The organism is Amycolatopsis coloradensis (assembly GCF_037997115.1).
GTDB classification, from domain to species: domain Bacteria; phylum Actinomycetota; class Actinomycetes; order Mycobacteriales; family Pseudonocardiaceae; genus Amycolatopsis; species Amycolatopsis coloradensis_A.
The window spans coordinates 4,210,386-4,266,174 of the sequence record NZ_CP150484.1; the positions used below are offsets into that span (position 1 = coordinate 4,210,386).

The 55,789-nt window shown below is 69.4% G+C and carries 58 protein-coding genes, 1 pseudogene and 2 riboswitches (2 of these 61 only partly in view); of the genes and pseudogenes, 35 read left to right on the forward strand and 24 right to left on the reverse strand.

What is annotated here, in order from left to right; translation table 11 throughout:
* Positions 1-899, reverse strand: partial view of a serine/threonine-protein kinase gene (locus LCL61_RS19770; RefSeq protein WP_340688206.1) — the 5' portion only. 310 nt of this gene lie to the left of the window's left edge; the window shows 899 of its 1,209 coding nt (coding positions 1-899); its start codon is at positions 897-899; the stop codon falls past the left edge of the window.
* A gap of 117 nt (positions 900-1,016) precedes the next feature.
* Between LCL61_RS19770 and LCL61_RS19775 the strand changes: the two genes are divergently transcribed.
* A complete protein-coding gene (locus tag LCL61_RS19775; protein ID WP_340688207.1) occupies positions 1,017-2,576 on the forward strand; it encodes a helix-turn-helix domain-containing protein in 1,560 nt (519 codons plus the stop codon).
* Here the strand turns inward: LCL61_RS19775 and LCL61_RS19780 are convergent.
* Genes LCL61_RS19780 through LCL61_RS19790 form a run of 3 tightly spaced genes read right to left on the reverse strand, consistent with a single transcriptional unit; the run spans position 2,564 to position 5,162 of the window.
* Complete coding sequence (locus LCL61_RS19780) at positions 2,564-3,433, reverse strand: polysaccharide deacetylase (protein ID WP_340688208.1); 870 nt, start codon at positions 3,431-3,433, stop codon at positions 2,564-2,566. The genes LCL61_RS19775 and LCL61_RS19780 overlap by 13 nt on opposite strands.
* A complete protein-coding gene (locus LCL61_RS19785; protein ID WP_340688209.1) occupies positions 3,430-4,551 on the reverse strand; it encodes an NADH:flavin oxidoreductase in 1,122 nt (373 codons plus the stop codon). Before LCL61_RS19785 ends, LCL61_RS19780 begins: the two co-directional genes overlap by 4 nt.
* Positions 4,548-5,162, reverse strand: coding sequence for an urea carboxylase-associated family protein (locus LCL61_RS19790; protein WP_340688210.1), 615 nt, complete (start codon positions 5,160-5,162; stop codon positions 4,548-4,550). The genes LCL61_RS19785 and LCL61_RS19790 overlap by 4 nt, the downstream gene beginning before the upstream one ends.
* 769 nt (positions 5,163-5,931) lie before the next feature.
* Here LCL61_RS19790 and LCL61_RS19795 point away from each other — a divergent pair.
* The 3 genes from LCL61_RS19795 to fahA all read left to right on the forward strand — a co-directional run bounded on the left by LCL61_RS19795 (position 5,932) and on the right by fahA (position 8,639).
* Positions 5,932-6,465, forward strand: coding sequence for a MarR family winged helix-turn-helix transcriptional regulator (locus tag LCL61_RS19795; RefSeq protein ID WP_340688211.1), 534 nt, complete (start codon positions 5,932-5,934; stop codon positions 6,463-6,465).
* Positions 6,466-6,624: 159 nt separating this feature from the next.
* A complete protein-coding gene (locus LCL61_RS19800) occupies positions 6,625-7,467 on the forward strand; it encodes a hypothetical protein (RefSeq protein WP_340688212.1) in 843 nt (280 codons plus the stop codon).
* Positions 7,464-8,639, forward strand: a complete 1,176-nt coding sequence (gene fahA, locus LCL61_RS19805; protein ID WP_340688213.1) for a fumarylacetoacetase — start codon at positions 7,464-7,466, stop codon at positions 8,637-8,639. The genes LCL61_RS19800 and fahA overlap by 4 nt, the downstream gene beginning before the upstream one ends.
* Position 8,640: 1 nt before the next feature.
* Here fahA and LCL61_RS19810 read toward each other — a convergent pair whose 3' ends face one another.
* Genes LCL61_RS19810 through LCL61_RS19835 form a run of 6 tightly spaced genes read right to left on the reverse strand, consistent with a single transcriptional unit; the run spans position 8,641 to position 14,216 of the window.
* Entirely contained in the window at positions 8,641-9,948 is a 1,308-nt protein-coding gene (locus LCL61_RS19810; protein ID WP_340688214.1) for an ABC transporter substrate-binding protein, read from the reverse strand.
* Positions 9,945-10,946, reverse strand: a complete 1,002-nt coding sequence (locus LCL61_RS19815) for a branched-chain amino acid ABC transporter permease (protein WP_340688215.1) — start codon at positions 10,944-10,946, stop codon at positions 9,945-9,947. Before LCL61_RS19815 ends, LCL61_RS19810 begins: the two co-directional genes overlap by 4 nt.
* A gap of 1 nt (position 10,947) precedes the next feature.
* Positions 10,948-11,826, reverse strand: a complete 879-nt coding sequence (locus tag LCL61_RS19820; protein ID WP_340688216.1) for a branched-chain amino acid ABC transporter permease — start codon at positions 11,824-11,826, stop codon at positions 10,948-10,950.
* Positions 11,827-11,837: 11 nt separating this feature from the next.
* Positions 11,838-12,542 carry an ABC transporter ATP-binding protein gene (locus tag LCL61_RS19825; RefSeq protein WP_340688217.1) on the reverse strand — a complete coding sequence of 235 codons (705 nt, stop codon included), beginning with the start codon at positions 12,540-12,542 and terminating at the stop codon, positions 11,838-11,840.
* Positions 12,529-13,299, reverse strand: a complete 771-nt coding sequence (locus LCL61_RS19830) for an ABC transporter ATP-binding protein (protein WP_340688218.1) — start codon at positions 13,297-13,299, stop codon at positions 12,529-12,531. Before LCL61_RS19830 ends, LCL61_RS19825 begins: the two co-directional genes overlap by 14 nt.
* A gap of 59 nt (positions 13,300-13,358) precedes the next feature.
* Positions 13,359-14,216: an alpha/beta hydrolase family protein gene (locus LCL61_RS19835; protein WP_340688219.1), complete on the reverse strand. Its 858-nt coding sequence runs from the start codon at positions 14,214-14,216 to the stop codon at positions 13,359-13,361.
* A 140-nt stretch (positions 14,217-14,356) separates the two neighbouring features.
* Between LCL61_RS19835 and LCL61_RS19840 the strand changes: the two genes are divergently transcribed.
* Together LCL61_RS19840 and LCL61_RS19845 are read left to right on the forward strand one after the other, a co-directional pair.
* Positions 14,357-14,953, forward strand: a complete 597-nt coding sequence (locus LCL61_RS19840; protein ID WP_340688220.1) for a QsdR family transcriptional regulator — start codon at positions 14,357-14,359, stop codon at positions 14,951-14,953.
* Positions 14,954-15,001: 48 nt separating this feature from the next.
* A complete protein-coding gene (locus tag LCL61_RS19845; RefSeq protein WP_340688221.1) occupies positions 15,002-17,368 on the forward strand; it encodes a LuxR family transcriptional regulator in 2,367 nt (788 codons plus the stop codon).
* A 192-nt stretch (positions 17,369-17,560) separates the two neighbouring features.
* Here the strand turns inward: LCL61_RS19845 and LCL61_RS19850 are convergent, their stop codons facing one another.
* Complete coding sequence (locus LCL61_RS19850; protein ID WP_340688222.1) at positions 17,561-18,565, reverse strand: prenyltransferase/squalene oxidase repeat-containing protein; 1,005 nt, start codon at positions 18,563-18,565, stop codon at positions 17,561-17,563.
* Between the two features lie 32 nt (positions 18,566-18,597).
* Positions 18,598-18,724: riboswitch (cobalamin riboswitch) on the reverse strand.
* 112 nt (positions 18,725-18,836) lie between these two features.
* Positions 18,837-18,904: riboswitch (cobalamin riboswitch) on the forward strand.
* An 89-nt stretch (positions 18,905-18,993) separates the two neighbouring features.
* On the opposite strand from LCL61_RS19850, the gene LCL61_RS19855 reads away from it, so the two are divergent.
* Genes LCL61_RS19855 through LCL61_RS19880 form a run of 6 tightly spaced genes read left to right on the forward strand, consistent with a single transcriptional unit; the run spans position 18,994 to position 26,509 of the window.
* A complete protein-coding gene (locus LCL61_RS19855; protein WP_340688223.1) occupies positions 18,994-21,441 on the forward strand; it encodes a hypothetical protein in 2,448 nt (815 codons plus the stop codon).
* A gap of 5 nt (positions 21,442-21,446) precedes the next feature.
* Positions 21,447-22,016, forward strand: coding sequence for a flagellar hook-length control protein FliK (locus LCL61_RS19860; protein ID WP_340688631.1), 570 nt, complete (start codon positions 21,447-21,449; stop codon positions 22,014-22,016).
* Positions 22,017-22,030: 14 nt separating this feature from the next.
* A complete protein-coding gene (locus LCL61_RS19865) occupies positions 22,031-22,936 on the forward strand; it encodes an ABC transporter substrate-binding protein (protein ID WP_340688224.1) in 906 nt (301 codons plus the stop codon).
* Positions 22,933-24,042 carry an energy-coupling factor transporter transmembrane component T gene (locus tag LCL61_RS19870; protein WP_340688225.1) on the forward strand — a complete coding sequence of 370 codons (1,110 nt, stop codon included), beginning with the start codon at positions 22,933-22,935 and terminating at the stop codon, positions 24,040-24,042. The genes LCL61_RS19865 and LCL61_RS19870 overlap by 4 nt, the downstream gene beginning before the upstream one ends.
* A complete protein-coding gene (locus LCL61_RS19875) occupies positions 24,039-25,634 on the forward strand; it encodes an ABC transporter ATP-binding protein (RefSeq protein WP_340688226.1) in 1,596 nt (531 codons plus the stop codon). Before LCL61_RS19870 ends, LCL61_RS19875 begins: the two co-directional genes overlap by 4 nt.
* Positions 25,631-26,509 carry an ECF transporter S component gene (locus LCL61_RS19880; protein ID WP_340688227.1) on the forward strand — a complete coding sequence of 293 codons (879 nt, stop codon included), beginning with the start codon at positions 25,631-25,633 and terminating at the stop codon, positions 26,507-26,509. Before LCL61_RS19875 ends, LCL61_RS19880 begins: the two co-directional genes overlap by 4 nt.
* Here the strand turns inward: LCL61_RS19880 and LCL61_RS19885 are convergent.
* A complete protein-coding gene (locus LCL61_RS19885) occupies positions 26,442-26,798 on the reverse strand; it encodes a hypothetical protein (RefSeq protein WP_340688228.1) in 357 nt (118 codons plus the stop codon). The genes LCL61_RS19880 and LCL61_RS19885 overlap by 68 nt on opposite strands.
* 26 nt (positions 26,799-26,824) lie before the next feature.
* Complete coding sequence (locus LCL61_RS19890) at positions 26,825-27,121, reverse strand: hypothetical protein (protein ID WP_425342016.1); 297 nt, start codon at positions 27,119-27,121, stop codon at positions 26,825-26,827.
* A 218-nt stretch (positions 27,122-27,339) separates the two neighbouring features.
* Between LCL61_RS19890 and LCL61_RS19895 the strand changes: the two genes are divergently transcribed.
* The 7 genes from LCL61_RS19895 to LCL61_RS19925 all read left to right on the forward strand — a co-directional run bounded on the left by LCL61_RS19895 (position 27,340) and on the right by LCL61_RS19925 (position 31,109).
* Positions 27,340-27,981, forward strand: coding sequence for a TetR/AcrR family transcriptional regulator (locus LCL61_RS19895; protein WP_340688229.1), 642 nt, complete (start codon positions 27,340-27,342; stop codon positions 27,979-27,981).
* Positions 27,982-28,059: 78 nt separating this feature from the next.
* On the forward strand, positions 28,060-28,638 hold the full coding sequence (locus tag LCL61_RS19900; RefSeq protein ID WP_425342056.1) for a hypothetical protein: 579 nt from the start codon (positions 28,060-28,062) through the stop codon (positions 28,636-28,638).
* 114 nt (positions 28,639-28,752) lie between these two features.
* On the forward strand, positions 28,753-29,049 hold the full coding sequence (locus tag LCL61_RS19905) for a hypothetical protein (protein ID WP_340688231.1): 297 nt from the start codon (positions 28,753-28,755) through the stop codon (positions 29,047-29,049).
* Between the two features lie 156 nt (positions 29,050-29,205).
* Entirely contained in the window at positions 29,206-29,439 is a 234-nt protein-coding gene (locus LCL61_RS19910; RefSeq protein ID WP_340688232.1) for a hypothetical protein, read from the forward strand.
* Between the two features lie 228 nt (positions 29,440-29,667).
* Positions 29,668-30,141, forward strand: a complete 474-nt coding sequence (locus LCL61_RS19915; RefSeq protein WP_340688233.1) for a hypothetical protein — start codon at positions 29,668-29,670, stop codon at positions 30,139-30,141.
* Between the two features lie 8 nt (positions 30,142-30,149).
* The gene (locus LCL61_RS19920) at positions 30,150-30,380 is read left to right on the forward strand and encodes a hypothetical protein (protein ID WP_340688234.1); all 231 of its coding nucleotides are present in this window, start codon (positions 30,150-30,152) and stop codon (positions 30,378-30,380) included.
* Positions 30,381-30,395: 15 nt separating this feature from the next.
* Positions 30,396-31,109 carry a hypothetical protein gene (locus LCL61_RS19925; RefSeq protein ID WP_340688235.1) on the forward strand — a complete coding sequence of 238 codons (714 nt, stop codon included), beginning with the start codon at positions 30,396-30,398 and terminating at the stop codon, positions 31,107-31,109.
* Positions 31,110-31,148: 39 nt separating this feature from the next.
* Here the strand turns inward: LCL61_RS19925 and LCL61_RS19930 are convergent, their stop codons facing one another.
* On the reverse strand, positions 31,149-32,804 hold the full coding sequence (locus tag LCL61_RS19930; protein ID WP_340688236.1) for a glutamate--tRNA ligase: 1,656 nt from the start codon (positions 32,802-32,804) through the stop codon (positions 31,149-31,151).
* A 171-nt stretch (positions 32,805-32,975) separates the two neighbouring features.
* On the opposite strand from LCL61_RS19930, the gene LCL61_RS19935 reads away from it, so the two are divergent.
* From LCL61_RS19935 to LCL61_RS19965, 7 genes and pseudogenes are all read left to right on the forward strand, one after another.
* Complete coding sequence (locus LCL61_RS19935; RefSeq protein WP_340688237.1) at positions 32,976-34,196, forward strand: hypothetical protein; 1,221 nt, start codon at positions 32,976-32,978, stop codon at positions 34,194-34,196.
* Positions 34,193-35,728, forward strand: a complete 1,536-nt coding sequence (locus tag LCL61_RS19940) for a vWA domain-containing protein (RefSeq protein WP_340688238.1) — start codon at positions 34,193-34,195, stop codon at positions 35,726-35,728. The genes LCL61_RS19935 and LCL61_RS19940 overlap by 4 nt, the downstream gene beginning before the upstream one ends.
* Complete coding sequence (locus LCL61_RS19945; RefSeq protein WP_340688239.1) at positions 35,715-36,488, forward strand: hypothetical protein; 774 nt, start codon at positions 35,715-35,717, stop codon at positions 36,486-36,488. Before LCL61_RS19940 ends, LCL61_RS19945 begins: the two co-directional genes overlap by 14 nt.
* A gap of 157 nt (positions 36,489-36,645) precedes the next feature.
* A pseudogene (locus tag LCL61_RS19950) lies at positions 36,646-37,428 on the forward strand (LysR substrate-binding domain-containing protein).
* Positions 37,429-37,519: 91 nt separating this feature from the next.
* A complete protein-coding gene (locus LCL61_RS19955; protein WP_340688240.1) occupies positions 37,520-38,413 on the forward strand; it encodes an MBL fold metallo-hydrolase in 894 nt (297 codons plus the stop codon).
* 9 nt (positions 38,414-38,422) lie between these two features.
* Entirely contained in the window at positions 38,423-38,851 is a 429-nt protein-coding gene (locus tag LCL61_RS19960; protein ID WP_340688241.1) for a helix-turn-helix domain-containing protein, read from the forward strand.
* 28 nt (positions 38,852-38,879) lie between these two features.
* The gene (locus LCL61_RS19965; protein ID WP_340688242.1) at positions 38,880-39,296 is read left to right on the forward strand and encodes a hypothetical protein; all 417 of its coding nucleotides are present in this window, start codon (positions 38,880-38,882) and stop codon (positions 39,294-39,296) included.
* A gap of 1 nt (position 39,297) precedes the next feature.
* Here LCL61_RS19965 and LCL61_RS19970 read toward each other — a convergent pair whose 3' ends face one another.
* From LCL61_RS19970 to LCL61_RS19985, 4 genes are read right to left on the reverse strand one after another with little or no spacing between them, the layout of a single operon-like run.
* Positions 39,298-39,576, reverse strand: a complete 279-nt coding sequence (locus tag LCL61_RS19970) for a DUF3140 domain-containing protein (protein WP_425342057.1) — start codon at positions 39,574-39,576, stop codon at positions 39,298-39,300.
* Between the two features lie 44 nt (positions 39,577-39,620).
* Positions 39,621-39,830 carry a DUF2945 domain-containing protein gene (locus LCL61_RS19975; protein ID WP_340688244.1) on the reverse strand — a complete coding sequence of 70 codons (210 nt, stop codon included), beginning with the start codon at positions 39,828-39,830 and terminating at the stop codon, positions 39,621-39,623.
* The gene (locus LCL61_RS19980) at positions 39,827-40,309 is read right to left on the reverse strand and encodes an MSMEG_6728 family protein (protein WP_340688245.1); all 483 of its coding nucleotides are present in this window, start codon (positions 40,307-40,309) and stop codon (positions 39,827-39,829) included. The genes LCL61_RS19975 and LCL61_RS19980 overlap by 4 nt, the downstream gene beginning before the upstream one ends.
* A gap of 37 nt (positions 40,310-40,346) precedes the next feature.
* Positions 40,347-41,252: a glutaminase gene (locus LCL61_RS19985; protein ID WP_340688246.1), complete on the reverse strand. Its 906-nt coding sequence runs from the start codon at positions 41,250-41,252 to the stop codon at positions 40,347-40,349.
* Between the two features lie 170 nt (positions 41,253-41,422).
* Between LCL61_RS19985 and LCL61_RS19990 the strand changes: the two genes are divergently transcribed.
* Complete coding sequence (locus tag LCL61_RS19990) at positions 41,423-42,811, forward strand: amino acid permease (protein WP_340688247.1); 1,389 nt, start codon at positions 41,423-41,425, stop codon at positions 42,809-42,811.
* A gap of 61 nt (positions 42,812-42,872) precedes the next feature.
* On the opposite strand, the gene LCL61_RS19995 is transcribed toward LCL61_RS19990, so the two are convergent.
* Together LCL61_RS19995 and LCL61_RS20000 are read right to left on the reverse strand one after the other, a co-directional pair.
* Positions 42,873-44,357 (reverse strand): CoA-acylating methylmalonate-semialdehyde dehydrogenase, encoded by a 1,485-nt coding sequence (locus tag LCL61_RS19995; protein ID WP_340688248.1) that lies wholly within the window; start codon positions 44,355-44,357, stop codon positions 42,873-42,875.
* A gap of 20 nt (positions 44,358-44,377) precedes the next feature.
* Entirely contained in the window at positions 44,378-45,247 is an 870-nt protein-coding gene (locus LCL61_RS20000) for a Cgl0159 family (beta/alpha)8-fold protein (protein ID WP_340688249.1), read from the reverse strand.
* Between the two features lie 109 nt (positions 45,248-45,356).
* On the opposite strand from LCL61_RS20000, the gene LCL61_RS20005 reads away from it, so the two are divergent.
* Positions 45,357-46,106, forward strand: a complete 750-nt coding sequence (locus tag LCL61_RS20005) for a GntR family transcriptional regulator (RefSeq protein ID WP_340688250.1) — start codon at positions 45,357-45,359, stop codon at positions 46,104-46,106.
* Here the strand turns inward: LCL61_RS20005 and LCL61_RS20010 are convergent.
* From LCL61_RS20010 to LCL61_RS20020, 3 genes are all read right to left on the reverse strand, one after another.
* Positions 46,086-47,531, reverse strand: a complete 1,446-nt coding sequence (locus LCL61_RS20010) for an APC family permease (protein ID WP_340688251.1) — start codon at positions 47,529-47,531, stop codon at positions 46,086-46,088. The two genes, LCL61_RS20005 and LCL61_RS20010, sit on opposite strands and share 21 nt — an antisense overlap.
* Before the next feature lie 250 nt (positions 47,532-47,781).
* Positions 47,782-48,231, reverse strand: coding sequence for a MoaF C-terminal domain-containing protein (locus LCL61_RS20015; protein WP_340688252.1), 450 nt, complete (start codon positions 48,229-48,231; stop codon positions 47,782-47,784).
* 100 nt (positions 48,232-48,331) lie between these two features.
* A complete protein-coding gene (locus LCL61_RS20020; RefSeq protein ID WP_340688253.1) occupies positions 48,332-48,805 on the reverse strand; it encodes a carboxymuconolactone decarboxylase family protein in 474 nt (157 codons plus the stop codon).
* Positions 48,806-48,858: 53 nt separating this feature from the next.
* Here LCL61_RS20020 and LCL61_RS20025 point away from each other — a divergent pair, with 53 nt between their 5' ends.
* On the forward strand, positions 48,859-49,104 hold the full coding sequence (locus tag LCL61_RS20025; protein WP_340688254.1) for a hypothetical protein: 246 nt from the start codon (positions 48,859-48,861) through the stop codon (positions 49,102-49,104).
* Here LCL61_RS20025 and LCL61_RS20030 read toward each other — a convergent pair.
* A complete protein-coding gene (locus LCL61_RS20030; protein ID WP_340688255.1) occupies positions 49,073-49,939 on the reverse strand; it encodes a cobalamin-binding protein in 867 nt (288 codons plus the stop codon). The two genes, LCL61_RS20025 and LCL61_RS20030, sit on opposite strands and share 32 nt — an antisense overlap.
* Before the next feature lie 141 nt (positions 49,940-50,080).
* Between LCL61_RS20030 and LCL61_RS20035 the strand changes: the two genes are divergently transcribed.
* The 6 genes from LCL61_RS20035 to LCL61_RS20060 all read left to right on the forward strand — a co-directional run.
* Positions 50,081-50,962, forward strand: coding sequence for a sugar isomerase (locus tag LCL61_RS20035; protein ID WP_340688256.1), 882 nt, complete (start codon positions 50,081-50,083; stop codon positions 50,960-50,962).
* 7 nt (positions 50,963-50,969) lie between these two features.
* Positions 50,970-51,860 (forward strand): 1-phosphofructokinase family hexose kinase, encoded by an 891-nt coding sequence (locus LCL61_RS20040; protein WP_340688257.1) that lies wholly within the window; start codon positions 50,970-50,972, stop codon positions 51,858-51,860.
* A gap of 10 nt (positions 51,861-51,870) precedes the next feature.
* Complete coding sequence (locus LCL61_RS20045; protein WP_340688258.1) at positions 51,871-52,752, forward strand: class II fructose-bisphosphate aldolase; 882 nt, start codon at positions 51,871-51,873, stop codon at positions 52,750-52,752.
* Between the two features lie 81 nt (positions 52,753-52,833).
* On the forward strand, positions 52,834-54,225 hold the full coding sequence (locus tag LCL61_RS20050) for an ABC transporter substrate-binding protein (protein ID WP_340688259.1): 1,392 nt from the start codon (positions 52,834-52,836) through the stop codon (positions 54,223-54,225).
* Positions 54,225-55,175, forward strand: a complete 951-nt coding sequence (locus LCL61_RS20055) for a sugar ABC transporter permease (protein WP_340688260.1) — start codon at positions 54,225-54,227, stop codon at positions 55,173-55,175. Before LCL61_RS20050 ends, LCL61_RS20055 begins: the two co-directional genes overlap by 1 nt.
* 10 nt (positions 55,176-55,185) lie before the next feature.
* Positions 55,186-55,789, forward strand: partial view of a carbohydrate ABC transporter permease gene (locus LCL61_RS20060; RefSeq protein WP_063271045.1) — the 5' portion only. It continues 326 nt past the right edge of the window; only the first 604 of its 930 coding nucleotides appear in the window; the start codon lies at positions 55,186-55,188; the stop codon falls past the right edge of the window.

The following is a 55,789-nucleotide window of genomic DNA, read 5'->3' on the forward strand; positions in this document are numbered from 1 at the left end:
TACGCACGGTGGATCATCATCGCGACGACGAGGACGTAGAAACCGAAGAGCATGCTCGCCACGCCGGCCAGGATCGCGGGCACCGAAGGCATGCTGAGCCCGGCGGAAGGCGGCCTCGGCACGGGGGTTTCGACCCCGCTCGCGGCCTGGGTCAGCAGCGGGAGCGCGTGATCCGGCAGCATGCGCGCCTGCGGTGCTTTCGCCAGCAGCCCGCGGAGGACGTCCGCGAGCGGCACGGTCGTCCGGGTGAAGGGCGGCTGCTCGTTGACGACGGCGTACAGCGTGGCCGCGACGTTCGCCCGCTGGAAGTAGTTCCCGCCTTCGCTCGCGCTGAGCAGGGTCACGCCGAGCGACCAGAGATCGGAGTGGGGAGTGGCTTCGTGCCCCGCGATCGTTTCGGGGGCGAGGAACGCGGGGGTGCCTGCCGGGTCGAGGACCTTGGCGATCCCGAAACCGGTCAGTTTCACCGTGCCGTCGGGAGCCACCAGGATGTTCGCGGGCCGCACGTCCCCGTGCACGACGCCCGCCGTATGCGCGGCGGCGAGCGTGTCGAGCACCTTTCCGCCGATTTCGGCCACGAACCGCGGGTGCATCGGACCCGATGAGGCCAGCTCCTCCAAGGTCCGTGCTTCCACCGGGTCCATCACGATGAACGCCGCCCCGTCCGCCACCACGACGTCGTGGACGGGCACCACCGCCGGGTGATCCACCGCGACACGGGCTTCGCGCCGGAGCCGCTCCACGAGGGCGGGCTCGGGAGTGGGAAGCGGCAGTTCCTTGATCGCGACCTGGCGGCCGTCCGGCCCGTCCTCGCCACGCCACAGCACGGCCTTCCCGTCGCGACCCAGCTCCTCGAGCAGGGTGTAGCGCTCGGCGATCGTGCGGGAAACTGCCGTCACAGTGGTTCTCCTCGAATCCTGAAGGGTCTTCGAGGGACGCTAACCAGCGTTCATGACAAAGCGATGAAATGGCCGTTCATCCATAAAGGTCGTACCCGGCTGGATATATTCACAGTCATGCTGACCTTGGCGGCCCTGGCCGACGACCCGGCTCTCGAACTGCGGGTGGTCGTCCCCGGCCGCGACGGGGCACTGGCCGAACAGGTGCTGTGGGTGCACAACACCGAGCTTCCCGACCCCGGGCCGTACGTGCGCGAACACGAGGTCGTGCTGACCAACGGCCTGTGGCTGGACCGCGTCGAGCCGGCGGAGTTCGTCGCGCGAGTGGCCGGCGCCGGAGCGGCGGGGATCATCTTCGGCCTGCGGGTGGAGCAACGCGACACTCCTCCGGAGCTCGCCGACGCCTGCCGGAAAGCCGGGTTGCCCCTGCTGGAGATCTCGGTGGCGGTGCCGTTCACGGCGGTCACCCGTGCCGCGGCGGCGATCCAGGCCACGGACCGGCAGAACGCTTTGCTGTCGCTGGTACGCCGAGGGGACGAGCTGACGTCGGCGCTGTCGCGAGGCGCGGGCGCGTCCGGGGTGCTCGCGGTCCTCCGTCGTGAGCACGAGCTTCCGCTGGCCGTCGTGGACCGGATGGGCCGGGAACTCGCGTCGGCCGGTGCCGGGCTGGACGCCGGGCAGTCGCGCGCCGCGGCGGAGGCGCTGGCCGGGCATCCACCGCGGTTGGAGGCGGATCTCGGCGCGGGGACGCGGGCGGCGTTGTTCCCGGTGGGCGCGATCGGCGACGCGGACGCCGCGCTGCTGTGCCTGCGGCCCGTGGCCGACCTGACGCGCGAGGAGCGGGACGCGCTGGAGCAGACCGCCCGCTACCTCAGCCTGGAGGTGGCCCGGCATCAGGCGGTGCAGGCGATCGAGATGCGGTTCGCCGTCGAACTGCTGGACATGGTGCTGTCCGGCGCGCAGCGCGCCGCGGAGGTGCCCGGCAGGCTGCGTGCCTTCGGCGTCGACCCGGACGGGCCGCTGGCGGTGATCGCGCTGGCGTTCGCCGGTGACGACGCCGCGACCCCGCCGGGGATGGCGGAGGCCGTGACGGACTTCCTGCTCGCGGACGGGCTGCCCGCGGTCGTGGCGGCGGGCAGCCAGGACGTCGTCGCGGTGCTGCCGTTCCGTTCGGGACGGCAGTCGCCCGCCGCCTTCGCGCCCCGGCTGGCGGCGGCGGTGTCGCACCGCCTCGCCGGAGGGCGCGTGGTCGTCGGGCTCGCCGATCCCGTGCCCGGCGCGGCCGAACTGCGGGTGCCGCTGTCACGCAGCCGCGAAGCCTGCCGCGCGCTCAGGGGCAGGCGTAGCGGCCCGGTCGCGGCGAGTTTCGCGGAGCTGGGCAGCTATCGCCTGCTGCTGGAGTCGCACGACGAGCAGTGGCGGCAGACCTTCGCCGACGCCCTGCTCGGCCCGCTGCGCGAGCACGACCGCGTCCGCGACGGCGACCTGGAGACGACCCTGCGGGCGTTCCTCGACCACGACGGCCAGTGGGCGGCCACCGCCGCGGCGCTGTACGTGCACGTCAACACGTTGCGCAACCGGCTGGCCAAGGTCACCGAGCTGACCGGCCGCGACGTCGGCCGGACCGCGGACCGGGTCGACCTGTTCCTGGCGCTGGAGGCGGCTCAGTCCGGGTAGACCGCCGGGTCGATTTCGAGGCGCCGCAAGGGTTCCGCGGGTAAGGCGGGGTCGGCCAGCGCCGCGGTGGCCACGTCTCGGCACCGGGCGAACCGGACGTCGCCGAGGCCGAGCCCGAACTCGATGAGCGAGCGCACCGCCGCGAGCCGTCCCGGCCTGCCCGAAAGGAACGGGTGCAGGCACAGGTTGAACAGGCATCGGTAGCGGCGCATCGCGTCCAGCTCCGCGCGCCACATCTCCAGCACCCGCACCGGGGACGTGATCACCGAGCCCACTTGCGGCGCGGGAAGGAACGCGTACTGCTCCCAGTCGTCGAGCGACCAGTGCACCGGCAGCTCCGCGATCCGGCCGGCCCCGGTGTCGATCAGGTACGGCCGGTCGTCGGCCATCAGCGAGGAGTCGTAGCTCAGCCCGTGCTCGGCCACCAGTGCCGGAGTGTCCCAAGTGGACTCCCAGCCCGCCGCGCGATGTCCGCTGATCTCGATGCCTTGTGCCGCGAAGACCGCCATGCCCCGCTCGAAATCGGCGCGTTGCTCGGCGGCGGTCATCGTGGTCGGCGGACGGTGGCTGTAGGAGTGGTGGGCCACCTCGTGCCCGCGTTCCACGATCGTGGCGGCGAGGCCGGGTCGCTGTTCGGCGACCCAGCCCGGCACGAAGAACGTCGCGGGCACGGCGAGTTCGTCGAGCAGGTCGAGGATGCGCGGCACCCCGACCCGGGGTCCGTACGCCTGATGGGACATGGTCGAGAGGTGACCGGCGTAGCCCCGTCCTCGCGCGAGGATCGGGGACTCCGCGTCCACGTCGAAGGTCAGGGTCGCCACCGCGGCCGCGCCGCCGTGCCAGCTGGGTTCCGTCACGCTTGCCGACTCTCCCGCCAGCGGCGCGCGTTCGCCACCGTGACCGTCGGGGAGACCATCGCCCGGTCGAATTCGGCCAGGGGTTCCGCCGCGGCGACGCGGGCGGGCAGATCGGGGTTGGCCAGCGCGCCGTGCCCGAGTGAGAGCAGGTCCGCGTGCCCGCCGGTGAGCACCTCCTGCGCCTGCGTGAGGTCGTGCATCCCGCCGTTGGCGATCACCGGCAGCCCGGTGACCTGCCGGGCGAGGGCGGTGATGGTGCCGCCGTCGGCCAGCTTCGCCGTCTCGAGCCAGTTCCGGCCCTCGCTGGCGATGTGGAGGTACTGCGCGCCGGCCTCGGCGACCGCGGCGAAGATCACCTCGGCGTCGTCGCGGCCCCCGGGCCAGCGGTAGGTGAAATCGTTGACCTTCGTCTGCGACAGCCGCACCCCGGTCACCAGTTCCGGCACCGACTCCGCGACGGCGGTCACGACGCGGGCGGTCAGCCGGATCCGGTTCGCGACCGGTCCGCCGTAGGAGTCGGTGCGCCGATTGGTGTAGTCGGTGAGGAACTGGTCGAGGAGGTACCCGTTCGCCGCGTGCACCTCGACGCCGTCGAACCCGGCCTGACGGGCCCGCACGGCCGCGGCAGCGAAACCGTCGACGACGTCGTCGATCTCGGCGGTGGTGAGTTCGCGGGGGACCGGCCACGGCCCGGAGCCGCCGTACGCGCGCATCATCTCCCCTCGCGGCTGGACGGCCGAAGGAGCGACGGTGTGGTCCTGGTGCGGATTGCCCTGGGAGATCGCCCCGGCATGCATGAGCTGGGCGATCATCCGGCCACCCGCCGCGCGGACTCCGGCGGTGACGACTCGCCAGCCCGCGACGTGCTCGTCCCGCGCGAGGCCCGGCTGGTTGAGGTAGCCCTGGCTGGCCGCGGTGTCGGGGTAGGTGCCCTCGCTGAATACGAGCCCGAAGCCGCCGCGGGCGAATTCGGCGTAGTAGTCGGCCATCTCGCCGGTCGGGGTGCCGTCGGGGCCGGCCGAGACGCGGGACATCGGGGCGACGGCGTAGCGGTTGCGCAGGGTGAGGCCGCCGAGTGCGATCGGCGCCAGCGCGGGGTGTTCGACGGTGGTCGTCATGACCGGGTTCCTCCATTGTGGACGGTTTCGATGGCGAGCGGGGAGAGTCCGGCGTCGCTGATGCGCACCAGATCCTGCGGGCAGGCGGAGACCACGACGACGCAGTCCATCTCGGCGCGCAGGGTCACCGCGTCGCCGGGACGCGAGTTCGCGGTCAGCCACGTCAGCCGCCCGCCCTCGCCGACCGGGACGCGCATGAAGACGTTGATCGGCTGCGGCGTCGGGCCCGTGAAGCCGAGGCCTTCGTCCGCCAGCGCCTCACGCAGGTTCGCGGCGCAGGACCGGTGGCCCGGAGCGCCCAGCGCCGCGTACCGGGCTGGGTCGCACGCCGGGATGAGCATGTCGTGCTCGCCGGGTGAGGTGTCGTCGATCAGCGTCAGGATCGGGCGGCGCAGGTCGGTCACGAAGGACTCGCCGACGGCGGGGAACAACCTGTCGATCCCGGCGCGGGTGTGCGCCGCGCTGTGGTGCTCGGACAGCTCGGTCCCGTTGCCTGCGAACGCGAACACGTCGCCGACCTGACCGCCGTCGACGTCGATCACCCGCACCAGATCCCCCGCGGTTACCCGGACGGCCTTGGCGGTCCCCGGTGACACTTCCGTTCTGCTCATGCCACCAGCAAACAGGGGCGGGCCGATGGCTCGCCATGGAGGAGTCTCCATGATCGAGCAGCATGACTGGAGGAGTCTCCAGGAGTGCGTCGGTATGAACTGGTTCGACTCGCCGATGATCACGCTGATGATCGGTGGCGGTGCCGGCCTGATGGTGCTGTTCATGATCAATGAATGGTTCCACCCCTTGCCGTTCTTCAAGCTGCAGCTGCTGGCCAACCGCAATCTCAGCTACTCGCTGGTGACGCTGGGCGGCGTGCTGTTCGTGCTGCTGGCGGTGATCTCCATCCCGTCCGGTTTCCTGGCCAGCGTGCAGGGCTACCGGCCGTTGCAGACCGCACCGATGCTGCTGTGGGTGGCGTTGCCGCAGGTGATCGCGCTGCCGCTGGTGGCGGCGCTGCTGAACATCCGCGCGGTGGACTGCCGCTGGGTGCAGGCCACAGGCCTGGCGATGCTGGCCCTGGCCTGCTGGCTGGGCTCGCACCTGGACGTGGCCTGGATCCGCGACAACTTCCTGTGGGTGCAGCTGCTGCAGGTGTTCGCACAACCCATGGNAAGGCCTCCTTCACTACCTTCAGGGTAGGCAAGGAGGCCTTCACTACCTGACCCACGATCAGCCGCAGCCAAATCCAGCAGGCACCCAAGACGCTCTTGGCCCTGACCCCAATCGCCGCTCACGACCAGCTGTACCGATGCTGAGTCACTGGTCGACTACGCTTTGATACTTTCGATTTTGACCATTTTCACGGTGCGGGGTTAGTGTTCGGCGATGGAAGACGTGGACGCGGCCGGACTGGACTTCTGGTCGTTCGTGGCGCTGGCGAACCGGCGGCTCGCGCATGAGTACGGCTTCCGGCACCAGCTGGCGACCGAGGTCCTGCTGACCCTGAATCGTGCCTCCGACCTGGTGACTTACGATCTCGAAGCCGCGGTGCACCGGCCGCGCGGGCGGTCGTGGTCGGCGTTCCGGCTGCTGTTCGTGGTCTGGCTCGCCGGGCCGCTCGAACCGACCAGCGCGGCCCGGCTGACCGGGATGAGTCGGGCGGCGGTGTCGAATCTGGTCAAGACGCTGGTCGCGGAGGGGATGCTCCACCGCGTCCCGGACGAACGGGACGGCCGTTCGGTGCAGTTGTCGCTGACCGAGGCGGGGCACGAGGAGATGGTCTCGGTGTTCCGCGAGCACAACGAGCGCGAATTCGGCTGGACGAACGCGCTGACCGAGACCGAACAGCGCATCCTCGTCATGCTGCTGGGCAAGCTGATCACGAGTCGCGCCGAGTTCGGCACCCGGAGCCGCAAGTAGGCCGAAGGACGCTTTCCCCGCATGTCACGGGAGGAAAGCGCCCTTCACCGCGTCGCATGCGGGGAAAGTCCCCTTCAGCACCTTCCCGTCGCCCGGAAGACCGGACTACGCTGCCCGATGGATAGTAAAAGCGTGAACTAAATCGGCCAGGAGGAGACCATGGTGGACGGCGGACGGATTCCCGCGCTCTTCGCCGGGCTGTGCGACGACGCCGCGGTGTTCCCGCCCGGGCTGGCCCCGCTACCGGACGCCGTCGCGGCGCACGACGAGCACGTCTCCGCCTGGTACGCCGGCCTCGTCGGCCCGCTCGTCATCGCCGCCACCGCGCTCGGCGACCTCGCCGAAGTGCTGGGAGACCGGGCGGCCCCGCTGCCGGTCTCGGTGACCCTGCCCGGCGGGCCCGCGCAGCTCGACGGCGTACTCGACGCCGTGGAGAAGCTCCCGGTGAAACTCGACGCGCTTGAGATCGCCGTCCCGGACGGGATGGGCCCGGACGAGGTGCTCGCCGCGCTTTCCCGTGCCACCGCACCGGTCTTCGTCGAGATCCCGCGCGACGAGCGACGTGTCCCGCTGCTGACCGCCCTTTCCGGCACCGGTCACCACGCGAAGTTCCGCACCGGTGGCGTCCGGGCCGACCTGTACCCCGGCGAAGCGGAGCTCGCCGCGTCGGTGCGGGCAGCCGCCGGGGCGGGCGTTCCGTTCAAGGCCACCGCCGGGTTGCACCACGCCCTTCGCAACACCGATCCCGAGACCGGCTTCGAACAGCACGGCTTCCTCAACCTGATGCTCGCCACCGACGCCGTCCTCACCGATGGCGACGCCGAAGCCGTTCTCGCCGAACGAGACGGCGCTGTCATCGCCGGACGGCTGCGGGAGCTGCACGCGGATCGCGTCACCGCCCTCCGCGCGGCTTTCACGTCGTTCGGCACCTGCAGCATCACCGACCCCCTGACCGAACTGGCCGGACTCGGCCTGCTCGAGGCGCCCCGAGGAGAGGCATGACCACGATCGACATCCCCGCAGGCTCGCTGTTCGGGATCGACAACCTGCCGTACGGCGTGTTCTCCGTCGACAGCGATTCCCCGCGCGTCGGCGTGCGCGTCGGCGACTCCGTTCTCGACCTGGCCGCGGCGCTCGGCGACGACGTGTTCGCCGCGCCGACCCTGAACCCGTTCATGGCGCAGGGATACGACCGCTGGGTGGCGGTCCGGGAGCGGATCCGCGACCTGGTCACCGGCGAGGTCCCCGACGGCGCGGTCCACCCCGTCGAACGGGTGACCCTGCACCTGCCGATCGAGGTCGCGGACTACGTCGACTTCTACGCCTCCGAACACCACGCCTCGAACGTCGGCAGGCTCTTCCGCCCCGACGCGGAACCGTTGCTGCCCAACTGGAAGCACCTCCCGGTCGGCTACCACGGGCGGTCCGGCACCGTCCTGGTCTCCGGTACGGACATCGTGCGCCCGAGCGGTCAGCGCAAGGCCCCGGCCGAAGCGGCGCCGGTGTTCGGGCCGAGCACGCGGCTGGACATCGAGGCCGAGATGGGCTTCATCGTCGGCACCGGAACCCCGCTGAACACCCCGATCACCCCGGATTCCTTCCCCCGCCACGTTTTCGGCGCGGTCCTGCTCAACGACTGGTCGGCCCGCGACATCCAGGCGTGGGAATACGTCCCGCTGGGCCCGCACCTCGGCAAGAGCTTCGCGACGTCGATCTCTCCTTGGGTCGTGCCGATCCTGGCGCTGGAGGCCGCGCGGATCCCGCTGCCCGGCCAGACGGACCCGGAGCCGCTGCCGTACCTGCGGGAAAGCGACGCGTGGGGGCTCGACATCGACCTCGTCATCGAATGGAACGGCGAGGAGGTCAGCCGCCCGCCGTTCCGCGAGATGTACTGGTCGCCCGCCCAGATGCTCGCGCACCTGACGGTCAACGGCGCCTCCTCGCGCACGGGCGACCTGTACGGCTCCGGCACGATCTCCGGACCGGAGAAGCACCAGCGCGGCGCGTTCCTCGAATTGTCCTGGGGCGGCAAGGAACCGCTCACGGTCAAGGGAGAGGAGCGCACCTTCCTGCTGGACGGCGACGAGGTCGTGATCACCGGCACCGCGCCCGGCGCGAACGGCTCGCGGATCGGGTTCGGCGAGGTGCGGGGACGCGTCCTGCCTGCCCTGTGACTCAGCTACCGGGAATCCCGTTGGGCGGCGGCCCGTCGTTCGCGGCGGAGTCGTCCGCCTTGATGGGTGCTTCGCCGAGGTCGGTCACCAGTACCGGTGTCAGATCCTTGCCGACGCCTCCCTTGAGTTCGACCACCGACATCCCGGAGATGCCGAGGTGGCTGTCTCCGGTGTACCGGAACGGCGCCAGACCCGGTCCCTCGAACGTCTTCCCGGACTGCTGGATCACCTCGACGAGGTGCTCGCGCGTCAGGTCCTTTCCGGCCGCCCGCAACGCCTGGACGAACGTGTACGCCTGCGCCATCCCGTAAATGCGGTAGTTCGTCAGGTCGCCGCCCTTGCCGTGTGCCTTCCAGACGCTCTGCCACAGCTTCGTCCACGCGTTGTCCGGCGCGTCGACACCCGGCAGGTACTCGGTGGTGACCACGCCGTCGATGAGCGACGCGCCGTTGGTGACCTTGCCTTCGGAGAACCGCGCGAGCAGCGAACCGACGAGCGCGGGATCGGAGCCGACGTTGCTGTAGACCCACTTCGGCTTGAACCCGATCTTCAGCGACGCCAGCTGGGAAAGCGCGGTGTACGACGGAACGGTGAAGCCCAGCACCAGATCCACGCCCGCGGCCTTGAGTTTCGCGATCTGCGGCGCGATGTCGGTGTTGCCGGGCGAGTATTTCGCGACCTCCACGATCTGCTGCCCGAGGTAACGCCGGACACCCTTCTCGCCGTCGCGGCCGAAGTCGTCGTCCTGGAGGAACAGGCCGACCTTGGCGTTCGGCATGTTCTTCCGAACCCAGTCGCCGATGATCTTGCCCTCGATCTCGTAGTCCGGCTGCCAGCCGAAGGTGAACGGCGCCTTCTTCGGATCGTCGCCCCAACGCAGCGAACCCGAGGACACGAACAGGTCCGGCACCTTGGAGTTGTTCAGGAAGTCGACGACGGCGCTGTGCGTGGGCGTGCCGAGGCCGCCGACCATCGCGAAGATCTCCTCCCTGAGCACCAGTTCGTCGGTGACCGCGCTCGTGGTGGTCGGGTTGTAGCCGTCGTCCTTCACCACGAACTCGATCTTGCGGCCGTTGACGCCGCCGTTCGCGTTCACGTAGTCGTAGTAGGCCTGATGACCGCTCGGGATCTCGCTGTAGCCCGGCGCGGCGACGCCGGTCAACGGGAAATGCGCGCCGATCTTGATGATCGTGTCGGTGACGCCGACCGTCGAGCCCTTCTGCTCGCCATCGGGTCTGCCGCCCGCTCCGCAGGCGGCGGTGACCGTGACGGCCAGGAAGACGGCCACGGCCTTGGTCCAGCGTTTCATGAAGTTCTCCTCCGGTGGATGAGTTTCCGCAGCCCACCGGCGAGACCGGCGGGCGCGAGCAGCACGATCAGGACGGTGACCAGGCCGTAGATCAACGGCGCCAGATGCGCGGCCTGCACGTCGGACAGGCCGAGATCCGTTCCCGCGCCGGTCACCAGCGGCGGCAGAAAGGTCAGCAGCGCGGCGCCGGCGAGCGCTCCGGTCAGGCTCCCGAGACCGCCGAGCACCACCGCGGAAACCAGCAGCAGCGACAACGTCAGCGCGAACCCGCTCGGCGCCGCCAGCCGCGCCGACAGCGCCATCAGCGCACCGGCCAGCCCCGCGCACCCCGAGCTGACGACGAACGCCCGCACCCGCGTGCGACCGAGGTCGATCCCGGCGAGTTCGGCGGCCACGTCCTCGTCGCGGACCGCCCGCCAGTCGCGTCCGACGCGGCCACGGGACAGGTTCGCCAGCAGCACGAACACGATGATCACCGCGAGCCACGAAAGATAGGCGAGATAACGGATCGACGTGAGTTCCTTGCCGGTGACGAAGTACGCGGCGTCCGCCAGCCAGACGGGGATTTCCGGCATGCGCACGGGCAAGCCTTGTTCGCCGCCGAGCGCTTCGCCGAAGAACAACGGGATCCCGGGGACGGCGACGGCGAGCGCGAGTGTCGCCCCGGCGAGATACGGCCCGTGCAGCCTGGCCGCGGCGACGCCCACGAGTGCCCCGACGGCCAGCGTGATCACCATCGCCAGCACCAGGATCACCGGCAGCGGAAGGAATTCCGATTTCAGCAGGAGCGCCGTCGAGTACGCGCCGACGGCCATCAAGGCGCCGTGCCCGAGCGACAGCTGCCCGTTGAGACCGGTCAAGACGGTCAGGCCGCCCGCCGCGATCGCGAAGTACGCCATCGTGGTGAGCTGCGAGGTGAGGAACGGCCCGGAGTTCTCCAGGACCAGCACGACGACGAGCAGCGCGGCGAGCGCGCTCAGCAGAGAACGGCGAGGCACGTCAGACCCTCCGTTCACGGACGCTCGCGAACAGGCCACCGGGCTTCAGGAGCAGCACCACCATGAGCAGCGCCAGCGCGGCGAGCGGTACGAGTTCCGAGCCGACATAGCCGCTCACCAAACTCAGCGACAGGCCGAGGACGACGCCGCCGACGACCGCGCCGACCGGGCTGTCCAGGCCGCCGAGCACCGCGGCGACGAAACCGTACACCACCACACCGTCCATATAGGACGGATGGACGAGACCGCCGCCGGCGATCAGCAGACCGGACAGCGAACCGGCGAGCGCCGCCAGCGCCCAGCCCAGGGTGAGCATCCGCCCGACCCGCACGCCGAGCAGGCGGGCCACCTCCCGGTCGAAGGCCGCGGCCCGCATCCGCAAGCCCAGATCGGTACCGCGGAACAACAGCACGAGCCCGATCAGCACCACCCCGACGGCGGCGATGGTGAACACGCCGAACCCGGTCAGCGCGATCGTCGTGTCGCCGAGCCGGAACCCGGTGAGCCCGAACGGCGCCGGGAACGACCGGTACCGCGAGCCGAACACCAGCGCCGCCAGCGCGTGCAGCACGATGAACAGCCCCAGGGTCAGGATGACGGCGTTGATCTCGGGTTTCCCCGAGACGAACCGGATCACGAACCGTTCCACCAGCGCGCCGAGCACCAGGCCCGAAAGCAGGGCGACGGCGAAACCCGCCCAGTACGACCAGCCCGCGTCGATCAGGACGAGCGCGACGTAGGTGGTGATCATCGCCATCGGCGCTTGCGCGAAGTTCACGATCCGCGTCGCCCGCCAGATCAGCACGAGTGCCAGTGCGAACGCGGCGTAGACCGCGCCCAGCGTCAGGCCGGTGAGTGCGGTGGTGAGCAGTTGCTGCACGAAGCTCCCTTTCAGAATCCGAGGTAGGCGTGCCGGAGCGCGTCGTCCGCGACGAGCGCGGCCGCGTCCCGCCGGACGACGACCCGCCCGAGGTTGAGCACGACACCGTGGTCGGCGATGGACAGCGCGCTGCGGGCGTTCTGCTCGACCAGCACGACGGCCAGGCCTTCGTCGTGGACGAGACCGCGCAGCAGCCCGAAGATCCGTGCCACGATCCTGGGCGCGAGACCCAAGGAGGGTTCGTCGAGCAGCAGCACCTTCGGCCGGGAGAGCAGCGCGCGGCCGATGACCAGCATTTGCCGCTCTCCACCGGAAAGGACGTGCGCGAGACCGTTCTTGCGGTCGGCCAGCGCCGGGAAGAGGTCGTAGATCCGGCGGAGATCGGCCGTCGTCGCGCGGCCGCGTGCCCCGAGTGCGCCGAGCCGCAGGTTCTCCTCGACGGTCAGTTCGGCCAGCACGCCGCGGCCCTCGGGGACGTGCGCGAGCCCGAGCACCGGAAGGTCCTCTGTGGACACGCGGCTCAGGTCCCGGCCGGCGAGCGAGACGCTGCCGCCCGCCGGCGTCACCAGTCCCGAAATGGTGCGCAACAAGGTGGTCTTGCCCGCGCCGTTCGCGCCGAGCACCGCGGTGATCTCGCCTTCCGCGGCCGAAAGGTTCACGGAATCGAGCGCGCGCACCGGGCCGTAGTTCGCCGAAAGATTCTCAACCGTCAGCACCGGCCACCTCCTCACCGAGGTAGGCCGCCTGGACCGCCGGATCCGCGCGGACCTCGTCCGGGGTACCGCGGGCGATGACCCTCCCGAAGTCCAGCACCACGATCTCGTCGCAGACGCCCATCACCAGATCCATGTGGTGCTCGACGAGCATCACCGACATGCGCTCGGTCAGGCCGCGGACGAGCGCGCCGACCTCGTTGATCTCGGCCGACGACAGGCCGCCCGCCGGTTCGTCGAGCAGCAGCAGGTCGGGTTCGCTCACCAGCGCTCGCGCCAGAGCGACGCGCTTCTTCAGCGGGTAAGGAAGGCTCGCGGGATAGCGCTGGGCGACGTCGGCGATGTCGAAGGCCTCCAGTTGAATCATCGCGCGCTCGGTCAGCGCCTTCTCGTCCTTCGTCCACCCCAGAAACGAGGACCAGAAGCCGGATTTCGCGTGCCTGCCCGCCCCCGCGAGGACGTTCTCCAGCACGGTCATCCGGTCGAACAGGCCGAGTTCCTGCAGGCTTCGGGCGATCCCGAGGCCGGTGAGGTGATGCGGGCGCAGCCGCCGTAGTTCCGTGCCGCGCCAGGTCAGCGTGCCGGTGTCCGGGCGGACGAAACCGCACGCCACGTTGAAGAGCGTGGTCTTGCCCGCCCCGTTCGGGCCGATCACCCCGAGCACCCGGCCCGGAGCGACGGTCAGGGAGACGTCCGACAAGGCGACGAGACCACCGAAGGTCACCGACACGCCGGACAGCTCGAAGGTCGACAGGGTCACGCAAGAACTCCCAACGGAGAGAGGAGGCCCCGGCGCGGGCGCGCCGGGGCCGGTGACGCTCAGGCGTGCGGACATGTGTCCCGGTAGTCGCTGATCGTGCGGTCGTCCGGGGCGGGGCAGAGGAACTGCTCGTAGCGGGTGTCGTTGTCCACGAACCGCTTCAGCCACGAGATCGTGTACTTGGCCATGGTCGTGTTCGCCGTGTTCGGGAAGAAGTGGCTCGCGTTGTCCAGCTCCATGTATGCCTTCTCCGCCGAAGCGGGAATGCTGGTGTAGAACGGGATCGAGTGCGACGCCACCGGCGCGACGGAGTCGGACTCGCCGCCGATGACGAACGTCGGCACCCTCAGCGAGGACCACGACTTCTGCGTGTTCCACGGCGCGAGCGGTACCGCGGCCTGCAGCGAGGGCCGGTCCTGCGCGGCTTCGAGCGAACCGCCGCCGCCCATCGAGTGGCCCGCCACCGCGAGCCGGGTGGTGTCGATGCGGGACCGGACGGTGCTGCGCTGGGTCAGGTAGTCGAGCGCGGCCAGCAGCTGGTCACCGCGGCTGTCGGGCTGGTCGTAGATCGTGTTGGTGTCGATCGTGAACACCACGAAGCCCTGCGACGCCAGCCGCGGGCCCATCCACGCGATACTCGACTGGGTCGCGGTGAACCCCGGCGAGATGGCGACCGCGCCGAACGTGCCCTGCGCGGTGCTGGTGGGGTAGTAGATGGTTCCGCCGCCGAAGCCGGTGACGGCCAGGCTCGACACGGAAGTCTGGGATACCGCGAACGAGCCGCGAGAGGCTTCGATGCTGCTTTCCGTCGGGTCGGGTCCTCGTTCGTAGGGGTTCTCGGCGGCGTAGGCCGCGGGGGCGACAGTGAGTGCCGCGACGGTGGCCAGTCCACAAAGGATCCGGGTCGTACTACGCATGGTGCCGTCTCCGTTCGCCGTTGAACACGGTCCGTGGTGATGGACTGTGGCAAACGCCCGGAGGGGGCTGCATCGGTGAAATCGCCAGTCTTGATCCGCGACCGTTCCCGCCGGGCCGGTCGCCCGTACGATCGGCGATCGTGAACCCCTCAGCCGAGGACATAGTCCGCACCGCGGCGCGGTGGATCGATCGCGGCGTCCGCGTCGACACCTCCGCCTTCGCCCAGGAACTGGGCATCTCGCGCAGCACGCTGTTCCGCCGTGTCGGCAACCGGGAAGACCTGCTCGGTGATGCCCTCTACTACCTGTCCGAGCGCACCCTGACGGCCGCCGCGCGCACCTGGGAGCGCGAAGAGGGCGACGTGGTGCGCAACGCGGCCGGTGAACTGCGCTGTCTTTCGATCATGCGCGAGTACCGGTCCGTGCTGGCGGCGAGTGCCGGGTTCCGGCGCTTCCTCGACGACGAGCCGGTGCTGGCGATCAGGCTGCTGACCGATCCGGACGGCCGCGTCCAGCCGCGAGTGATCGCGGCACACGTCGAGCTCCTTCGCCGCGACGTCGAGGACGGCGGCTTCGTGCCCGCGGTCAGCCTGGACAGCCTGTGTTACGCGATCGTGCGGCTTGGGGAGGCGTTCCTGTACTCGGACGTCCTCGCCTCCCGGACCCCCGATCTCGAAGCGGCGTCGACACTGCTCGGAGCGCTCGTGGAAGGACGGGTGCCGAGCAGGACCTTGTGAAACACTTGCGCCTGGTGTTTCATCGAGAGGGATCTCGAGGAGGCGCCGATGCCTGTGTACCCGCTGCGGGGGAGGGACGACCTCTTCGGCGGGCTGAGGTCGGTCGCCGGGCGTGCCGTGCTGGTCCGCGGTGCGGAAGGCCTGGGCAAATCGGCCCTGCTCACCGAGCTGCGCGCCACCCTCGGCGTCCGCCTCGTCGGTGTGCGGGGCCTGCGAGCGGAAAGCGAGCTGCCCTACGGCGCCCTGCAGCGGATGTTCGGCGCGCCGGTCTCCGGCGGCGCGGAGGCACGAGACCGGCTCGGAGCTGTTTCGGCGCCGACGATCTGCTGGGTCGACGACGCGCACTGGGTCGATCCGGAGTCCTTGGCGGCGCTGGGTTTCGCCGCCAGGCGACTGGCGGGAGCGCCGGTCGGGATGGTGCTCGCCTCGCGATCTGGATCCGACGAATTCGATTCCGTCGAGCTGCCGCCGTTGCCCGTTTCCGCCGCCGATCAGGTGCTGCGTGACCGCGGCGTGCCCGCCGGGGTGCGCCCGCAGCTGGTCGAACTGGGTGACGGGAACCCGGCCGACCTCGTAGCGCTGGCGGCTTCGCTGACACCCGCTCAGGCGGCCGGGCGGGAGCCGGTTTCGCCGATCCTGCGGGAGCGTCTGCCTCGCTACGCGGCCGAGCTCGACGCGATGCGGCTCGACGAACGTCTCCGTTTTCTCGCCACCTGCATGGACTTCACCGCGAGGAAGGCGACCTGGTACGCGGCGGCGTCCCCGGCCGACCGCAGGGCGGCGCACGCGCGGCTGGCCTCCGCCGAGGAGGGGCCCGACGCGCTCTGGCATCGCGCGATGGCGGCGGCCACGCCGTCCGAGCCGCTCGCGGACGCGCTCGCCGCGGCACCGGCGGTGGATCACGCGGCCGCGGCCCGGCAGCTCGAACGCGCCGCCGCCCTGACCGCCGATCCGGCCACGCGGGCGACCCGGCTGCTGGCCGCGGCGGACGCGGCCTGGCAGGCGGGCAGACCTGGGTGGGCACGGCTGCTGCTGTCCAGAGTGGACACTGAACCGGGCGCGGTGGCGTTGCTGCACGGGGAGATCGAGCTGCGTGACGGCGATCCCGCCGTCGCCACCCACGAACTGGGCGCAGCGGCGGAACTGCTGCCCGATCCGGCGGGCGCGCTCCTGCTGGCGGGTGAGGCGCGCAGGCTCGGTGGTGACCTGAGCGGCTACCGGGCTCTCGCCCGGGCGGTCCCGGCGGGCGACGGGCTGGTCTCCGCGCATTTCCACGGTCTGACCTCGGTTTACGCCGGACGTCACGAGGACGCCGTCACTCCGCTGAAGGACGCTGTCGCCAAGGGGATGGCCGGCTCGGACGTCGCAGGGGCCGTCTGGGCCGCCGAAGCGGCCTTCGCCCGCGGGCATGCCGAACGGGCGCACGAATACGCGGCCGCGGCCGTGAGCCGCGCGCGGCTCGGCAAACGCCACGCGGAACTGCCGTGGGCACTGATCTATCTGTCGCTCTCGGCCATCGCGCTCGACCGCATCCCCTGTGCGCGGGCGGCGTCCCGCGACGGCCTGCGGGCACCGCACAACCTGCGGATGGAGCATCTGACGCTGCTGGGACTGGCCGCCGCACTGCTCGGTGACCGCGTACCGGAGCTGGACGAGGCGGCCGAAGGCATCGCCGAACGCGGTCTAGGCAGGCCCGCCGCGGTCGCCGCGTGGGCGAACGCCTGCCTGGACCTGGCCGAAGACCGGCCCGACGACGCGTTGAGCAGGCTCGAAGATCTCGCTTCGGGCGTCTCCGGCGACCAGCCGGTGATCCGGGTGCTGGCCACTCCGCAACTCGTCGAGGCGGCCGTCTGTGCCGGGCGGCCCGAACGCGCACTGGCCGCGCTGGAGGTGTTCGACCGCTGGACCCTCGCGGGCGCGGAACCCTGCTGGCTCGCGCTGAGCCACCGCTGTCACGCGCTGACCGCGCCGGATCCCGGTGTGGCGGAACGGCGTTTCGTCCTGGCCATCGAGGCGCACCGGCGGGCGGGCGGCGCGATGGAACTCGCCAGGACCCGGTTCGCCTACGCCACTTTGCTGCGACGGCATCGGCGGACCCGGGACGCCCGCGACCAGTTCCGCGATGCCTTGCGGGGCTTCGAAAACGTCGGCGCGACCCGGTTCGCCGAACGGGCAAGGGCCGGGCTGCGAGCGACCGGCGAGACCGTCGACTCGCCGCACCGATCGCTCGCCGGCCTCACACCGCAGCAGGACGCCATCACCCGCCTGGTGGCGGCGGGGGAGACGAACAAGGAGATCGCACGCCGGCTGGTGATCAGCCATCGCACGGTGGATCACCACCTGCGGAACATCTTCACGGCATTGGGTGTGCGGTCCCGGGTGGAACTCGCGCGCCGCGTCGCCGCCGGCGAATGAACTGCCTCGTGGGTGGGGCGTCGGCTTCGCGTGACTGGATGGACGACACGCGTGTTGGGATGGACGACTCGCGTGATTGGCTGGACGACACGCGTGATTGGGCGGACGACTCGCGGCGGAGCCCCGGCCACGGTCGTGTCGTCCATCCAATCACGCGAGTCGTCCAGCCAATCACGTGTGTCGTCCAGTCGGTCACGGGCAGGCGAGGACCGGGGCCTGCGGACGCCCACCGCCGTGCAGGTCGCTCAGCGGAACCCTGGCCAGGCCGAGGATCGCCTGCGCGGTCGCGCGCGGGGCGGTCGACGGGTTCAGGCCCGTGGCGTCGTAGGCGATCGCGCCGCGGTCCGCCTCGGCGCCGGCGCACCCGGTCTGCAGTGACCGCAGGAATTCCCGTGCCTTGACGGCGGCGGCGGGGCGGTGCCCGGCCAGCGCCTGCGCGGCGAGGCCGGTGCTGTTCGCGTTCGGCGCGTTGGTGGAGAAACCGAAGCCGCCGTTCGGGTGCTGCTTGGTGACCAGCCAGGAGGTGCCCTCCCCGGCGTTCACCGGGTCACCGGTGGCGCGCAAGGCTTGCACGACCGTCGCGGTCGCGTCGACGTCGCTCGTGCACGTCGCTTCGCCGAAGTTCAGCGGGAAACCGCCGTCGGGGCACTGGGTGCCCGCGAGGAACGTCACGGCCTGCGCCGGGACGTCGCCGGTGCGGTCCAGCGCCAGCAAGGCGAGTGACTGCGAGAGGGCGTTGGAGTAGTCGCCGTATTCGGAGCGGTCGGAGAACCGGCCGGACGGCGTGAGCAGCGAGAGCAGGCCCGCCTTCAGGTCGACGCCGCCGAACGACGCCGGGTCCTTGCCGCGGACCTGCGCGGCGAGCAGCAGTTTGGCGTGCGCGCCCGCGTACGCCTCGGTGCCGCTGCCGACGTAGCCCGTGGTGATCTCCGGTTTCGCCAGCCAGGTGATCGCCTTGTCCGCGTTCGTGTCCGACACCCCGGCCGCGGCGAACGCGAAGATCGCGTCGATCGTCAAACCCTGGTCGGGGAACTTCTGGCCGCCGAAGTCGGCCTCGAACCTTTCCCCGTCGGCCAGCTGCCTCGCGAGCCAGCCCGCGGCGGCGTCCGCCTTGTCGTGGGTGGCCGCGGCCGCCGCCGGAGCGGCGACCAGCCCGATGCCGCACAGCAGGGCGACAGCGAAAACCAAACGTCTCATGAGAACCCTTTCCCGCATTTCCACGACAGGAGTCGGTGACACCGCGCGACGTGGGTGACCGGGCTCGCCTGGAGGGCACACCGTTGCGGGACAGCGCCGGACTCTCACCGGACTTCCCCCACGACCGCGCTGAATCGGACGAACCGAAGAGTACCGCCAGGGCGCGGGTTTCGATGTGATCCTGGTGACCGACCTGGTCAGCGGTGCCTGCCGGAGGTGATCGAGTGTTAACCTCGATCGGCTCGACAACTGCACACCGCCGCCCGTGACGGGGAAGCCGGTCGAAATCCGGCGCTGTCGCGCAACCGTGGGCCCTTCACCAGGGCGAGCCGGGATACCGAACGGGCGGATGAACGAACCACTGTCGCGATAAACAGGGGTGACCGCGGCGTCTCGCGCCTGTCCTCCGTCTGCCGCAAGGAGGAGTCATGCGCCGCCGGTACCTCACCGCAGTGGCGTTCGCCGTCAGCATCGGCGTGGTCGCCGCACTGCTCACCGGGACGGCCAGCGCCGCCAACGATCCCGGCGCCGCGAAGGCGAATTCCCGCTGGCTCGCGACGAAGCTGAAGCCGGACGGCACGCTCGAGAACCCCAATGGGGGCGCACTGCCCGACCACGGCCTGATGCTCGACGTACTGTTCGCGATGTACGCGTCGGGTGACGGCGCCAAGGCCGAGCCGATCATGAAGTTCCTCGACGATGAAGGCCACGCGAGCGACTACTTCACCTGGGACGGGCTGGTTCCCGGGCTCGGGTACGACAAGATCGTCGTCGGCGGCTCGCTGGCCAAGACGCTGGTCGCCGCGCAGGTCTCCGGCCGGGACCCCCGGAATTTCGACGGGTACGACCTGGTCGCCGAGACCCATGCGGCCATCATGCGCACGGGCCCGGACAAAGGCCGGATCAGCGACTACTCGAAGGACCCGAAACTCGCCGACGCGGTGAGCAACGACGCGAACACGTTCGGCCAGGGGCTCGGCGTGATCGGGCTCGCCGCGGCGGGAGAGAACGACCGGATCGCCATCGACAGGCTGCTGACCCAGCAGTGTTCCGAGGGCTACTTCCGCCTCATTTTCGAAGACATCCCGACGAAGGAGACCGGCGACCACGTCACCCCGGACGGCCACAAGATTTCGACCTGCGACGAGGGGAAGCCGCTCGACCTTTCCCCGACCGACGGCGACGCCACGGGCCTCGCGCTCTCGGCGCTGCTGGCCGCGCGCCAGGCGGGCGCGACCGGACTCGACGCCCCGATCGCCAAGACCGTCTCGTGGCTCAAAGCGAACCAGACTTCCGGTGGCGGTTGGGGTGGTGGCGTCGGCACCGAGGCGCCGAACACCAACAGCACCGGCATGATCGTCCAGGCGCTCGCCGACGCGGGCGGTGCGGACGCGGCGGTGGACAAGGGCGTGCGGTACCTCAAATCCGCGCAGGCGAACGCCGCCGCCGACTCCGGCACCAAGCTCGCGGGCGAGCTCGGCGCGATCGCCTACAACCCGGCCGCCTACGAGGCCGCGCGCACGTCCGGCATCAGCGGCGTCGACACCTGGATCCGCGCGGGTGCCCAGGCTTCACTCGGGTTGTCGCAGGTCGGCTTCTACGCGCTCGCGAAGGGCGACACTCAGCCGCCGACCAGCGGCGCCCCGGCTCCTACGACGACCACCATCACGACGTCGGCGACGCCGCCGCCCCAACCCAAGAAGGCCGGCACGCCCAGGGCGTCCACCGTCGTCCGGCCACCGGCCGCGATCGTCACCCCGGACACGGCGACACCGGCCGCCCGCCTCGGCGCCTACCTGGCGAACCGGCTCACCGACGGTGACCACGTCGAGGTGACCGAGGACGGCAAGACCTACGTCGACTACGACGCCACCGCCGACGTGGTGCTGGCCCTGCGAGCGCTGGACCAGCAGCCGGACTCCGTCGCCCGCGCGTCGCAGTTCCTGGTGAAGCCGGAAGCCGTACAGGCCTATGCCCACGGCGCGCCCTACGAGCAAGGTGAGGCGTCGTATGCCGGACCGCTCGCGAAACTCGTGCTCGTCGCCGAGTTCGCGAAGGCCGACGTCGCCGGGCAACTGCGCTCCGATCTGGTGAAGCTGCGCGGCACCGACGGCAAGTTCACCGACACCGGATCGTTCGCCGACGCCGACGAGACCGTGGAGCGGCACGCTTGGGCGGTGCTCGCCACCGCGGCCGATCCCGGTCCCGCGGTCGAACTGCTCCTTTCACGCCAGTGCGCCGACGGAACCTTTCCGAAGCACCTCGACACCGCGGAATGCGGCTCCGGCGACCTCGCCGCGACCGCCGCCGCTGTCACCGCGCTGGCCGCCCGTCCGCACACCGACGCCGCGCCTCCGTCCAGGCGCCCGGATGGCTGGAGCGCGCGGCGCGTGTCGGCGTTCGTCTCCGCGGTGAGCGCGCTCGGCGTCCGGCCGACCGGCGAGGGCATGGTCACCGGAGAGGGCGGAGAGCCGGACATCGCGCTGAGCGCCGCCGTCGCCGCCGCGCGGCAGACCGCCGGCCTCGACGCGAGCGGAACCGCGCGATCACTGGGCGAACTGGTCCAAGCCGATGGCGGTTTGGCCAAGGGGGCCGCCGGGGAGACCGATTTCCCGACCAGTCTGGCCGCCGCGCAAGGAGTCGCGGGCCGATCCTGGCTGTCCGCGGCTGATTCGCCGCTCTCGCCCGCGATCCGGCTGCCGCTGACCGAGGCGAATCCGTCCGGTGCGCCGGTACTGGCCGCGGAGCAGTCCGGCTCCCCGCCGTCATGGCTGGTCTGGGGGCTCGCCGGACTGGCCGTCCTGCTGCTGCTCACCGTGATCGCACTGGTTTTCGTACTTCTTCGTTTCACCAAGAAAAAGGGGGCAACACCGTGAAGAGAATGCTGGCCGTGACGTCCGTCCTCATCGGACTGATCGGGCTTTCCGCCGCACCCGCGAACGCGGTCGACACCACCAAGGGCTACGCCGGGATCTGCACCGGCCCCGACGCGCTCACCGGGGTCACCGTCGTGGTCGACTTCCAGGAGCTGGACGGCAACGGCGGGACCGCCGCGCCGACGATCACCCGGTGCTCGCCCAACGCCGCGCCGGGTACCGCCCGCACGGGCATCAAGGCGTTGCAGGACGCGGGGATCGCGGTCGCCGGCACCGCACGCTGGGGCCTCGGTTTCGTCTGCCGCCTGGAAGGCCGCCCGGCCGCGACGGAGACCCTCCCGCTGTCGACCAACCCGAACTACAAGGAAGCGTGCGTCACCACGCCTTCCCCCGGCGCGTACTGGGGTTACTGGCACGCCGGCGGCTCCGGCACCACCTGGACCTACAGCACCACGGGTGCCCTCAACCGCACCGTGACCCCCGGCGGATTCGAGGGCTGGTCGTTCTCGCTGAACAAGTCGGCGACGACGAACCCGCCGCCCGGTGTCACGCCGAGGAACCCGGCCATCCCGTGAGGAGGGTTCTTCCCGTGGTGGCGGCGGTCTTCCTGATCGCCGCCACGGCGCCGTCCGCGCACGCGGTCGACCAGAGCAAGGGGTATCCCGGGTTCTGCAAGGACGCCACCGGAGTCACCGTGGTGGTGGACTTCCAGCAGCTCGGCGGCACGGCCATCGTCCGCTGCAATCCCCAGACCACGCGCGGCACCGGACTGGACGCGCTCAAGGGCGCCGGTTTCCAGATCGCCGGGGTGCAGCGCTGGGGCGAGTCGTTCGTCTGCCGGGTCGAGAATCGCCCTTCCGCGGCCGAGAACATCCCGGTCAGCGGCCGCGAGACGTACCGGGAGCAGTGCGTCGACACGCCTCCCGCACAGGCCTACTGGTCCTACTGGCACGCCTCGAACAACTGCGCGTGGGACTACAGCCAGTGGGGGCTCAAGAACCGGGACTTCACCCCCGGCGGGTTCGAGGGCTGGTCTTTCTCCTTGAACGCCACCGCTCAGAGCAACCCGGTCCCGCGGGTCTCCGCCGTGCGGCCGGGTACCGAGAGCCAGCCGTGCGTGCCGCGCGAAGAGGCCAAGCCGGTCACCGGCGATCCCGGCGAGCGGCAGCAGCGGCCGCAGCCGGGGAACGATCCGCGGCCGGCAACCGGCCCGGAACCGGGCGCGGGGGAAGCCCCCGCTGCGGGGCCGAGTTCCGGCGCGCTGCCACCGCCCAAACCGCGTCCGAGTGCCTCGGCGCGGCCGAAGGCGCAGGACCCGTCGTCGAACGTCGCGTTCACCGGCGGTGAGAACGCCGAGGACGTCAACGCGGTGATCGAACGCGAGTCCGGCGCCAGCGACTGGGCGCCCTGGGCGGCGGGCGCCGCGATACTGGCGCTGTGCGTGGCGGGATTCCTGGTGGCACGCAGACGCAAACGCGCACAAGGAGTTCGATGACGTCCTACTTCCTGCCGCGCGACCTGCATCCGGCCGCGTGGTGGGTGTGGGCTCTGGGACTCGCCGTCGCGGCGACCCGCACGACGAACCCGTGGCTGCTGCTGACCATCGTGGCGGTCGCGGGGTACGTCGTCGTGGCCCGGCGCGGTGAGGCGCCGTGGGCGCTGGCGTTCCGGCTCTACCTGTACCTCGGCGCGTTCATCGTCGCGATCCGCGTGTTCTTCCGCGTCGTGTTCGGCGGCGCCGAGGGATCCACGATCATCCTTCGGCTGCCCGAGATCCCGCTGCCGGAATGGGCGGCGGGTATCCGGCTCTTCGGTGACGTGTCCGCGGAGTCGTTGCTTGGCGGGCTTTACGACGGGATGCGGCTGGCCGCGATGGTGATCTGCCTCGGCGCGGCCAACGCGCTCGCGAACCCGAAACGGCTGCTCAAGGCGATGCCGCCGGCGTTGTACGAGGTGGGCACGGCGGTGATCGTCGCGCTGTCGGTGTTCCCGCAGCTGGCCGAAAGCGTGCTGCGGGTCCGGCGGGCCCGCAAACTGCGCGGCGGTTCGGGCAAGAAGAAGATGAAGGCGCTCCATACCGTCCTCATCCCGGTGCTGGAGGACGCGCTTTCACGCTCACTGCAACTGGCCGCGTCGATGGACTCGCGCGGTTACGGCCGTGCGGGACTGGTCGAGGCGCGGACCAGGCTGATCACGGGAACGCTGATGATCGCCGGCCTGCTCGGTGTCTGCGTCGGCGTTTACGCCACTTTGGACGGTTCCACGCCCCGATACCTCGCCGCGCCGGTCCTTGCCTCGGGAGTCGTGATCGGGCTGATCGGCTTCCGGTCGGCGGGCAAGCGGGTCCGGCGCACGCGTTACCGGCCCGATCGCTGGCACCTGCCGGAGATCGTCGTCGCCGTCAGCGGCATCGGGGTCGCGGTGACCCTGTTCGTGACCTCCTGCGTGAACCCGATGAACATGAACCCGTCCCTGATCGACCTGTCCTGGCCGGCGCTGTCCTGGGGGCCGTTGGTCGGGGTGCTGCTCGGTGTGGTGCCCGCGTTCCTGACCCCGGCCCCCGAACCTCCCTATGCCGCACTAGAAGAAGCGCACACATGATCGAACTCGACCACGTCTCCTTCACCTATCACGGCCGCACCGAACCGGTGCTGTCCGACGTGACGCTGTCCATCGGCGAGGGCGAACTCGTGCTGTTCGCGGGCCAGACGGGGGCGGGCAAGTCGACGCTGCTCGGCACGATCAACGGTCTCGTCCCGCATTTCACCGGCGGCCACCTCGAGGGCACGGTGTCCGTCGACGGCGTGACGACGCGGTCCCGGCCGCCGCGCGAGTTCGCGCATCTCGTCGGCGTCGTCGGGCAGGACCCGCTCGCGGGCTTCGTCACCGACACGGTCGAGGACGAGCTCGCGTACGGCATGGAGCAACTCGGCCTGAGCCCGCAGGTGATGCGGCGCCGGGTGGAAGAGACCCTCGATCTCCTCGGTATCGCGGAACTGCGCAGGCGCGCGCTGCGGACGCTGTCCGGCGGGCAGCAGCAGCGGGTGGCCATCGGTTCGGTGCTGACGACGCATCCCAAGGTGCTGGTGCTGGACGAGCCGACGTCCGCGCTGGACCCGACCGCGGCCGAGGAAGTGCTCGCGACGCTGGCCAGGCTGGTGGAGGACCTCGGCACGACGGTGCTGATGGCCGAGCACCGGATGGAACGCGTGATCCCGTTCGCGGACCGGATGATCCACGTCCCGGGCAGCGGCGGAGTGGTCGACGGGACACCGCCGGAAGTGTTGAAGGACATGCCGATCGCGCCGCCGATCGTCCACTTGGGACGGTTGGCTGGCTGGGATCCGCTGCCGATGTCGGTGCGTGACGCCCGGCGGCGCGCTTCGTCGCTGACCCTCGGGACGCCCGCCGCGCGGAGCGCCACCGTCGGCGAAGAAGTGCTGACCGCGTCCGGCGTGGTCGTTCGGTACGGGCCGAAGGTCGCGGTGCGGGAGGTCGATCTGTCCCTGCGCGCCGGCGAGGTGCTGGCGATGATGGGCCGCAACGGCTCCGGCAAGTCGTCGCTGCTGTGGGCGGTGCAGGGCTCCGGACCTCGGCAGGGCGGCAAGGTCACCGTCGAAGGCAAAGATCCGAAGACGCTGAGCAGCGCCGAGGCCCGCGCGCTCGTCGGCATGGTGCCGCAGACCGCGAGCGACCTGCTGTACCTGCAGACGGTCGCCGCCGAATGCGAAGCCGCCGACGCGGAATCGGCCGCGGAGCCGGGGCATTGCCGGGGCCTGCTCGACAGGCTCGCTCCGGGCATCGATCCCGCGTCCCATCCGCGTGACCTGTCGGAGGGCCAGCGTCTCGCGCTGGTGCTCGCCGTGCAGCTGTCGGCCGCCCCGCGGATCATGCTGCTGGACGAACCGACCCGCGGCCTCGACTACACCGCGAAGGCGGCGCTGGCGCAGATGATCGCTGCGCTGACTGCCGAGGGCAAGGCGATCGTCGTGGCCACCCACGACGTCGAGTTCGTCGCGACGATCGCGCACCGGGTGATCGTGATGGCCGAGGGCGAGGTCGTCTCCGACGGCCCGACCGGCGAGGTGCTCGGCGGTTCTCCGGCCTTCGCTACGCAGATCGCGAAGATCCTCGGCGAGCCTTGGCTCACCGTCGAAGAGGTCCGGTCGGCGCTTCCGCGGGAAGTCCCGTGACCACGACGGCCCCCGCGGTCCGGCTCGGCCCGCGCTCGGCGACCGTGCTCGGCCTCGCGTCGCTCGCGGGGCTGATGATGTTCGTCTGGCCGCTCCTGGTCCGCGTCGAGCCGCAGTCGATGCAGCACGGCCCGGACGCGCCGTTCGTGTTCATCGGGATCCTGCCGATCCTGATCGTCATCGTGCTGGCCGAGATGTCCGAAGGGGGCATGGATTCCAAGGCCCTCGCGATGCTCGGCGTCCTTTCCGCGGTGAACGCCGCCCTGCGCCCCCTCGGCGCGGGGACCGCGGGCATCGAAGCCGTGTTCTTCCTGCTGGTGCTGGCCGGGCGAGTGCTCGGTCCCGGTTTCGGTTTCGTGCTGGGCTGCACGTCGATGTTCGCTTCGGCGTTGCTGACCGCCGGGGTGGGACCGTGGCTGCCGTTCCAGATGATGTGCTCGGCGTGGATCGGGATGGGCGCGGGACTGCTGCCGCGCCGCGTCACCGGCAAAGCCGAGATCGCGATGCTGGTGGGCTACGGAATCCTCGTGGCGTACGTCTTCGGACTCCTGATGAACCTGTGGTTCTGGCCGTTCATCACCGACGCCGAAGTGCCGTACCACGACGGGCACATCTCCTACGTGCCCGGCGCCCCGCTGCTGGAGAACCTGCACCGGTTCGCCGTGTTCACCCTGCTGACCTCGACGGCGGGCTGGGACACAGGCCGCGCGATCACGAACGCGGTGGCGATCCTGGTGCTGGGGCCCGCCGTGCTCGCGACGTTGCGCCGGGCTTCGAGGAAGGCTTCCTTCGGTGTGCTTCCCTCGTTCAGCGAGCCTGTTTCCGGCGCAGGACTTGGAAGGACACGGCGAACGCCACCCCCACGGCCACGATGATCGCGGCGAAGACGGGATGCATGTCCTTGGACAGGCTCTGCGCGCGTTCGGGGCCGATCGCCCAGAGCGCCAAGGGCGTGGCGTAGGCCGCGGTGAGGGCGATCGCGCCCCATCGGAGCGCCTTGAGCCGGGTGTCGCGCAGAGTGCCGATCAGGACGAGGGCGACCGGGACGACGGCGAGCATCGCGAACTGGCCGACGATCATGACCGGCACGGCCCAGGCCGAGACGAGGACGGTACGCGGCGCGGGGCGGACGGTGGTTTCGCGGTCGAGCGTGTGGGTGGACATCGGTTCCTCCGGGTCGCGAAATGCGGTCAGCAGGGGGATTCGGTGGTGGCTTTGAGGTCCTTCAGCCAGGCTTCGAGGCCCCAGCCGAGGTATTGCGTCGCCGTGGGTACGTCGGCCTCCACCTGGGCCCCTGCCCAGTTCTCCTCGGTGCGGACCAGCACGCCGCCCTTGACCTCGGTGAAGGTCCAGACGTGGGCGCCGTTGTCGATGCCGAGGCCCTCGCCGACCGCGGGCCCGCTCCAGCGGAATCGCGAGTTCTCGCGGAGCGGGCCTCGGTCCGGTAGTGGATCGGAGCCTTCGTGTCGATGGTCTTGCCCTGGCACGAAAGCGCGGCGGGGGAGGTGGTGGCGGCCTGTGCGGGTGTCACGGCGGCGCCGAGCAGGCCGAACGCCAGGGGAAGCGCCAGGGCGGCGGTGCGACGGAGGGTCATGCGAACCCCTTGTTAGCAGCAATTGCGATAGTTAGAAGCTATAACCACGTCGAGTGAGTGTCAATAGGGAAAGTGATAGCCTCTAACTGAACGAGCCTGGAAGGAGTCGCCGTGAAGACCTCGCGTGAGCGGTACCGGGTCCAGGTGTGCGACGAGATCAAGCGGTACGCGTGGGAGCAGCTGGGCACGACCGGCCTCTCCGCGCTGTCCCTCAATGGGATCGCCAAACACGTGGGCATGAGCGGACCCGCGCTGTACCGGTACTTCCCCAGTCGCGACGACCTGATCACGGACCTCGTCCGTGACGCCTATCGAAGCCTCGCCGACGTCGTCCGGGCGGCGGCTGAAGCCGGTGGCGTGACCGAAGTCGCCTACGCGATCAGGAAATGGGCGCTGGCGGATCCGCAGCGATACCTGTTCGTCTACGGAACGCCGATCTCCGATTATCGCGCGCCCGGCGACACCACGGAGATCTCGAACGAGATCATGGCCGTGCTGCTCAGGGTGCACGCGACGGCTCCGGATGACGGGCGGCTGACGGCGTTCGACGGCCATCTCGACGAGCATCGCGAGTGGGCGGGCGGGCTGCCGGTGTCCGCGGCGGTACTCCGGCGTGCTGTGACGTTCTGGACCCGGATCCACGGCGTCCTGTCTCTGGAGCTGGCCGGGCATTTCGCCGGTATGGGGTTCGATCCCGGCAGGCTGTTCGCCGCCGAACTCGAGCAATTGTCCACAAAGGACAATTCCCGCTGAGCGGGGCATCGCCGCCCGCTGTGCTAACTTTCGGGGATGCGCAAAGGATCCAGGGTTCCTTTCGGTCGTACGCTCGCGGTGATCGCGTCGGTGCTTCTGTCCTTGCTGATCGGCCCGGGGGCCGTCGCGAACGCCTCCGGCGGGCACGGCTGTGAATGCGCCACCCCGTCGATCGACCGGTTGCAGCACTGGCTCGCCTCCGGTGAGGGCACCACGGTGCCGCCGACCGGCAGCCTGCTCGTCCGCGAACGCGGCGGTTACGCGGCCAAAGTGACTTTCCTCAACGCGGAATGGCACGTGGTCGTCGTCTGGCTGGGGAATCGGTTCGAAGCGCAAGCCGATCTCTCGAAATCCGCCGGTTTCTGGATGACCTACAGCGCGACCGACGACCTCTACGTCCAGTTGCGTCCAGCCTCGCAGTGGAGCGGCGGGAACAAATGGCTCACGAAGGTGCCGTCGACCGGCGGGAAGAGGGTGAAGAAGTTCTTCAGCTTCAAGCCCGAGGCTTGGACGACGCTGCCCGAGCTGGGGACGCCCGGCCACTCCTTCGCCTCGGCGCTGACCGAGGCGCGAGGCCTGGTCTTCGTCGGCAAAACCCCGAACGAACTCGATTTCCGCGGCCTCTCGATCGATCGCTACCGGCCGCCCTGTCTCTGACCACTCCTCGGTATTCACCTGTCCGGAGCCGGCGATGTCGCACACCGTGCCCGTTTTGTCCTGTACGGTGAACATTCAGCCGCCTGCGCACGACCGATCCGAGGAGTACCCCTGATGAGCCTGTTCGACTCGCTGAAGGAAAAGGCCGCCGAGCTTCTCGGTGGCGCGGGCGACAAGGTCAGCGAACTGACCGGCGTCGACCTTTCCGGTGCCGCCGACCAGGTCGCCCAGTCCGCCGGCGGACTGGCCGAGACCGGCCAGGGGCTCGCCGAGAGCGCCACCACCGCGGGCCAGGACGCCGTCGACTCGGCCACTGCGGCCGGTCAAGGCGTCGTCGACTCCACCGGTGCCCTCGGCGACGCCGCCACCGGGCTGGCAGGCGACGTGATCGACCCGAACGCCCGGGGCTGACCGCCCCCGGTCTCCCCGGTATCCCGTGGATACCGGGGAGACCGTCATGTCGTGGTACCCCGTTCCGGCGTTCGGGTGCCGGGAAAAATGAGGCCCGCCCCGCCGTCGTTCGCCGCTAGTCTTGGCGAAACTGACTGATCTGCGGGGGAGCGGACCATGGTCGGAATCTGGATAGCCCTCGGAATGCTCACCTTGGTGATCGGCGTCGCCGTCGTCACCGATCTGCGCGATCGGGGTCGGGGCGGGACGCGCGAGATCATGTTGCCGGGCTGGGCCTCGCGGCGTGCCGACTACACGGAGAACGACCTTGTCCACGGGCGCTGGACGGAAAAGCCGCCGCGTGAGCAGGACGAGGAGTTCCAGCGCAAATACCGGGCGGGTGACGAATAGGGAGTCATGCCGGCCTTGTGTCGCGCACTCTCCGCGCTGCGGATTCCCGTGCCGGATTCGATTCTTTTCGTGAATTCCGCGGAAGGGGTTGGCGTCACACCAAAGGTGGTGACCCCGATCACAGGTGCCTCTCTCATCGTGAGAACATGAGGGTCAAGGTCGCCGGATCCCGGAGGGTGAATGCTCCGCAGAATGCGTCGCTGGCTCGAATTGCTCAGTCTCGGCGGGTTGGCGGTGGTCGGCTTCGCGGTCGGGATCTCCGAACAGCTCGGCCTGCTGGACAAAGTGGCGCCGAAAGGCATCTCCACGCTGACGCTGATCATGGTCAGCGGTGTGGTCGTGGTGCTGCTCGTCGAGCTGACCCCGTTGCGCGCGCTGGAAGACATCCGCGATCGTCTCGCCGGCCTCGACATCGACACCATCGCCGCGAGCCGGCGCCGTTCGCACTACGGCGGCGTGGTCGAAGTGCACAAACGCTTTCCGGACGACGAGTTCGCGGCGCATATCGCGAAGGCCCAGCAGGTGACGATCCTGAACACCTGGATCCCCAACCTGCAACGCCTGGAAAAGGAACTGGAAGCCGCGATCGTCGACCGGCGCGCCCAAGTGCGCATCATGCTGCTGCACCCGAACTCGATGCTGGTGGGGCTACGGGAAGCGGCCGCCTGCACCGGCGGCTGGCGAAGCGTCAGGCCAACCTGAAGGTGCGAGTGTTCAACTCGCAGGCCTCGGTTTCGGTGTACCGGGCGGACGGGCGCTACCTGGTCAGCATGTTCCTGCACGGCCAGCTGGCGATCGATTCACCGCAGTTCGAGATCGAGGGCACGCACGACACCGTGCTCGGCGAACAGATCCAGCGCGAGCTCGACACGTTGTGGGACATCGGCCGCGACGTGGACCTCGGCGACTGGAACCGAAGCATCGACATGATCCGTTTCTGAGCAAGAGGTGTAGTGATGCGCGAACTTGACGAGTTCGAAGACGGTTTGATCGAGCGGTTCCGGAATCACCCGGCGCTGCGTGGCGTCACCGAGCTCTCACCGGAGGACCTGCAGACCGTCCTGCTGCAGCGGCGTTTCCTGTCGCTGGCCTTCACCATGGCCTACGACCTGGCGATCGACCTGCTCACCGACGAACAGTCCAAGCGGATCGCCCGCGTCATCATCCGTGAGGAGTACCCGGACAACGCGTCGCCCGGCAGCACTCCTTCACACCGCGAGGACATGATGACGGACATCCTCGCGCTGGGCGTCCCGCGGGAAGCGCTGGTGCGGTCGCGGAGGACCTTGGCCACGACGGCCTGCGTCGACACCACGATGGAGCTGATCGCCTCGGCGGGGGACTCGAAGCACTCCGACGTCGAACTGCTGACCATCCTGCGCTTCTGGGGCGAGGTGCTGGTCTCCGTCGAATACGGCGAACTGTGGCGCCGCATCGGTCCGGTGCTCGGCGACAAGTCCGTCTTCTATTACCCGCACCATGTGCACGACGCGAAGTCCCGCCCGCTCGCCGCCGCGTCGCCGCTTTCGCTCACCCATTCCGATCAGCTCGGGCTGCGGCTCGTGCAGCTGATCGATTCGAGCGAGGCACAGGAGCGGTTCCGGGAGACGGAGCAGGCGGTCGTCGCGGTCAAGACGTCTTTCTACGACCAGTTCCTGCCCGTCTCGTGAGTGGTAAGGACGGTTAGAACCGTCCTTACCACTCACGAGTCACTCGGCGACGAGACCGGAGAACCGGCCCAGCGTCTCCTCACGCCCCAGCGCCTGGGTGATCGCGTGCAGGTCGGGGCTCCGGGTCGAGCCCGTGATCGCGATCCGGATGATCTGCGAAGCCTCGCGAATGGAGCCAGGGAAGTCTTCGGGGTTCTTCTTGAACTCCTTGGCGTTCTTCGCGAAACCGTGCTTCGCCGCGATCTCGCGGATCTGCTGGAACCATTCCTGGCCGTCGTCGAGCTGCCGGTAGTTCTCGACGAAGTCCCGCGCCACGGCCCGGACGACCTCGGAGTCGACGCCGAGGTCGGCGATCCGCTCGTCGTCGGCGCTCGCGACGGCGGCGTGCAGCTGCGGGAAGAAGAAGCCGTACACGGCGCGGAACTCGCTCCACTTCTTCAGGTCCTTGCGCGGGTTCTCGGCGCCGTCACGCTCGACGGCGAGCGCGCGGAGCGCGAGGTCCGGCTCGGCGTCGAGGACGGTCCGCAGCTCGGGGTCGAACCGCTCCGCCCAGCCGCGGACCTCTTCGAGGATCTCGGCGCCGGTCAGCGTGGCGATGTGGTCGGCCGAGATGTCGTCGAGTTTGACCAGGTCGACGAGCGGGCCGGCGACACCGCATTCGTCGAGGTTGATCGGCTCGGCCAGCGCCTGGTCGAGCGGCATCTCGGCGAGACGGCCGTTGGCGAGGCCGCGCAGGTAGTAGAGGACGGCCTTGGTGGGGTAGCCGGACTCGATGTAGAAGTCGACGCTCGCTTCCGGGTCCTTGCGCTTCGACAGCTTGCGCTTGCTGCCGCCCTCCTGCTTCATCAGCGGCGCGATGTGCGCGTACGTGACCGGCTCGAAGCCGAGCGCGTCGAACAACTGCTGGTGCACCGGCACCGACGAGATCCACTCGTCGCCGCGGATGACCAGGTTGACGCGCATGAGGTGGTCGTCGACGGCGTGCGCGAAGTGGTAGGTCGGCAGCCGGGGGCTCTGGTCGGAGCTCTTGAGGATGACGACGTCGTTGCGGTTGGCCTCGGCCTCCAGCGGGCCGCGGATGGCGTCGGTGAAGCGGGCGCGGGCGCCGGTGTCGTCGGGCGCGCGGAAGCGCACGACGTACGGGTCTCCGGCGTCGAGCTTGGCCTGGACGTCGGCGGGGTCGGCGTCGCGCCAGATGGCCCACGAGCCGTAGTAGCCGGTCGGCAGTTTCGTCGCCTGCTGCCGGGCGGTGATCGCCGCCAGTTCGTCCTTGGTGGCGAAGTCGAGGTACGCGCGGCCGGCGCGGAGCAGGTGACGGACGTAGGTCAGGTAGATCTGCTCGCGCTCGGACTGCTGGTACGGACCGTAGTCGCCGCCGCGGTGGATGTCCTCGTCGGCGACGAGGTCGAAGTAGGCGAACCCGCGCTCGAACTGGTCGATGGCGCCTTCGACCTCGCGGGACCGATCGGTGTCCTCGACCCGGACGAGGTAGCGGCCGCCGCTGCGGCGGGCGACGTCCTGGTCGATGGTGGCGACGTAGACGCCGCCGATGTGGACGAAGCCGGTCGGCGAGGGGCCGAAACGGGTGACCAGGGCACCCTCGGGGAGCGCGCGGGCGGGGTATCGCTGTTCCCAGTGCTCGGGCTCGGGCAGGTCGGCGGGGAAGAGGGCGTCGATGACTGCTCGGTCCAGCATGGCGGTTCAGATCTCCCGGCGTCGTGGTGCATGGCGGTTTTCGCCACCGAAGAGCCTAACCGCCCGGCGTTCCGGCCTGGTGAGGGTGGTCCCGAAGCCGGATCGAGACGTGCTTTTTCGTCGGTGCGCCCCGGTAAAATAGGCCTTGCCGGACATTCGGGGAGGAAATCGGTGACCACCGATAGCTCGCTTCGTGAAGAACCCCAGCTCACCATCCGACCAAAGCCCTCGGCGTTCTTTCTGCGCCGTCGTTTTCTCCGCACTTTCGGGCCCGCGCTGGTACTGGCCGTCAGCGGCCTGATCGTCCTGCTCGTGAGCGGCACCGTCGTGGTGCCGTTCCAGCAGACGCTGGTCCTGCGCGGCAAGATGGGCTCCAAATCGGATCTCTTCGAGGACGCGAAGGTCCAGGAAATCCTGATGCGTCACCACATCCGGGTCCACGTGACCAGGACGGGATCGCGGGACATCGCCACGCACGACCTCAGCCAGTACGACTTCGTGTTCCTGTCGGGCGAGCCCGCCGCGAGCCTCGTCCGGCGGTCCAGGGCCAACGAGTGGACGGGCAGCGCACGGCAGCCGTTCACCAGCCCGATCGTCCTCGCCACGTACCGTCGTTACGCGGAAACGCTGCTGGGCAAAGGAATCGCGGCGAAGCCGCCAGGTCAGGACCTCTACTACACGCTGGACACCGACAAGTTCATCCAGGTGATGAAGCGGGGGGAGACCTGGGATTCGCTGGGCGTCCGGGACCACGGCGCCGCGAACGGCAACCGGGTGCTGGCGCAGACCTCGAACATCTGTGACTCGAATTCGGGCGCGACGTACCTGATCTTGCTGACGTTCCTGGAGAACGGCCGTCAGGTCCCGGTCGTCGACCCGCGGCCGGCGGGGCCGCCGAACCTTTCGAACGCGAAGGAGCTGGCCAACCGGGTCAAACCCCTCGTGGCGGCCCAAGGCTTCCCGTCGTCCGATCTGTCGGAGTCCTACGCGAACCTCGCCGAGGGCGACAAGCCGATCGTCGTCATCTACGAGCACCAGTACCTCGCCATGCAGCTGCGGGCCAAGGCGCAGAGCGGGCAGCCGGATCACGACCGGGTCCTGCTGTACCCGAAGGACAACATCCTGACGAAACCGCAGTTCCTCGCCCTGAAGCCGGAAGCGGAGCGGCTGGGCGAACTGATCACCTTCGATCCCGATCTGCAGCGCCGCGCGATGGAGCTCGGCTTCGGCGTCGCGACCCCCGCGGGCAGCACGAAGAGCGCGCGCCTGTACGACTTCCTGCGCGGACAGGGGCTGCCGACCCCGGAGATCGCGGACAACGACAGCACCACGCCACTGCCGGACAACCTGGTGCTGGAAGAGATGATCAAGACGGCCGGGGACTGCCCGTGAAGCGGCCGCTCGCGGTCCTGTGCTGCCTGCTCCTGGTGGTCGCCGCCTGTACGAGTGGCGGCGAGAAGGTGAAACTGCGCGTGCTCGCCAGTTCCGAACTGGCCGACCTCGGCCCGATTCTCGAGGACCTTCGCGGGGAAACGGGAATAGAACTGGAAATGGATTTCCGGGGAACGGTCGACGCGAGCACTTCCCTCACGCCGGGGAAAGCGACGCACGATCTCGCCTGGCTTTCCACCGACCGGTATTTCCAGCTCAAGTACCGGCAATCGGGCGACAAGGGGGAACGGCCGCTCGCGACCAAGACCATGGTGTCGCCGGTCATCGTCGGGATCACCCCGGCGAAGGCGGCGGAGCTGCGGCGAGGCAAACCCGACGGGAAGCTCTCGTGGGCGGATCTGGCGGACGCGGCGGCGGGCGGCGGCTTCCGGTTCGCGATGGCGGATCCGGCCAAGTCGACCAGCGGGCTCACCTCGCTCGTGGGAGTGGCGACGGCCGCCGCGGGCACCGGTGCCGCGTTGCGCCTCCAGGACGTCGAATGCGACAAGCTCCAGGGCTTCCGCACCGGGCACACGCTCACGGCGGACACGTCGGCCGCGGTGGCCGAGCGGTTCGCGGAGCGCCAGGACGTGGACGCGATCATCGGGTACGAGTCCACGCTGCTCTCGCTCAACGCGAGCGGCAGGCTCAAGACGCCGCTGGAGCTGGTGTACCCGCGTGACGGCATCGTCCAGTCCGACTACCCGGTCCTGCTGCTCGACCCGGCCAAGCGGGAGGTGTACGACAAGGTCGTCTCCTGGCTCAGGAGCCCGGCGACGCAGAAGAAACTGATGGAAAGGACCCTCCGGCGACCGATCACCGGCGACGTGGGGCTGGATCCCAGGCTGCCGGCCTCGATCGGGAACTCGCTGTACTTCCCCGACGAACAGGCCGTCATGGACAAACTCCTCGCCGATTACGCGGCCACCGCCGGCCGCGCTCCCGGGCGGGTGATCTTCGTGCTGGACTTCTCCGGTTCGATGAAGGGACCGAGGATCGCCGCGCTCCGGGCGACCTTCGCCGGGCTGAGCGGCGGACCGGACGGCGGGTTCGACCGCTTCTACCGCGGCGAGCGGCTCACAGTCCTGCGTTTCGGCGGGAAGATACTGGGGGACAGGGAGTTCACCGTCGGCGGACCCCAGGATCTCGCCGCGCTGCGGGCCTTCATCGCCGCCGAGGAATTCGACGGCCGCACCGCGGTCTGGTCGGCGCTCGGCGAGGCTTACGCGAAGGCAGGCGCCCATCGCCGTGCCGAACCGGACCGGAGCGTCTCGATCGTGCTGATGACCGACGGCGAGAGCAACACCGGGCCGGGCATCGAAGAATTCCTGCGCGCGCCGAGGGATCCGGGCGTGCACACGTACACCATCCGGTACGGCGAGGCCGATCCCGCCGAACTGGAGCGCGCGGCCGTGGCCACCGGTGGCCGGATGGTCGACGCGAACGCGACATCCCTGCTCAAGGCCTTCAAGGAGATCCGTGGCTGCCGATAATCTGTGGTGGGACGTCTGGGGACTGTGGCTGGCGGTCTGGGTGCTGACCGTGGCCGCCTTCCTCGTCGCGGTCGTCGTTTTCCTGCGGCACTGGCGCCGCGCGCGTTCCGACGGCGATCAGGGCATGATCCGGGGCATCGGCTTCTACCTGCACACGAAATCCGTGATGGGCCTGTATCAGTTGCATCGCTACAACGAGGCGCTGGAACAGGAGGTGGAGAAACGGAAGAGCCGGGGCTGGCGATTCTGGGGGTCGACCGGATTCGGCCCGCTGAAAGGGGAATCGGAGCGCACCGACACCGACGAGGAGTTCCGGCGGTACATCCGCAGGGCCGAGCCGATCACGGTGATCGGCATCGTGACGAAGGTGCTGGAGAAGCACCACGACATCATCTACGTGGACCTGGCGAAACAGGAACTGGTCCACAACCGGGCGCTGGTGAAGGAACTCGGCTGGGCCGACGGTCCCGAGAGCACCCGGCAGCTCAAGACCCGGCTGAGGGGTGTCGAGGCGTTCGTCTCCGTGAAGGGCCTGTTCCGTAAACGCTCCCAGACCGACACCGAGACGGTTTTCGTCGCGCCGTACGGCAATCCGGACGATCCGGAGCGCAGCAGGCGGATCCGCTTCACCTGCGTCACCAGCGACCTGCGGGACACCGCGCCCGCCGGTGCGTTCCGGGCGCGGTGTCTCGGCAAGGTCGAGGACTGGGACCCCGAAACCGGTGAGCTCGTCGTTCACCCCATCGCGATCTTCAAATGACTTAGTGCGCCGAAGGTCGAACGTGCCTTGGCGCGTGCGGGGTCGTGAGTGGTAAGTGTCGTTCTAACGACCCGAAACACTCACGACCACCCAGCGGCCATCGGCGCGAAAGCCACTTCCGGGACATGACTTCGGCCGGGCCGCCGCACGGCTGCACATGACCCAGCCGCCGCTGAGCCGGGCCATCCGGCAGCTGGAGAACGACCTTGGGCGTCGTCCTGCTGCTCCGCTCGGCCGCCGGCGTCGAGCCCACCCCCGCCGGGACCACCTTGTACGCCGAGGCCCGCACCCTGCTGGACCAGGCCGATCGTGCCCGCGCCCGGGTGCTGGAGGCGGCCGGGCCCGCGACGCTCACCGTCGGCACCCTGGCCGACGGAGCGGGGGAGTCGGGCACCCGGCTGGCCGCGGCGTTCCGGCGACGGCATCCCGAGGTGTCGATCCGCTTCCGCGAGACGGATTTCACCGATCCCACCACCGGGCTGCGCGCCGGGCTGGCCGACGTCGCGCTGACCCGGTCGCCGTTCGACGAAACCGGGCTCAGCGTCCGCGTCCTGCGTTCCGACCCGGTAGGGCTCGTCCTGCGCACCGGCGACCCGCTCGCCGATCATGCGTCGCTCCGGCTGGCCGACGTCGCCGATCGTCCCTGGTTCCAGCTGCCGGAGGGTACGGATCCGCTGTGGCGCGAGTACTGGAACGGGGGCGCGCCCATCGGGGAGCGCCGCGCCGGACCGGTGGTGCGCACGGTCGGGGAGTGCCTTCAGGCCGTCCTCTGGAACGGCTCGGCCGGGATCGCGCCGCTCGGGCACGCGCTGCCCGACGGGCTCACCTGGGTGCCGCTGGCCGACATGCCCCGAGTCCGCTGGTCGTCGCCTGGGTGACCGCGCGGGAGAACCCGCTGATCCGGTCGTTCGCGCGGATCGCCGTCGAAAGCCACCGCTAGACCGCACTTGCAAGTGCGTACTTCCCTTCGGAGAGCGGCTCCCCGAAAGTGAGTCACAGCTTCGCTCACCATCCACAAGGGAGTCCACGTCATGTCGAGACCCGCTGCCAGGTCACGGATCCAGGTCGGCCGCACCACGGTCACCTACCTGCCCGACGGCCACGCCTGGCTCAACCCCGCCGTTTTCCTGCCATCGAGCGTCCCGTCCGGCTGGGCGGCCCACGACGCGTTCCTCGACGAACGCGGGTGGTTCCCGGTCAGCATCGGCTCCTTCCTGATCCGCACCGGAGACCGGAACGTCCTGGTGGACCTGGGTCTCGGCGCGGCCGACTTCACCTTGCCCGGTGCCGCCGAGTTCCACGGCGGCGGCCTGCTCGGCGCCCTGGCCGCGGAGGGCCTGACACCCGAAGACGTCGACACCGTGATCTACACGCATCTGCACCATGACCACGTCGGCTGGACGACGAACGTCCCGCCCTCACCGGACGGCACGAGCGGGCCGGTGACCGGGCTGACCTTCCCGGCGGCGCGGCATCTCGTCAGTGAACGCGAATGGGCGCATTGGTCCGGCACGAACGACCCGGCCGGTCCGGATCCGCTCGCCGTCCAGCGGCCACTGGCCGAGGTGATCGGTTTCTTCGGCGACCGCGACGTCATCGCGCCAGGGGTGCGGATACTCGCCACGCCGGGGCACACGCCCGGCCACAGCAGCGTCGTGGTCACCGATCCGGCCGAGGAGGACTCCCGTCGTGTCGTCGTACTCGGCGACGTCATGCACTGCCAGGTGCAGATCACCGAAAGCCACTGGACGTTCGCGTTCGACGTCGATCCGGCGGAGGGCGTCGCCACCCGCGAGCAGCTGCTGAAGGAGATCGAGGACGACCGGACGATCCTCGCGGGCGGGCATTTCGCCGGGCAGGTGTTCGGCCGGGTCCTGCCGCCCACGATGCGCCGGGTCTGGGCCGCCGGCGAGGCCACCGGATAACGTCGAGGCATGCCGGAGCCATCCCGCCGCCGTCCCCGTCCAGGCACTCCAGGCCAGGTTCTGGCCTGGTTGCCGGACGGGCGGCCAGCCGACGTGTACAGCGCGCCATGCCCCTCACGGCAGGTGCTGGATCGCATCGCGGACAAATGGACCGCGCTGATCGTCGGCTGCCTCTCCACGGGGACGAAGCGCTACAGCGAACTGCGCGCCGCGATCGACGGTGTCAGCGAGAAGATGCTCACCCAGACCCTGCGCGGCCTCGAACGCGACGGGATGGTCGCGCGCACCGTGCATCCGACGGTGCCGCCCAAGGTCGAGTACACGTTGACCGAGCTCGGCCACACCCTCACCGCACCGTTGGCGGTGATCCGGGACTGGGCCGAAGCTCATATCAACGAGATCATCGAAGCCAGGACGCGGTACGACGACGTGGTGTAGAAACACCGGCTCCGGGGCATTCACCGGCATGCCGGACTCATCTTCAGAACCCGACGAGGCGACCGTCGACGCCGTCGGAAAGCTGGTCTTCGCCCTCGAAACGGTCGAGCAGGCGCGCGGTCACCTGTACGCCTTCCATCACCTCACGGGGACCGCCGACTTCGCCCTCGGCGAGGCCGTCGAAGCCCTCCGGAAGGCCGGGCACGCGGACTGGGCCGACCGGATCGAGACCGAGCTGATCGGGCTCAACGTCCTGCCAGAGCGGTGGACCTTTCAGCTGATCGAGGAGTACGACGACGGCTACTACCAGGCCTACCGCGACATGACGCGGGACGTCACCGATGACCTGACCGGAGGGCGGCGTCACCTGCACGAAGAGCGGATCAAGCGCAGCAGGCGTACGGAGGGGCGGCCCGGACACGAGATGGGGCGGCCGAGCGGCTGAGCTACTTGCAGGGGTCGTGCCCCCAGTTCATCAGCGAATACCGCCAGGTCGTGTTCTCGACGTCGCCGGACGGTCGCTGCGCGAGGTGCCGGTGCACGTAGCCGACCACCTTGCGCATGTGCTGTTCGTCCTTTTCGGAGAGTTCCGCCTTCTTGGTGCGCAGCATCGTGACGATCCGGCGGCCTGACTCGTGGCCGACCGACTCGCCTCCGTCCTTGTGCTGCCCCGCCCGGCGGGACTCGTCGGTCTTCAGCCACTTCTCGAGTTCCGTCGCGGTCATGTTGACCGCTTCGCCGAACTCGGTCCGGACGTCCTTGTCTTCGCTCACAGCTTCTCCAGTGCCTCGGGCTTGTGCACCGCTTCGCCACCGCTCTTGTCACTGCGCACCAGGTACTGCGGCTCCTCCTTGGACGCGCGGACGGTGCGGCCGCCCGCCTCGGTGTCGGAGGTGATCTCCTTCAGGACTTCACCTTCGGCGTGCCCGCCGTGACTGTTCCAGCGGACCTTGTCGCCTTTGCGGAATCGCTCGGTCATCGCACTCCTTCTCGTCGTGGACGGTCCGACGCGGGCCAGACGTAGGGCAGGTCGTCGGGGACGTCCGGGAAACTCGCGCGGTAGTGCTCGGGTTGTTTGCGGACGAGCGCGGACTGGTGGCTGCGGTGGAAGTCCGGGTCGCCGAGCCAGGGCGGAAGCTCTTTCGCCTCCGCGAGCCGGTCCTGGGCGCGGATCCGGTCCAGTCCGGTGGTGCGGAGCAGATCCAGCCGCAGTGTTTCGCGGCAGGTGTCCTGGCGGCCGGTCTCGCACCAGACCTCGCAGATGTCGAAGCCGTACCGGACGAGCGCTTCCTCGTAGCCCGCCCACATCGCCGCGGCCGGATGGTGCCGCCAGCCGTACCCCGGCACCGTCAGCGCGCGCAGCACCTGGATCGTCTCGACCCGCTGCTTTCCGAGCCTCCGCTGGTCGAGGACGGAAGCGGAGGCCCGGAAGTCGGCGAACGGGAGAAACGTCTGCACACTGGCGGTTTCCCGCGTCGTCGCGGGTTCAAACCGATCAGAAGATCGACCAGCCGGTCAGGGTGGTGAACCGGTCCAGCGCCGCGACACCCGCGACGGAGTTGCCGCGGGGGTCCAGTCCCGGGCTCCACACGCAGATCGAGCACCGGCCGGGGACGATCGCGACGATGCCGCCGCCGACCCCGCTTTTGCCGGGAAGCCCGACACGATAGGCGAATTCGCCCGCGGCGTCGTAGGTGCCGCAAGTCAGCATCACCGCGTTGACCCGCTTGGCCGCGCTCCGCTCGAGCAGCCGGGAGCCGTCGTTGCGCACGCCGTGGCGCGCGAGGAACACCGCCGCGCGCGCGACGTCGCCGCAGTTCATCGCGATCGAGCACTGACGCACGTACTGATCGAGGACCGCGGGCACCGGATGACGCATGTTCCGGTACGACGCCATGAAATACGCGAGCGCGCGATTGCGGTCGGCGTGGGCGGCCTCCGACGCGGCCACCTCGGCGTCGATCCCGATGTCCGCGCGGCCGCTTTCGTCGCGGAGGAACCGAAGCAGTGTCTCCGCCGCGTCGCCGTGGTGCGCCAGTTCGTCGGTCACCACGAGCGCGCCGGCGTTGATGAAGGGATTGCGGGGGATCCCGTCCTCGTTCTCGAGCTGGACCAGCGAGTTGAACGGGTTGCCGGACGGCTCGCGGCCCACCCGTTCCCACACCCCGTCGCCGTGGGAGAGCGCGAGCGCCAGGGTGAAGACCTTCGACATGCTCTGGATGGAGAACGGCGTCTCCCAGTCGCCGACGCCGTGCACCCCACCGTCCACTTCGGCCACCGCCATGCCGAACCGTCCGGGGTCGACCCTGGCCAGGGCGGGGATGTAGTCCGCGACGGAGCCGCGGCCGATCTCCGGCGCGACGTCGTCGGCGATCCGGTCCAGCAGCGCTGCGAGGTCCACGGCCGTAGCGTAGAAGCGCCCCTTCGCGCGCGAAGATCGGGGTTCGCCGGTGAACTTGTCAAATCGAAACGGGAAATTCCAGTAAAACCACCAGAGTGACGTCCCGCACACCTTAAGTCTTCCTTAGCACTGTTGGTGACCTGCCGCACACGCTCTAGCGTCTGGCAACCATGGATTCCTCGCTGCTCACCGAAAAAGGTGAAAGCTACTCAAAAGCACTGGGCAACCGCCAAGTGCAGATGATCGCCATCGGCGGCGCGATCGGCGTCGGGCTGTTCCTCGGTGCCGGTGGCAAGCTCCACCAGGTCGGGCCATCGCTGGTCCTGTCGTACGCGCTCTGCGGTATCGCCGCGTACTTCGTGATGCGCGCTCTCGGTGAGCTCGTGCTGCACGAGCCGACTTCCGGCAGTTTCGTCACCTACGCCCGCAAGTTCATCGGGCCGTGGGCGGGTTTCGCCTCCGGCTGGATGTACTGGGTGAACTGGGCGATGACGGGGATCGCGGAGATCACCGCGGTGGCCATCTACGTGCACAAGTGGCTGCCCGACGTGCCGCAGTGGATCACCGCCCTGGTCGCGCTCGGTGTGCTGATCCTGGTGAACCTGCTTTCGGTGAAACTGTTCGGCGAGCTGGAATTCTGGTTCTCGGTGGTCAAGGTGCTGGCCATCGTGGTCTTCCTGGTCACCGCGGCCGGCCTGGTGCTCACCAGCGCCGACATCGGCGGCACCACGGCGGGCGTGCACAACCTGACCGCCCACAATGGATTCTTCCCGGCAGGCATCGGCATCGCGCTGATGACCCTGCAGGCGGTCATCTTCGCGTACTCGGCGATCGAGGTCGTCGGTATCGCCGCCGGCGAGACCAAGGACGCCCGCAAGGTGCTGCCGAAGGCCATCAACGGGGTCGTCTGGCGGATCGGCGTGTTCTACGTGGGATCCGTTCTGCTGCTGGCGATGCTCCTGCCGTGGCCCTTCTACAACGGCGGCGAGAGCCCGTTCGTCACCGTGTTCAGCAGGCTCGGGATCCCGGGCATCGGCGACGTGATGAACGCGGTCGTGCTCACCGCCGCGCTGTCGAGCTGCAACTCCGGGCTCTATTCGACCGGCCGCATCCTGCGGGCGCTCGCGGACAAGGGCGAGGCGCCGAAGTTCGTCGGCCGGATGAGCGGCCGCCACGTGCCCTACGGCGGCATCCTGTTCACTTCCGGCGCGTACGTGCTGGGCGTGGTGCTCAACTACCTGGTCCCGAAGGACGCCTTCGACATCGCGATCGCGATCGCCTCGCTCGGCGTGATCACCACCTGGGCGACGCTGATCTTCTGCCAGATGCGGCTGCGTCAGGCGGCGCTGCGCGGAGAGCTGGAAAGGCCGTCCTACCGGATGCCTTGGGCGCCCTACAGCGGCTGGGCGACGCTGGGCTTCCTCGCGCTGGTGGTCGTCCTGATGGGCTTCTCCGACGGCGCCGAGAAGATCGCGTTCTACTCGATCCCGGTGCTGGTCGTGGTACTGGCGGTCGGCTGGCGGATCGTCGGGAAACGACAGCGGCAAGAGGTGCGCTGACTGATGACCCGCATTTCGTCCTCTGAACGCGTTGCCGCATTCAGAGGACGAAATGCGGTGATCAGCTGGAGGTCGGGAAGTGGAAACCGGCGGCGGAGTGCGGCCAGCGTGTCGTGACGACCTTCGCCCGCGTGTAGAACCGGACGCCCGCCGGGCCGTGGATCGGGCTGTCCCCGATGAGGGAGTCCTTCCAGCCGCCGAAGGAGTAGTACGACATCGGCACCGGGATGGGCACGTTCACCCCGATCATCCCGACCTTCACCTCGCGCTGGAACCGCCGCGCGGCCTCGCCGCTGCCGGTGAAGACCGCGGTCCCGTTGCCGTACGGGTTCGCGTTGATCAGCGCGATCGCCTCGTCCAGAGTGGACACTCGCACGATGCCGAGCACCGGCCCGAAGATCTCGTCGCGGTAGGCGGCCATCTCGGTGGTCACATGGTCCAAAAGGGACGGTCCGACGAAGAAACCCTCTTCGTGCCCGGCGACCTTGAGGTCCCGGCCGTCGACCACCACGGTCGCGCCCTGCTCCGCACCGAGGGCGACGGAGTCGACCACCCGCTGCCGCGCGGCCTCCGTGACCACCGGGCCCATGTCGTTGCCCGCCTCGTGCCCGGGGCCGACCTTGATCTCGGCGGCCTTGCGCTCGAGGATCTCGACCAGCCCGTCGCCCGCCGAACCCACGGCGACGGCGATGGAGATCGCCATGCAGCGCTGCCCGGCGGAACCGAACGCGGCGGCCGTCAGATGGTTCGCGGCGTACTCCAGATCGGCGTCGGGCAGGACGACGGCATGGTTCTTGGCCCCGCCCAGCGCCTGCACGCGTTTGCCGGTGGCCGTCGCGCGTTCGTGGACGTACTTGGCGATCGGGGTCGACCCGACGAACGACACTGCGGCGATATCGGGATGCTCCAAAATCGCGTCGACCGCGACCTTGTCCCCGTTGACCACGGTGAAGACGCCGTCCGGAAGCCCCGCCTCCGCGTACAGCTCGGCGACCAGCCGGGACGCGGACGGGACCCGCTCGCTGGGCTTGAGGACGAACGTGTTGCCCGCCGCGATGGCGATCGGGTGCATCCACAACGGCACCATGATCGGGAAGTTGAACGGCGTGATCCCGGCGACGACGCCGAGCGGCTGCCGGAAGTCGTGCACGTCCACGTCCCGCGAGACCTGGTCGGAGAAGCCGCCCTTCAGCGCGTCGGCGATCCCGCAGGCGTACTCGACGATCTCGCGCCCGCGGACGATCTCGCCGCGCGCGTCGTCGATCACCTTGCCGTGCTCGGCGGAGATGATCCGGGCGAGTTCGTCCTCGTGCTTCACCAGCAGCTCGCGGAAGGCGAACATCACCTTCGTCCGCTGTGACAGCGACGAATCACCCCACGACTCGAACGCCTTCCCCGCGGCGGCCACCGCGGTGTCCACAGCGGACGGTTCCGCGAGGAGTACCTCCGCCTGTGGCCGTCCCGCGGCGGGATTGTACACCGGGGCCGTGCGGGTGGAGCCGGCCGTGGTCGCGGCGCCGTTGATCCAGTGGTCGATGGTCTTCACGCGTTGTCCTCCACAGGTGTTCACAGCAGTCCGACGGCCGTGTCGACGGCCTTGGCGACGTCGCCGTCGTGCGGGTAGAGCAGGGACCGGCCGACCACGAGCCCTTGCACGGTCGGCAGCGCGAGCGCGCGTTGCCAGGCGGCGAACGCGGCGTCGGGATCCTTGACCTCGCCGCCCAGCAGGACGGCGGGCAACGTCGAGGCGGCCAGCACGCGCTCCATGTCCTTCACCACCGGGAGTTTCAGCCACGTATAGGCCGACGAGCGGCCGAGGGCGGAGGCGATCGTGATCGAGCGGATCACGGAGTCGGGGGAGAGGTCGGTGCGGAGCCGCCCGTCGACCCAGTCCGCGAGGAACGGCTCGACCAGCGCGATCAGTTTCCGGTCGGCCAGGTCGTTGACCGCCTTCGCGGTGTTCTCGAGGACGCTCGGCGTCGCCGGGTCGGTCAGGCAGATCCTGGTGAGCGTCTTGCCGCCGTCGAACCGCATCCGCTCGATCGTTTCGGCGTCGTAGCAGGCGAACCGGTCGTCGATCTCGAAACTCGATCCCGCGAGTCCGGTGCGGTTCATCGAGCCGATGACGGTCTTGCCGTCGAGGGCGCCGAGGAGCAGCAGGTCGTCGAGGATGTCCGGCGTCGCCAGCACGCCGGTGACCCCGGGACGTTCCAGCGCCAGGCCGAGGCGGTCGAGCAGTTCGCCGCGGTCGGCCATCGCGAGCGGGTCGGAGCCGACTCCGTTCGCGCCGCGAGCCGGATGGTCCGCGGCGATGATCATCGTGCGGCCCTTGTCGTTGAAGGGCGACTTCGCCCGGACGCGGGTCGCGGCGGCCACCGCGACGGCCCCCGGATCGCGCACCCGCGCGGTGACAATCCGGCGCACTGTGTCCGACAACTTCGTACCTCCCGGCTCGCGTGGTCCTGCGACCATCGCAAGCGGCGCGAGACTTTGTCAAGACATATGGACATTAGGTCATAGTGGCAGGTCGCGGTAGGCTCCGCGCATGAAACCCTGGGCGCCCGGCGAGATCGTGGTGGATCCGAACGGTCCGGAGCCGCTGTATTCGCAGGTCGCCCGGCAGATCGGCGCCGCCATCGAAGACGGCAGGCTGCCGAACGGCGCCAGGCTCGACAACGAGCTCGATCTGGCCGCGCGCCTGCACCTGTCGCGGCCGACCATCCGCCAAGCGATCCAGTCACTGGTCAACCAGGGGTTGCTCGTCCGCAAGCGCGGTGTCGGCACGCAGGTCGTGCGCACGAAGGTCGCGCGGCCGCTCCGGCTGAGCAGCCTCTTCGACGACCTCAGCGAACTCGGCGACAAGCCGGAGTCCGTCGTCCTCGTCAACCGGATCGAACCCGCGGGCGACGACGCGATCGAGCATCTCGAGACGCCGGGCCTGACCCACGTCCGGCGGCTGAAGCGGGTGCGTTCGACGGGCGGCGAGCCGCTGGCGATCATGAACAACTACCTGCCTGACGGCCTGATCGCCCCGGCCGACGACGAACTGCGGGACCAGGGCCTCTACCAGCTACTGCGCTCGGCCGGTGTCCGTCTGCACGCCGCCCAGCAGAACGTGGGGGCCCGGCAGGCGACCGAGGAGGACGCCGAACTGCTGGACGAGGAGCCGGGCGCGGCCCTGCTCACCATGCGCCGCACCACTTACGACGACTCGGGCAAGGTCGTGGAGTACGGATGGCACGTCTACCGCGCGTCGCGCTACTCGTTCAACCTCTCACTGACCAACAACGTCTGACGGTTCGCGTTCCAGGTCGGTCTCCAAGGCCGCGTACACCGAAGGACGGAACCGCCGCAGCCAGCCGGCGAGCGCGAGCCCCGCCAGCGCGACCACCAGGAGCAGCCACGGCAGGTGCGGGACGACGCCGTTGCTGGACCCGGCGAGCGTCGGGAAGTTGAGGATCGCCAGGGTCACGATCAGCCCGAGTCCCACCGCGCCCAGTCCGGGGGCGATCAGCGTCTTCGTGACCCGGCGATCCCACGTCCGGCGGAAGTAGACCAGAATCGCCACCGCCGCGAACAACTGCAGGGTGAGGATCCCGAGCGTGCCGAAGCCGGTCATGCTCGCGGTGAGATCGGCGACCGGGTCGAGCCCGGCGAGCCGGAACGTCAGCGCCACCAACGAACCGAAGACCGACTGGGCGATCGAGGCGTAGCGCGGCGCGCCGTTGCGCGGGCTGGTCTTGCCCAGCAGCCGTGGCAGCACGCCGACCCGGCCCAGCGCGTACAGATAGCGGGTGGCCGAATTGTGCAGCGCCAGCAGCGCGGCGAACAGGCTGACCACCAGAAGCAGCAACATCACCTTCGTCAACGGGCCGCCGAGATACTCCTGCGCGACCGACAGCACGAGGTCCCCGCTCGACAAGTGCGCGGCGGCCACGTCCTGCGCCTGCTCGGCGCCGATCGCGCTGACCACGGCCCAGGTCGTGAACGCGGCGAACACCCCGATGAACCCGATCGCGATGTAGGTCGCCCGCGGGATCGTCCGCTGGGGATCCTTGGCCTCCTCGCCGAACAGCGCCGTCGCCTCGAACCCGATGAAAGCGTTGGCGGCGAACAACAACGCCAGGCCGCCCGCCCCCTGGAACACCACGGACGGGCTGAACGCGGCGAACGAGAAGCCGTGCCGGAACAGCACGCTGAAGTCCATGATCAGCAGGATCGACACTTCGAGGATCAGCGAGACACCCAGCACTTTCGCGCTGACCGCGATTCCCCGGCGGCTGAGCAGGAGGACCAGCACGACCGAAAGCGCGCTCCAGAACAGCCAATCGAGTTTCAGGCCGAAGACGTCGTCGATCGCCGTGGAGGTGAAGAACCCGCTCGTGCCGATCGCGCCCGCGACGAAACAGTTGTAGCCGAGCATCGCGACGAACCCGGCGACGAGACCCGGCGTCCTGCCCAGTCCTTTGACCACGAAGGCGTAGAAGCCGCCCGCGCTGGTGAGCACCCGCGACATCTGCGCGTAGCCGACGGCGAACAGCAGCAGAACGACCGTCGCCAGCAGGAACGCCGCGACCATGCCGCCGCCGTTCCCGACCGCGATGCCGATGGCCGCGATCACGATCATCCCGGTCAAGGGCGCGACCGCGGCGAGCACGAGGAAGACGATGCCCGGCACGCCCAGGACGTTCTTGGCGAGCGACGTGTCGTCTCGGCTCATTCGGTGCTCCTCGTCTCGGCGGGACGGCCAGTATGGGAGCGGCCGGGGCGGCGGGCTTTGCCTTTACGCGCGCGGTGGTTGTTCGTCAGCGCCTGGTCTTTCCTTGGCGGAGTGGTAAGTGTTCGTGTGATGAGGCCGGCTTCGGCCACTGTGGCGCGCCGAGGGAAGAGCCGGATCCGGGCGGCCGACGATCATCAATCGGCCGCGTGGCCCGTGCCACTGCTTGCTTTCCGGCCGAGACAGCTACCACTCACGACCGTGGTTCGGGAAAGGAAGGCCATCCGTGCGGCTTGTCCAGGATTTCGATCGTCGCCTGATCGACCAGGAAATACTGCCCACCGTCCTCGCGAGGATTCGTGTAGGCGGCGGTCGCGACCAGACGGCCGAAGTCGGCTATCACCGCGATGGGATAGCCACCGTCGAAGACTTCGCCGTGCGCGGCGGTCGCGACGGTCCCGGTCTCGTACCAGGTGACGAAATACTGCGCCGGGCCGGTTTCGAAGACGCGCAGTGTCGCCTCCTTCTGCCGGACGCCGGCGAAATCACCGGACACGCCGGTCCAGATCATGGTCGTCCGGTCCGCGTAGTGCTGCTCCAGCACGTTCCCGGAGCCGTAGTGGAAGTTCGCGCGGAGCCCGACGAGGTCGGTGCTGAGCGGATGGGTCCCGGTCACGGGGAAGAAGCGGACGTCGAGTTGCACGGGCTGAAACCTCCGGATCGCTGGTATCCGCAGGTTTAGCAGCCCGAAGCACCTCGATCGTTGTCCGGCGAAGCGATCCTGTTGTCGGTGAACGCGAGGATCAGTCGAACATGCCGGGCTGGTAGTCGCCCGCCGGCGTCCGGGCGATGACGTTGAGCCGGTTGTACGCGTTGATCGTGGCGACCAGCGCGATCAGGGCACCGATCTGCTCGTCGTCGTAATGCTTGCGCACCTGCGCCCAGGTCTCGTCGCTGACACCGTGGTGCGCGTCGGCGATGCGGGTGCCCTCCTCGGTGAGCGCCAAGGCCGCCCGCTCCGCCTCGGTGAAGACGTTCGCTTCCCGCCAGGCTGCGACCAGGTTGAGCCGCACCGAGGTCTCGCCGGCGTGCGCGGCGTCCTTGCTGTGCATGTCGGTGCAGAAGCCGCAGCCGTTGATCTGGCTGGCGCGCAGCTTCACCAGTTCCTGGGTCGCGTGCGGCAGCGAGGATTCCTCGATCGGACGGTTCGCGGCGCCGAGACGCTTGACGTACTTGAGGATGACTTCGTTCTCGAACAGGTTGACGCGCGGTTCCATGATCTTTCCTCTCCGTCGGTTCCTGCACACATGACGAGCGGGCTGGAGAGGTTGTGACAGCCTTCGGCGTGACGCCGGTCACACGGGATTCGCCGCCCGGCGATGGGGTATCCGCCGGCATGGGCAACCGTCCGGCCAGCGCCGTCTCGCTGTTCACCGCGGTCGGGACCGGGCTCTGCCTGATCGTGGGGCTGATCGCCCTGATCCGGCATTGGTCGCCGGGATATCTGGCGATCTGGTGCGCCGCGCTGGCCGTGGCCGTCGGCTTCAATCTGTGGGCGGCGAAGGGGCGTGAATGAGATCGGCGAGGATCTCGGCGCCGTCGACGACGCGCGGGCCTGGCCGGTTGAAGTAGGCCGGTCCGTCCAAGATGTGCACGGCCGGGATGTCGTCCCAGCCCGGCAAGCCGGTCAGCAGCGGTAATTCCGCCTTGGTCCGCTCCGGCGGGAAGCCGCAGGGCATGAGCAGTAGCACGTCGGGTCGCGCCTCGGCGACAGCGTCCCAGGTGATGGGGCGAGTGTGTTCGCCCGCGGCGGCGAGCAGGGGGACGCCACCGGCGGCCTCGATCTGCTCCGGGACCCAGTGCCCGGCCGGCCAGAGCGGGTCGAGCCATTCGATGGCCGCCACCCTCGGCCGCGGTCGTCCCGCGACGCGGCCCCGGACGGCCTCCCGGCGTTCCCGGAGAAGACGAGCCTCGGAAGTCGCACGTTCGGGGACACCCAGTACCTCACCGAGCGTGGCCAAACAGCTGAAGACGCCGTCGAGCGTTCGCGGTTCGAGGCTGACCACCCGCGTGTCGCCGTCCAGCGTGCGCACGGTCTCCGAGACCTGCCGGTAGGAGACCGCGCAGACGTCGCAGAGGTCCTGTGTGAGCACGACGTCGGGTTCGGCCTCCGCGAGCAGCGCGGCGTCGAGGGAGTACAGGGCCGAACCGCGATGCTCGCCGTCGACGGCCGCCGAAATCTCCCGGCTCGACAGCACGTCGTGGTCGATCGTGCTGCTCGTGACCACCGGGACGTCGTCCAGCGCGCCGGGTGGCCAGTCGCATTCGTGGGTCCGGCCGGCCAGTGACGGCAGGAGCCCGAGGGTCGCGACGAAGTCGGTCGCGGCGGGGAGCAGCGAGACGATCCGCATCCGCCCACGGTAGGCGACCGGTCCATCCTGCACATCTGCGCGGGGCAAATGCTTGAAAGTGCGCCAATAGAGCATTGACGTTGCACAAAACTGCACCTAACGTGACAGCTATTGCGCACAACTGGCACGGATGGGGAGTTCATGAGCGGGACCTTCATGGCGGCGGAGATCGCGAGCCAGCCCGGCTGCTGGCGGGAAGCGGCGGCGCTGGCCTCGGCGAACAGTGACCTGCTGCCGCCGCCGGGCGCGCGAGTCGCGATCGTCGGCTGCGGCACGTCGTGGTTCATCGGCCAGGCGTACGCCGTCCTCCGGGAGTCCGCCGGGCTCGGCGAGACCGACGCCTTCGCCGCGTCCGAGTTCCCGTCCGCCCGGACTTACGACCACGTCGTGGCGCTGACCAGGTCGGGTACGACGACCGAGGTCCACGCCTTGCTGGCGAAGCTGCGGGGCAAGACGCCGACCATCGCGATCACCGGCGTGCCGCGCGAGATCGAGACCGCCGCGGACACGATCGTCGACCTCTCCGTGGTGGACGAGCGCTCGGTCGTGCAGACCCGGTTCGCCACGACGGCGCTGGCGATGCTGCGCGCCCATCTCGGCGAGGATCTGACCGTGGTCGCCGACCAGGCCGAACGCGTACTCGCCGAACCGCTGCCCGACGAACTCGTCGCCGCGGAGCAGTTCAGCTTCCTCGGCACCGGCTGGTCCGTGGGCATCGCGAACGAGGCCGCGCTCAAGTTCCGCGAGGCGTGCCTGCTGTGGACGGAGTCGTACCCGGCGTGGGACTACCGGCACGGGCCGATCAGCATCAGCGAACCCGGCCGGGTGACCTGGATGTTCGGGCGCGCGCCGGAAGGGCTGGCCGACGACGTCGCCCGCGCGGGCGGCCTGTTCGTCGAGAGCGGCCTGGACCCGCTGGCGGATCTGGTCCGCGCGCAGCGTGTCGCCGGGGCCATCGCCGCCCGCAAGGGACTCGACCCTGACAACCCTCGCAGCCTCACCCGTTCCGTCGTCCTGACCTGAGCTCATCGTGATCGTCACCGTCACGCCGAACACCGCGCTGGACGTCACGTACACAATGGACGGTCTGCGGCCCGGTGACGTGCACCGGGTACGGGAAGTGCGGCACCGGGCGGGTGGCAAGGGCGTCAACGTCGCCCGCGTGCTGCACACGCTCGGTGCCGACGTCCGTGCGATCTTCACGGCCGGTGGCTCGACGGGAGCCGCCGTCGTGGGTGATCTCGCGGCGGCGGGCATTGCGGCGGGCGTCGTTCCGATCGGCGGCGAAACCCGGCGCACCACCACGGTTCTCGCGGGCGACGGATCGGTCACGCTGCTCAACGAGCCAGGGCCACGGCTCACCGGGGACGAATGGCAAGCGCTTGCGGCGGCCGTCCGGGCTCGGAAGCCGGACGTGCTCGTCTGCTCGGGCAGCCTGCCGCCGGGAGCCGGGGGGTACGCCGGGCTCTTCGGTGACGCACCGTCCATCTTGGACACTTCCGGCGATGCGCTGCTCGCCGGACTGGCCGGGAAGCCGACCGTGGTCAAACCGAACGCGGACGAACTGCGCGAAGTCACCGGCCTGCGTGACCCGGTGGCCGCCGCGGCCGAACTCCGCAAGGCGGGAGCGGGCGCCGTCGTCGTCTCGCTGGGACCCGAGGGACTGCTGGCGGTGACCGGATCCGGCACCTGGCACGCGGCGCCGTCCACTGTGCTCCGCGGCAACACCACCGGCGCGGGTGACGCCGTCGTCGCGGCACTGGCGCTGGGGCTCAGCCGCGTCGAACCGTGGCCGGACATTCTGCGCCGTGCCGTCGCGTTGTCCGGGGCGGCCGTGCTCGGCCCGCTCGCCGGCGACGTCGATCTGGCGCACTACCAAGCCGAACAGGGGCTGGTCGCCGTGCGCGCCCGCCCGGACTAGGAGAACTGCCATGCCTCTGGTGGGAACCGGGGAAATCGTCGGAGCCGCCGCGGCGGCCGGGCGCGGCTGCGGCGCGTTCAACGCGATCCAGCTCGAACACCTCACCGCCATCGTCGACGGCGCGGCCGCGGCGGAAGCGCCGGTGATCGTGCAGCTGAGCCAGAACGCCGTGAAGTACCACGGCTCGCTGGCGCCGGTCGGCGCGGCGGCGCTGGCCGTGGCCAGGAGTGCGGACACGCCGGTCGCGGTGCATCTCGACCACGCCGAATCGGCCGACCTCGTCCGCGAAGCGGTCACGCTCGGCTTCGGCTCCGTCATGTTCGACGCGTCCAAACTGGATTACACCGACAACGTGCGCGCCACGCGGGAAGTCGCCGCGTACTGCCACGACCACGGCGTGTGGGTGGAGGCCGAACTCGGGGAGGTCGGTGGCAAGGACGGCGTCCACGCACCCGGCGCGCGCACCGATCCCGACGAGGCGGCGCAGTTCGTCGCGTCCACCGGCGTCGACGCGCTGGCGGTGGCGGTGGGCAGTTCGCACGCCATGCTCACCCGTGACGCCGCACTGGACTTCGAGCTGATCGCGCGGCTGCGGGAGCGGGTGCCGGTGCCGCTGGTGTTGCACGGGTCGTCCGGCGTGCCGGACGACGGGCTGGCCGAGGCGGTACGGGCCGGGATGACGAAGATCAACATCGCCACCCAGCTCAACAAGGTGTTCACCGCGGCCGTCGCGGAGGACTGGCGCGCGCATCCGGAGCGCGTCGATCCGCGAAAGTACCTCGGTGCAGGCAGGGCGGCGGTCGCCGTCGAGGTGCGGCGACTGCTGGGAGTGCTCAAGCTTGATCAGGTTGAACCGGTCAAGGTGACGATTGAGCAGACTTTGCGCGATTGACTGTTGACATGTGCGCGAAACCTCACAAAACTGCGCAACAACAAGCAGAACTTGTGTGATCTTCGATCCAGGTGGTGGCGGATGCGGGTAGGCAGGCTCACGGCATTGACGGCAGGGGCGGCGCTCCTGCTCGCGGGATGCGGCGGCGGGGACACGGCCGGTGGCACCGGCGAGAACGCGCTCCCGGGCGTCGACCAGTTCCTCAACGCGCCCTGTCCGGAGGCGGGGGTGAAACCCGTGACGGACAAGGAATTCACCTACTGGTCCATGTGGACGGCCGACGAGCCGCAGGGCAAGGTCCTCCAGAAGGCCTTCAAATGCTTCCAGGAGAAGACCGGTGTCAAGGTCGACGTGCAGTGGCTGGGCCGCAAGGCCTACACGCAGAATCTGGTGCCCGCGCTGAACACCGACGCGGTGCCGGACCTGTTCGACCAGGACGTCAGCAAGGTCGGCGCGGCTGTCATGACGCCGGGCGGCACGCAAAGCGTCGACGACGTGTTCGCGATGAAGGTCGGTGAGGGCGACAAGACCGTCAAGGACGTGCTTTCGCCCAGCTCGTACGACTTCCCGCAGAACAAGGACCGCGAGGGCCACAACTTCATGGTCCCGTACACGATCCAGTCGAGCGCGTGGTGGTTCAACAAGGACACCGCCGGCGACATCCAGCAGCCGAAGACGATGGACGAGCTGATCGGCCTGTTCGACAAGGCGAAGGCCGACGGCAAGGCCGCCATCAGCCTCGACGGCGACATCCCGTTCTACAACATGTACTTCTACACCCAGCTCGCCGAGCGGTACGTCGGCGCGGGCGGGCTCTACAAGGCCGCGACCGACAAGACCGGCCAGGCGTGGAAGACCGAGCCCGGTTTCCTCAAGGCGGCCACCGAAACCGCGAAGCTGCCCAAGTACTTCATCGACGGCTGGGACGCGGCGAAGTTCCCGCAGGTGCAGCAGCGCTGGGCGGACGGCGACTCCCGGTTCCTCTACGTCGGCAGCTGGGCGCCGAGTGAGACCCGTGAGTACCTGGACAAGCAGGGCGCCGGAACGAAGATCAACTACGGCTCCTTCCAGTTCCCGATGCCCGAAGGCGCCACGCACGACACCGTCGAGCAGATGTCGATCGGTTTCTCGGTGACCAAGAAGGCCAAGCACGCCGAGGCGGCCAAGGCGTTCATCGCCTACTTCCTCAACAAGGACCTGCTCGCCGGGATCCCGATCGTGGCCGACAACCTCGTGCCGCGCGCCGACCTCGCCGTGCCGGACGACCTCAAGCAGGTCAAGGCCGCGCTGGACGACCCGAAGAAGGAGCACGTCCTGCAGTACGACGGGATCGACGGCATCGCCGGCGGCAAATGGCAGACCGACGTCTTCGACCCCGCCGACATCGCGCTGCTGAAGGGCCAGATCACGCCGCAGCAGTTCGTGGACCAGCTCGCCACCAAGGGCGCCGAGTTCTGGAAGAACCAGGGCTGATGGCCACGGTCACGACGCCGATCACACCGCCGGCGCGGGCGGTGAAGGCCGGGGCGCACCTGAGTCGCAAGAAACGGCTGTTCTGGCCGTTCGCCGCGCCGGCGCTGGTGCTGTACCTGGCCTTCCTGGTACTGCCGACGATCGCGACCGTGGTGCTGAGCTTCACCAGCTGGGCCGGGGCGGGAGACACGCCGGAGCCCAACGGCGTCACCAACTACACGCAGATGTGGGCGAGCGACTCGTTCCAGTACGCCTTCCGCAACACGCTGATCTACGTGTTCCTCGGCGGGATCGGCACGTTCGCGCTGGCGTTCCTGTTCACCATGGTGTTGCGGGACATGAAGGGCGGCAAGATCGTCCGCGCGATCCTGTTCTTCCCGAACATCGTGGCGCCGGTCGCGCTCGGCATGTTCCTCGGCTTCGTCTTCAAGTACCAGCCGGGGAAGCAAGGCCTCGCGAACTACGTGCTGGAAAGCCTCGGCGCGGACGCGGCGAAGTTCCTCGCACCGTCCAATGTGACCGGTGTGGTGACGGCCTCGCTGATCTGGGCCAGCTCGGGTTTCTACATCACCATCCTGATGGCCGCGGTCGACCGCATCCCGCCGTATCTCTACGAGGACGCCGAGCTGGGCGGCGCTTCGCCGTGGCAGAAGTTCAAGAACATCACGCTGCCGATGACCTGGGACGTCGTCGGTGTCGCCGGGGTGCTGTGGACGATCAACGCGCTCAAGATCTTCGAGCTGGTGTTCGTGCTGGCCGGTCCGGGCACCTACGCCCCGCCCAACGAGGCGTGGACGCTCGGGATCTACGTGTTCGACCGGACCTTCGGCTCGAACGGCACCCCGGACTTCGGCGCCGCCTGTGCCTGCGCGGTGGCGATGATCGTGCTGGTGTCCGTGCTCGTCGTCCTGCTCCGCCGGTTGATGCGCCGTGACGCGATCCAGTTCTGAGGGAGACGAAATGTCCGTCACCGACGTCGAGGCGCCCGCGCGGCGAGCGGCGAAACCGGTGCGCAAGCCGCCACGCAAACCACGTCCGGCCCCCGGTGCGAAACGGTTCAGCCCGTTGCGCGTCCTGGGTTCCACGATCGTGTGGCTGTTCACCGCAGGCAACATCCTGGTGCTGTACTGGCTGCTCACGGCGTCGTTCAAGACACCGGTGGAGATCTTCACCAAGCCGTTCGACCTGCCGTACCAGTGGTTCAAGGTCGGCAAGCCGTTCCGGAACTTCATCTACGCCTGGAACAACGCCGGTTTCGGCGAGGCCGTGCTGACCACCGTGGTCCTGGTCGGGCTGGCGACGGTCGTCACGGTCGCCGTGTCGGCGCCCTGCGCGTACGCCCTGACCAGGCTCGGCGTCCGCGGCGCCGGGCCGATGACGAACGTCGTCGCGATCGGCATGGGCGTGCCGTTCCAGACGGTCATCATCCCGCTGTTCGTGGTGCTCAGCAAAGTGCACCTGGACAACGAATACGGCCTCTTCGTGCTGTACGTGGCGCTGTCGATCCCGTTCACGGTGTTCCTGATGACCGGGTTCTTCCGGTCACTGCCGGACGAGCTGGAGG

Coding starts and splice junctions, on each gene's coding strand:
- LCL61_RS19775 (WP_340688207.1), top strand. CDS start 1,017: ATGCTGACCTTGGCGGCCCTGGCCGACGACCCGGCTCTCGAACTGCGG.
- LCL61_RS19785 (WP_340688209.1), bottom strand. CDS start 4,551: ATGACGACCACCGTCGAACACCCCGCGCTGGCGCCGATCGCACTCGGC.
- LCL61_RS19790 (WP_340688210.1), bottom strand. CDS start 5,162: ATGAGCAGAACGGAAGTGTCACCGGGGACCGCCAAGGCCGTCCGGGTA.
- LCL61_RS19795 (WP_340688211.1), top strand. CDS start 5,932: ATGGAAGACGTGGACGCGGCCGGACTGGACTTCTGGTCGTTCGTGGCG.
- LCL61_RS19800 (WP_340688212.1), top strand. CDS start 6,625: ATGGTGGACGGCGGACGGATTCCCGCGCTCTTCGCCGGGCTGTGCGAC.
- fahA (WP_340688213.1), top strand. CDS start 7,464: ATGACCACGATCGACATCCCCGCAGGCTCGCTGTTCGGGATCGACAAC.
- LCL61_RS19810 (WP_340688214.1), bottom strand. CDS start 9,948: ATGAAACGCTGGACCAAGGCCGTGGCCGTCTTCCTGGCCGTCACGGTC.
- LCL61_RS19835 (WP_340688219.1), bottom strand. CDS start 14,216: ATGCGTAGTACGACCCGGATCCTTTGTGGACTGGCCACCGTCGCGGCA.
- LCL61_RS19845 (WP_340688221.1), top strand. CDS start 15,002: ATGCCTGTGTACCCGCTGCGGGGGAGGGACGACCTCTTCGGCGGGCTG.
- LCL61_RS19850 (WP_340688222.1), bottom strand. CDS start 18,565: ATGAGACGTTTGGTTTTCGCTGTCGCCCTGCTGTGCGGCATCGGGCTG.
- LCL61_RS19855 (WP_340688223.1), top strand. CDS start 18,994: ATGCGCCGCCGGTACCTCACCGCAGTGGCGTTCGCCGTCAGCATCGGC.
- LCL61_RS19860 (WP_340688631.1), top strand. CDS start 21,447: ATGCTGGCCGTGACGTCCGTCCTCATCGGACTGATCGGGCTTTCCGCC.
- LCL61_RS19870 (WP_340688225.1), top strand. CDS start 22,933: ATGACGTCCTACTTCCTGCCGCGCGACCTGCATCCGGCCGCGTGGTGG.
- LCL61_RS19875 (WP_340688226.1), top strand. CDS start 24,039: ATGATCGAACTCGACCACGTCTCCTTCACCTATCACGGCCGCACCGAA.
- LCL61_RS19885 (WP_340688228.1), bottom strand. CDS start 26,798: ATGTCCACCCACACGCTCGACCGCGAAACCACCGTCCGCCCCGCGCCG.
- LCL61_RS19905 (WP_340688231.1), top strand. CDS start 28,753: ATGAGCCTGTTCGACTCGCTGAAGGAAAAGGCCGCCGAGCTTCTCGGT.
- LCL61_RS19910 (WP_340688232.1), top strand. CDS start 29,206: ATGGTCGGAATCTGGATAGCCCTCGGAATGCTCACCTTGGTGATCGGC.
- LCL61_RS19925 (WP_340688235.1), top strand. CDS start 30,396: ATGCGCGAACTTGACGAGTTCGAAGACGGTTTGATCGAGCGGTTCCGG.
- LCL61_RS19930 (WP_340688236.1), bottom strand. CDS start 32,804: ATGCTGGACCGAGCAGTCATCGACGCCCTCTTCCCCGCCGACCTGCCC.
- LCL61_RS19955 (WP_340688240.1), top strand. CDS start 37,520: ATGTCGAGACCCGCTGCCAGGTCACGGATCCAGGTCGGCCGCACCACG.
- LCL61_RS19960 (WP_340688241.1), top strand. CDS start 38,423: ATGCCGGAGCCATCCCGCCGCCGTCCCCGTCCAGGCACTCCAGGCCAG.
- LCL61_RS19965 (WP_340688242.1), top strand. CDS start 38,880: ATGCCGGACTCATCTTCAGAACCCGACGAGGCGACCGTCGACGCCGTC.
- LCL61_RS19970 (WP_425342057.1), bottom strand. CDS start 39,576: ATGACCGCGACGGAACTCGAGAAGTGGCTGAAGACCGACGAGTCCCGC.
- LCL61_RS19975 (WP_340688244.1), bottom strand. CDS start 39,830: ATGACCGAGCGATTCCGCAAAGGCGACAAGGTCCGCTGGAACAGTCAC.
- LCL61_RS19990 (WP_340688247.1), top strand. CDS start 41,423: ATGGATTCCTCGCTGCTCACCGAAAAAGGTGAAAGCTACTCAAAAGCA.
- LCL61_RS20005 (WP_340688250.1), top strand. CDS start 45,357: ATGAAACCCTGGGCGCCCGGCGAGATCGTGGTGGATCCGAACGGTCCG.
- LCL61_RS20010 (WP_340688251.1), bottom strand. CDS start 47,531: ATGAGCCGAGACGACACGTCGCTCGCCAAGAACGTCCTGGGCGTGCCG.
- LCL61_RS20020 (WP_340688253.1), bottom strand. CDS start 48,805: ATGGAACCGCGCGTCAACCTGTTCGAGAACGAAGTCATCCTCAAGTAC.
- LCL61_RS20030 (WP_340688255.1), bottom strand. CDS start 49,939: ATGCGGATCGTCTCGCTGCTCCCCGCCGCGACCGACTTCGTCGCGACC.
- LCL61_RS20035 (WP_340688256.1), top strand. CDS start 50,081: ATGAGCGGGACCTTCATGGCGGCGGAGATCGCGAGCCAGCCCGGCTGC.
- LCL61_RS20045 (WP_340688258.1), top strand. CDS start 51,871: ATGCCTCTGGTGGGAACCGGGGAAATCGTCGGAGCCGCCGCGGCGGCC.
- LCL61_RS20050 (WP_340688259.1), top strand. CDS start 52,834: ATGCGGGTAGGCAGGCTCACGGCATTGACGGCAGGGGCGGCGCTCCTG.
- LCL61_RS20055 (WP_340688260.1), top strand. CDS start 54,225: ATGGCCACGGTCACGACGCCGATCACACCGCCGGCGCGGGCGGTGAAG.